Raw genomic sequence first — 57,671 nt, forward strand, 5'->3', positions numbered from 1 at the left:
TCGCATCTGATATTTCTGCTCAAGCACATACGCAAGCGATGAAATCTGTACGACCAGGAATGATGGAATATGCTTTAGAAGCGGAGCTGAATTATATTTTTGGTAAAAATGGTTGTGTACCATCGTATAACAGTATTGTGGGTGGTGGTGAAAATGCTTGTATATTGCACTATGTTGAAAATAACAAACAACTTAATGACGGCGATTTAGTTTTAATAGATGCAGCTTGTGAATATGAATTTTACGCGTCAGATATCACTCGGACATTTCCAGTAAATGGTAAATTTAATCCTGAACAAAAGGCGCTTTATAATATAGTGCTTGATGCTCAAATCGCTGCAATAGATGCGGTTAGAATTGGTAACTCTTACAAAGAGCCACACTACGTTGCTGTTCGTATTTTAGTGCAAGGCTTGCTTAATCTTGGAATCATGCAGGGTGATCTCGATGAAATCATTGAGACAGAAGCCTATCGTCAATTTTATATGCATGGAACTGGTCACTGGTTAGGCATGGATGTTCATGACGTAGGGGCATATAAAGTCGATGGAGAATGGCGAACATATCAAGAAGGTATGGTGGTGACCATTGAACCAGGTTTATATATTGCCCCTGATGATGAAACTGTCGATCCAAAATGGAGAGGGATTGGTATTCGCATTGAAGATGATATTGTTGTCACTCAAGATGGACCGAGAAACCTGACTGCTAAAGTAGTGAAAACCATTGAAGATATCGAAGCCTTGATGGCGAGTTAACCATTTTCACAAATCTCAAAAGTCGATGGAAACATCGGCTTTTTTTAAATGTCATATTCAATATTGAAAAATGAATTATGGCTTCATCTTCAATAACGCTAATTCATTATAAAAAGTAAAAACTTTATTGTAAGATGAATTTGATTAAAAATTTATGTGTATGCAGCTATTGCTTGCTTTTATAAGGATCAAAACATGCAACAAGAAGTCATCATTGTCGGTGGTGGAATGGTCGGATTAAGCCTTGCTCTTATGCTGGCTAAAACTAACATTGCAGTGAAATTGTTAGAGGCGATCAGCTATCCTAACTATGATGATGCTAACCTTGCACCATATCATTCAAGTTTTGATGCCCGTAATAGTGCGCTGTCACGTCGAAGCGTGCAAATTTATCAAGAATTGGGAATTTGGGATTCACTGCAACAATATGCAACGCCTATTTTAGAAGTAAATATCACAGAAGAAGGAAGCTTCGGTAAGGCACGTTTAATCGCGGCTCAAGAGAAAGTAGAAAGCTTTGGTCAAGTGATTGAGAATGCATGGCTTGGACGAGTATTATTATCAGAAGTCAAAAAAAATCCACTCATTGAGTTAATTGATGGTGTTCAAGTGACGTCGCTTAAACAGGATGAACATTTAGCTTATCTCGAAGCATCAAAAGCGAATGAACATTTGCAGTTTCAATCCAAGTTGGTTATAGCAGCAGATGGACGTGATTCTTTCTGTCGACAAGCACTCGGTGTTGGTGCATCAGTGCATGATTATGATCAAGTGGCGATTGTCACTACAGTGCAGACATCCAAACCTCACTCCCATGTCGGTTTTGAACGTTTCAGCCCACTTGGTCCTTTAGCATTGTTGCCTTTACCTGGTGAATACCGTCGCTCTGTTGTTTGGCCAGTGCCTAAAGGTACTGAGGGAGAGTGGTTAGGTGATGAAAATGATCAGCATTTTTTAGATGCTCTTCAAAAAACCTATGGCGATCGAGCTGGTAAATTTGAGAAAACTGGTCGTAGATTTAGTTTTCCTTTATCTCAAGTTTTGGCTGAAAAACAAGCAGTAGGACGTGTTGTACTTATGGGTAATGCTGCTCATACCATTCATCCAGTCGCAGGTCAGGGTTTTAATTTGTGTATGCGTGATGCATATGTATTGACCCGATATTTAAAACAACAAGTCATCAAAAATGCTGATTTAGGTGAAGCTGCTGTACTGAAAGAGTATGAAAAATCTCGACTCAAAGATCAGCAACGTGTGATTAAGTTTTGTGATTCTGTGGTGCGAGGCTTTAGTAATCAAAATCCAATTCTAAAATTTGTGCGAAATACAGGTCTAATGTGCTTTGAAAATATTCCAGGTATTAAGCCACTCGTTGCCAATTATGCAATGGGGTTAAAAGCATGAGTGATGCTATTTTAGATGTCGTGATTGTGGGTGGTGGTTTAGTTGGTGGATTAACGGCTTTATTGTTGGCTAAAGGTGGAGTTCAAGCGACTGTACTTGATGCAGCACCGATATTGGATCACGAGAAGACCTTAAAATCATTAAATCCTCGTGTACTTGCATTGAGTCAAGCCACTATTCATTTGCTTAAGCATGTTGATGTATGGGATAAGTTGGCTCGTCAACAACCCTACACGGGAATGCAGGTGTGGAACAAAAATGGCTTTGGTGAAATCAATTTTGGAACATCAGCGCATTCTAAACCTGATCAAGCACAAATATTAGGTTCAATGGTCGAACCAAGTATCTTGAACCTTGCGATTCAGAGCATGATGATCGACCAGATTGATGATTACCGTACTCAGATTCAAGTGAAACATATTGAGCAAGGAAATGGCTGTTGGATTCTTCATCTCGCTGATCAAACTCAATTGAAAACGAAACTTTTAATTGGTGCGGATGGTGCAAACTCATTCGTACGTGAACAAGCCATGATTGATTTGGATGTTTTGGATTATCATCAGGCTGGTATTAGCTGTGCGATCAAGACGGAACAAGCGCATCAACATGTTGCGAGACAAATTTTCTTAGAAACAGGGCCACTGGCTTTTCTCCCAATGGCAAGTTTAGAAGATCAAGAATATGGTCATTGGCAATCCATTGTATGGACTTTACCAGATGATTATGTAGACGAATTTGCGTCACTCTCAGATGAAGATTTTGTACAATTACTGACACGAGAGAGTCATCATATGTTGGGCAAAGTATTAGCCGCAACGCCTCGAGCAAAATTCCCACTGAAAGCACGAGCTGCTCAACGTTATATTAAAGATGGCTTAGCGCTAATTGGTGATGCAGCCCATGTTATTCATCCACTTGCTGGTCAGGGGGTGAATATTGGTTGTCTTGATGCAGCAATTCTATGCGATGCGCTACTTTCGGACTACGCACGTGGCGTTTGGGCTCATGAGCAAACTTTATTGAAATATGAGCATCGCCGTAAATTTCAAAATGATGCCATGATGCATAGTATGTCTATGATTGGGTGGATGGAATCTGCTCCTGTTTTTCCTATTGTTTGGGCGAGAAACTTTGGTTTGAAACAAGTTGAAAATATCAGTGCGTTAAAATCGGCGTTTATGTCGCAAGCGAATGGTTTGAGTCAGCTCAGTAATACAAGATATCAAGTGAATTGAAATCTGATCTAAAAAGAATCATCAGTATATATTTTTTTACCAATATGATTAAAAAATATACAAATGAGGTGCTTTAGATACTATGCGAACGATAAAGAGCTTGATACATTTCTCTAAAAATCAAAGCACGTTCCAATCAGGTGCGTGAAAACATTGATGGGGAGTTTGAAATGACAGACGCAAATGATTTTGATGACAACGAAGACAGTGTTGTAGACGAAAATGAATCACAAGCAGCAGAAAAAGGTGCGGCCGTAAGTGACGTTACTGTATCTGATGCCGATGTCGCGGAAGCTGAAACATTAACAGTGACAGCTAAACTCAAACAACGTCAGGCACTGGAAGATGAAGTTGCTGCTTTTCTAGCACGTGGTGGTCGAATTACTGAAGTTCCACCTGATGAATCAATAAAAGATTAATAAAAAAAGCACCATCAATATGGTGCTTTTTTTATTTTGCTTAATCATTCGCACCACTGAGCTCTAGCGCGCGTTGATATGCGACTTTCTTTTTGATTCCTGTGAGATCAGCTGCAAGTTGAGATGCTGCTTTTACAGATAAATCTTGCAATAAACGATTGAGTAATTTGTCTAATTCTTCTTGCTGCATGTCTTTTTCAGTGGCTGCTCCAGCAATGACCAGTACAATTTCACCTTTTTGCTGGTGATGATCATTTGCAATAAATGATTGTAAATCTCCAAGGGTCATTTTTTTGATTGTTTCGAAGGTTTTGGTAATTTCACGTGCAAACCCGACTTCACGGTCAGCCCCGAACACAGAGACCATATCCGTTACAGAGTCTAGGATTCGATGTGGTGCCTCATAGATGATCATGGTATGCGTGTTGTCTTTCAGTTTATTTAATTGAATAAGACGTTGTGATTGTTTCGAAGATAGAAATCCTTCAAAACTAAAGTGATCACTGGGTAGACCTACAGCGCTTAATGCTGCAATAGCTGCACATGCACCTGGAACAGGAACGACACGAATACCATGCTCCTGAGCTGCACGAACCAATTTAAAACCAGGATCACTAATCAATGGTGTACCTGCATCACTGACGAGTGCAACATTTTCACCATTTTTTAACTTATCGATAATTATATCAATTTTGTTACTTTCATTGTGATCATGGCACGCTGTAAGCGGAGTTGAGATATTATAGTGTTTCATTAAAAGAGCGGACTGACGTGTGTCTTCTGCCGCGATAAGAGAGACAGACTTTAAAACATCAATTGCTCGATAAGTCATGTCATCTAAGTGCCCAATTGGCGTCGCTACAACAAATAACTGAGCACTCATAAGGTTTCTCCATGTTGGATCTATTAAGAATAAAAAAAGAATTCATTGGTATTGGCTTATGTGGAATGATTTTCCAAGCCCAAGCGGAAGTATTGGTTATTTTACCTGATTCAGGCCCTATGGCGCGAGCAAGTAATAGTATTAAAAATGGTATTGATGAGGCTTATCAAAAGTCTAAAAGTGAAATGCCAATCAAATATGTCAATTCGGATCAAAAACGATTAAAAGAGATCCTAAAGATGCAAGTCAGTCAAAACACCAAACTTATTATTGGTCCATTAGCCAGACAGGATGTCGAAGCAATAATGAAAGAACCGCTTAAAATTCCTGTTTTAGCACTGAATGAAGTTCCTTCTAAGCATGCAAAAGTGTGGCAGTTTAGTTTATCGAAAACTGATGATGCTCAAGTTTTAATTAAACAGATTGAAAAGGATCGAGTTCAACATCTCTATATATTGCGTGAGTCTGGTACTGAGTCTGAGAGCTTAAGCTTTGTAAATGCCGTGTTTAAAAATTTTCATGGTAAATTTTCTCTAGTCCAACAATTGCCTGATATAAAGTCAAATGAAGGGGTGTTGCTTTTGGGTAGTATGGCGTGGATCAACTCATTGAAGAATAAACCTTCAAAACGTTTGTATGTTCAGGCTTTTGCTATTGATCATAATATGGATATTCCGAAGGGAACTAAATTCTGTGATGTTCCAGTCATGGTTCAATTTTTAAAAAAACCTAATCAAACAACAGAAAATACTGCTGCATTCCAACGTCTCAATGCCTTCGGTCAAGATGTTTGGCGTTTGGCGGATTTGATGTTGAAAACGAAGAATCCTGATCAAATATCAATTCAAGGTCAGACTGGGCACTTGAGTTTTAAAGAGCATCGTATCGAAAGAAAACCTGCGTGCTTCGAGAAAACATGGTTTAGATTAAAAAATATTTAAGAGGACTTAAATGGATGAGTTCTCAACAATTAGGTATATGGGCTGAAGACCAAACTGAAAAAGTCTTGATCTCACAGGGTTATATTGTGCTGGCACGAAATTTTCATTCTCGTTATGGTGAGATAGATCTGATTGCCCAACGTGATCTTGAGCTTATATTTGTTGAGGTCAAAGCTAGATCAAAAACAACCTATGCTTCAGCACTAGAATCAATATCATCGAGCAAGCAAATTAAAATTGCCAAAACAGCAATGTCATTTCTTCAAAAATTTCCAAAATATGCAGAGTTTTATTATCGTTTTGATGTGTTTTGTTTTGATTTTCATAAAAAAATTGCAAAACCGTTACAGCATGAAATTTCTGATATAGATTATGATCTCGAGTGGATTGAAAATGCATTTACAATAAATGCAGACTTGATTAATCTATGAACCGAATGAGCTAAGCCATTTCCAACAATAGAAAAAATTCAAGTTTCACGAGGAGACGGATTGAGTGTTGAAGCGTATTGTAATTTCGATGGCGTGTGTTGCTAGTCTTTCAGGCTGTGCAAGTTTTATTTCAGGTGGAACTGGCGCAGAACCAGTTGGGGTGGTGAGTGGAGCTCGTTCTTTAGGTCAGGTATTTATTGACTCTTCAATTGAACGTACAGCAAAGATCAATTTATACAAATTGGATGCTCGTTTTAAACAATCTCGAGTCAATGTGAATAGCTTTCACAGTAATGTCTTGTTAACAGGTCAAGTGCCTGATGCGCATTTGAAACAGTTAGCAGAAGATAACGTTCGAGCGATGAGTGATGTGAAATCTATTCATAACTACATCACAGTTGGTCCTCAAATTGGTTACTCTACCATCATGCAAGATGCGACTGCGACAGCGAACACACGTGGCTTAATTATGCGTGCGCCAGTTGTTTCAGACAGTAAAGTCTTGGTTCATACTGAAGATGGCGTGTTATATGTGATGGGACGCTTAAATACAGCTGAAGAGCAAGATCTCATTGAAGTTTTACAACGAGTAGGGAATGTCACGAAAATTGTTACTTTGATTGATAACGTGGAATCTGCTCAAGTAGGCGCAGGTGTTCAATCATCATCACTTATGAACCCTTCAGCGGTGAGTACTCAACCTTATGTTGAAACACCCGTTGCAATTGATCCTGATGCTGGTGTTAGTTACCAATAATGTCGAATAAGATTGCGCAATTTTTTCCGAAATCAGTTCAGTTAAAACTTACCCAGTTGAATCAAAAACTGAATGCTTTTCGCCCATATAATTTGGGTGGTTTGGCATTAAATCAATTGACCTCAAATAAAGGCTATTCTGTAAAAAGAAATATTGCTTATGGTCTTAAAGCGCGGCAACGACTGGATCTTTATGTTTGCCAAGCGCCAGCGAATAAACCTTTAGTTATATTCGTGCATGGTGGTGCATGGAGTAGAGGAAGTAAGGACGATTACAAGTTTCTTGGAGAAAGTTTGACACGTGCTGGATATAACCTCGCCGTAATAAACTATCATCTGGCGCCAGAACATATTTTTCCTCGTTACGTAACTGACCTTGCAGATTCAATTCAATATTTAATCAAAAGTGCTGATAAATATGGTATTTGTGCAGATCAAATAGCGCTTATCGGACATTCTGCTGGTGCTTTTAATGTGATGTCACTGATTTACCATCCTTCATTCATTGACTTTGAAGGACGAGATCGAATTAAAGCGTTGATTGGTTTGGCTGGACCCTATCACTTTAACTATCTAGGTGATCATTTATCTGAACATGCATTCGATAAAGCAGTAAATTTCAAAGCGGTGATGCCATACTATTTTGTAGAGAAAAATAATATTCAGCACTATATTTTTCTAGCAGATCAAGATACGTTGGTAAAAGATCATAATTCTGAAGAGATGCATCAAGCACTGTTAGCTGTAGAGAATCATAGCCAGCTCATTCGGGTGCCTCGTACTGGACATGTATCAATCATGGCAACAACTGCCACATTATTTGATCGACTCTTCAAAACTCGATCTCTCATCCTGAAAGTTTTAGAAGAGTCCTTCAAATAAATCTATAACGATTCGGATTTGATTTATTCAGATTTGAAAGGAGTATTGTGAATGACATGTTGAATCATGGCATGCGCAATACTTCCTGCAAATGGAATTTCTGGTAAATCATCAAATTTAAAGAATTGGGCATCACTAATTTCATCTTCTTGAAGTACAATGTCACCTGAATCATACTCGGCCCGAAAAGCAATCATTAAATTACTTGGGAATGGCCAAGGTTGGCTGGCAAGATATTGAATATTTTTAACGTTTAGACCAATTTCTTCCATGGTTTCGCGTTGCACAGCCTCTTCTAAAGTTTCACCAACTTCGACAAAACCTGCAATTAATCCATACATATTGGATTTATTTTTTGCATTTTTCGCGAGCAAAATTTCATTGTCACCTCGTGTGATTACGGTGATAACACAAGGTTGAACACGAGGGTATTGGTGATAATTACATGCTGGGCAGATCATGGCATATTCTGAACGGTGAACATCCGTTTCTGTACCGCAATGACTGCAAAATTTATGATTACGACGCCATTCTAATAATTGAACTGCTCGGCTCGCTTGTTCAAATTGTTGCTTAGACCATTGAGTGATCAACTGTCGGATTGGCACAAGTTGATAACCTTCAGGAATCGCTTCTTCAATATGTAGATCTCGTGCAATTACCTGATCACCAGATTGGAAAATCAGATCACTCTCTAAACGTTCAACACGTGGTAATTGGAAGTTTTCATCGACGAGAAGTTGATGTTGTTTAAAAATATAAGCAACAGAGAGTTCAGACATTAGGCAACCGCTTTAATTTTTTGACTGCTGATGAGTGCAGTCTCAGCTACTGATTTATGAATAGGATAATCATACTTCAAGCCATCAAGATGAAGTTCTAGACTGGCAAGCACATCTAGAATGTGCTGAAGTTGTTGGGGGGTGAGTGATTTCTGAATATCGTAATAGTGTTCAACCGCCTCAGCACTATTTTTTAGCGCATTACTTAATACTTGAGCATCAAGAAATAGAGCAGCACCGCTTAATTGTCTTAAATTGGTTGTGATGTTTAATAAATCATTTGTGTCTTGAGCATCATTGTTTTGAAAAAGTTTATCGCCTAGTTCTTGCAAGAGAATTCGAGCTTCTTTTTGCAGCGTTTCATGCGCATCATCTAACCGATCCAGTGATATATTCATATTATTCACATCAAGTTGAATGCGAGTTGGTGCAAAATTTCGCTTCAAAATCCCGATAGAGTTCATAGCCGACAGCATGCTGTTCATTAATCGTTGAGCAAAATCGGCATTTTGTTGAATATAGGTTCGATGAAAATGCTCTGCTTGCAGTTTCATTTCTGCATAAGCTTCATTAAGATTCATCACTAAAAAGATATTTGCCATACGATAGAGCTTTAAGCGAATATCTAAAATTTGATCGTCAGTAAAACTTTGATAGTGACTTTCAATATCTAACCTTAATTGATTCAATTCTTCTGTAATCAAGTGAGCAACGGTATCGATTGTTCTTTGGTCAGGTCCAAACAGATGGCGACTAAAAATTTGTAGTTGAACATCAGTCAAAATGTTGTCCGAGATTTGAAAATACTCACGAAGCATTTGTGAATCGTAGTTTTCTTGGCTAATACAAATCGCTAAAGCATTAGCAAAGTCAGTTTCATCGACCTGAAAATGCTGGGGTGCATTTAAAAACTCTCGGATCTGACTGCCAACTTTAGCCAACCATTTTAGGCGTGCATCACTGAGAATGAGTTGGTCAAGTTGATTAAATGCGATTTGCATTAGAAGCCAATATTGTTGACTCGGTGTTTCAAGAGAGAGCAGTGCTATATGATCTACAATGAGTTTAAAACGATCAAAATCGTCTTCAGTTTCATTTTGCGTTACTAATTTTATTAAACAATCTTTATATAGTGTATTCCAATAATCAGATGAATTAATCTGATTCGATGAAGCTTGCGGTGTTAAAGTTAATTGTTTCTGAGTGGTCTGAATTCCATTACCCAAAGCTGTGCAAGGGATGTTCAATACACGCTCAAGATGGTTAAGTGTATCTAAGAGAAATTGGGGGACATCGACTTCACGTAAGCAAATAAATTCGATATATCGCTTTAGCATCGTTGTACCATCACTTAATGCAGCAGCGTATTTCAGGTTTTTTGCAGTTGGATTTTGCATCATCTTTGACATGACTTGCGCACAGTAGTGTGCAAGTTTTGCGAGATGAGGAAGCTCGATCATGGCAAAAACTTGATTGGATTGTTCAAGTCGAATGAATGCGTCATCTATCCCAAAAGGAAGTGTTTGATCCTCAATAAGCTCTGATACTGTATTTTCGACCTGATCGATGATTTGATCAATTTCTTTTTTAACAATAAGTAATGCTGTAGGGTCAAAATAAATTGAACTTTGATAAGACATCGATCGAAACCTATGTTGGCCGTTAATTTTGCTCAGAGCCCAGATAAGGGGAATTTTTGCTCTAAATGAATATAGCCGAACTGATCGTACTTTACAAAATGAATCAAGCAGATGGAAGATTATTTAGCAAATAAGCACGGCTCGCCATTTTTTTCTTGGTAATCTTCGATCCATTTTTGGTGTGCTGCTAATTCCTCATCAGAAGCATAAATGATTGGTAAATCTACCTCAATTTTTTGGTACTGATTTTGTCCAGTTTCAGAATGATGATCATGCGCTGAGAGTGCATCGATATCAAATGAAACTTGACCACCTGTCATGGCTAAATAAACATCTGACAGAATTTCTGCATCCAGTAAAGCACCGTGGAAGGTACGATCACGCTGTGGAACTTCGTAGCGCTTCACTAATGCATCCAATGAGTTCTTTTGACCTGGATGTTTCGCTTTTGCCATTGCAAGTGTATCAGTCACTGTGCAGACTTCTGAAAGCGTACCAAAGCCAGCACGTTTGAACTCCATATCTAAGAAGTTCATATCGAAAGTTGCGTTGTGTGCGATAATTTCTGCACCTTTTAAGTACTTGTACAGTTCAGCAGCGATTTCTTCAAATATAGGTTTATCTTTCAAAAAATCATCAGAAATACCGTGAATTGCTTCAGATTCACCGACTGGTTTTTTGGGATTGATATAAATGTGAATTGAACTTCCTGTCAGTTTACGATTGATCATTTCAATCGCACCCACCTCGATAATACGGTCTGTATCTTGATAATAAAAACCTGTAGTTTCCGTATCTAAAATCAGTTGGCGTGGTCCTTGTAAATTTAAACGAGCAGGCGTGACCACAATATGTGGATGCGATTTTTCAGCTAACTGAGGAACGCTTTGATCTACAGATTCAGAACCTAAGTCCTGTGCATCAACTGTCTTAATAATATCCTTAATAATATCTGAGGAGTTTGAGGTGACTTCGTCCGTGCGGTATTTAGCTTGATCATCATTTTCTGCTAAATCAATTTCCACTTCTTCTTCGACTTCTTCATCTTGATCATTGAGATCTAAACCAAACGGATCATTGAGCAACCAATCTTCAGACTGTTTTTTTTTATCATTCGCTTGCAGGGAATTTTTTAATTGTTCAGCCGTTTGGTCAGCGCCTTGATTAGCTAACTGATCTGCCATTTCATTGCCTGGATGTCCTGCATGACCTTTAATCCAGTTCCATTCAATGTCTCGACCTTGACAAACTTGATCCAAAGTTTGCCATAAATCAGGATTTTTTACGTCTTTCCAATTTTTCTTTTTCCAACCACTGATCCATTCAGTAATACCGCGTTTTACATAGTTTGAGTCTGTCCAAATGATAAGCTTTGTATCAACAGGACAAAATTTGATTCCTTCGATTGCAGCGGTTAACTCCATACGATTATTGGTCGTGTCTGGTTCACCACCACATATTTTATGTTCTGTATCCTTAGTGATGATGTAAGCACCCCAGCCACCTAGCCCAGGATTACCACGACATGCGCCATCAACATAAAGTGTTATTTCAGACATAGTTTGAACCAATCAATCGAATAAAGTGTTGAACATCAAGTTCGGAAATTTTATTGTATACGTAAATGCGAAACATCAGTGCGATAACTGGATATTTTTTAATGTCTTGTAACATTTATAAGCAATTACTCATCAAGAAGAGACTTGCCTGAACAACGAGCTCCTCTAAAATGGCTTATATACAATAAATTTACTATGCGTCTTTCGGAATTTGTATGTCTAAAACAACCACCGCAGTGTGGCAGCCATCTGCAACTTTTTTATTTAAAATTTCAGTAATTACTTCCGCAGTAACCGGATTAGGCGTAATGACTGGCTGTACAGCGAGTCCCACTTCTGCAAAGACGCAAAAGTCGAATCAACTCGGCATGTTAGATGCCAGTAGCTTAGATTCACTTGAAGATCTTTTATCTGCAACTGATATGCGTGCAGTTGAAGGTGATCGTTTACTTATTTTAAAACACGGCGATGTTTGGAAACGTATGACCGTTGGTTTTAAAATGGATGAAACAAAGTGGGATCCACGGATTGATGCTCAAAGAAGTTGGTTTATTACGCGTCAGCCTTATCTGGATCGTTTATCCGCTCGAGCTTCTCGTTATCTTTATCATACTGTAAAGGAAGCAGAGCGCCGTGGATTACCTACTGAACTTGCTTTACTTCCCGTCATTGAGAGTTCCTATGATCCAGCTGCAACGAGTTCAGCGGCAGCTGCAGGGATGTGGCAATTCATTCCAAGTACAGGTCGTATTTATGGATTAAGACAGACCAATTTGTATGATGGACGTCGTGATGTAGTTGAGTCTACACGTGCAGCCTACGAGTTTTTAGGAAGTTTATATAACCAATTCGGTTCATGGGAATTAGCTTTAGCGGCTTATAACGCTGGTCCTGGACGTATTCAACAAGCGATTAACCGTAATAAGGCTGCTGGCTTGCCTACAGATTATTGGTCATTACGTTTGCCTCAAGAGACAATGAACTATGTTCCACGTTTCCTTGCGGTTGCACAGATTATCAAATCCCCTGAAAAGTATGGCGTCAGATTACCACCAATTGCGAATCGTCCTCACTTTAGAGAAGTTCCAGTTCCAGCAGGTGCGAGTTTAAACGAAATTGCTTCTCTGACAGGCTTAAGTCGTGCAGAACTTTATCAACTGAATCCAGGGCATCGTGGTGATATCATTGATCCTCAAAGTCCACAGCGAATTTTAATTCCAGCAGATTTAAATCCAAATATTGATCGTAAACTGAAAGCACTCAAACCAAGCAGTACAGGTCTATGGGCGAGCGCTTCAAGCCCTGTTTCTACATCTACGCCAGCAACCACAATTACAACGACAGTAAATACACCAAAAGCTTCAAATGCTTCCGTATTGGCAACTCAAACAGTGAAGCCAGTTAATAATACTCAAACAGCTTCAGTTTCTACAACAATTTCAACTTCGAAGGGTAGGACTCCTTCTGGTTCTGATGCATTGGCAGCTTTTGCTGCTTCGGCAGTGGTGCCAAGCGCACCTCGTATACCTGTTGCTGTTACACCGGCGCAAAATGTTAAACCTGTACGTGTCGAACCCGAAATCACTGCTGAAGAAAAAGCCAAAATCTTAGCTTCAATTGCACCTGAAAAAACTACAACAACTACGAGTTCTGATCAAATTATTGCCTCGGTCATTGAACCACAGGCCACTGAAGCAGAAAAAGCGGAAGTCGTTAGAGAGATTAGCGCCATTGCACCTCAAGGTACTGAGATTGTCGATCCGTTGGATGGCAAGATTAAATTAACTGCGATTCAAACAAGTCAATCTGTGGCAGCAGGACAAGGTTCAGAAGTTAAAGTTGGCTTTGCTTATCCTAAATCTGTGGCAGAAAGTACATTGCCTACTTCTGAGGAAGCCCAGCTTAATCAAGGTAAGGCATTTAAGAAAACTGAAAGTGAAGTGGTTGTAGAACCACCTAAGGGTAAGCGTAGTACGTATACGGTACTCCCTGGTGACACGCTAGCAATTATTGCAATGAAAAACGGCGTAAGTTGGAGAGATATTGCAAAATGGAACCAAGTAGATCCAAATGCAACCTTATATGTAGGTGCGACTCTATATCTCTACGATGCTAAACCAGTAGCATCTGCTCAGAAAACGGATATAAAGCCAGCAAGTTATATTGTAAAAGCAAATGATAGTCTGACTAGTGTTGCAAACCAGTTTGATTTGAGTGTCCAACAATTGGCTGAATTGAATGGTCTAACTATCAATAGTAATTTACTGGTTGGGCAGAAGTTAAATCTAATCCAGTCTCAAGCATCTAAATCAAGCAAAACAGAACAAGCTGTAACAAAGGTCCAAACGAAATCTTATACGGTTAAACGTGGCGAATACTTAAAGTTAATCGCTGATCGATATGGACTTTCGACTCAAGAGTTAGCGTCATTAAGCTCAGGACTGAAAGCTGATAGTAGCCTGTACGCGGGTCAAAAAATTAATGTTCCTTTAGAAGAAGTGCAATCTGCTACAGCTTCATCAACAACTCGCGCGAGTAATGCTAAAACTGTACCTGAAATTCAGACTGAAACTTACCGCGTACAACGAGGAGATACGTTGTACAACATTGCAAATGCGCATAAGTTAACCGTTGTTGAGTTGGCGACACTGAATAATTTGGATATTGAAAAAGGATTGATGGTTGGTCAAACCATTAAAGTACCAGCGGGATCTAAAGTACCAGAGCAATATGTTGTTCAATCAGGCGATAGCCTGAATGCCATTGCAAGCAAATATAATCTTTCTGTTGCACAGTTAGCAGAAATGAATGGCTTGCGAACGAATGCTGGATTACAAGTTGGGCAAAAGCTGAATTTGAAAGAAGATGAAAATAAAGCTTCCACTAAGCAGAGTTCGACACGAAATAATTCGGTTGCTGAGAAAGTGGAGTTTCACACTGTGAAGAGTGGAGAGACCTTAGCAAGTATTGCGCGACAATATGATATGCCGCTTCAATCATTACTTACGCAGAATGATCTAAATGAGAGATCAGTCCTTCAAATTGGTCAAAAATTAAAAGTAAGTGGCGATGTTGAAAAGACGGCTGCAAGTACAGAAAAAACACCAGTCCGTCAATCAAAATCGCGTGATACAGAGGATTATGCTGTCAAATCAGGCGAGTCTCTTCATGTTATTGCTACACGATTTGACATGACTGCAAAAGAACTTGCAGACCTCAATAAGTTAAACCTACGTGCTGGATTGCAAAGAGGCCAAATTATTCAAGTTCCTAAAGTGGTCACAGATTATAAAGTCCGTAGTGGTGATTCCCTGTACAGAATTGCGAATCGATTTGGTATAGACATTGATCAGCTTGCAGAAATGAATGGTTTGAAACCAAACACACCTTTACAGATTGGTGCTACGATTAAAGTTCCACATTCTTAAGTCTGCTTAAGCAATCAGGAATTTCATATCGAGATGCGCATTTCATCAACTTTGTCAAAAGCAAAGTTTATTTTCCTCTTCTTGCCCATTCATATCAGTGCATGGGCAAATCTTCAAACGACGCCTTATATTGCTTTACAGTCAAAACCGAAATATCTGAATTTAGATGCGATGCCATATGCCAACCCAGACGCACCAAAGGGTGGAAAGTTGGTGAAAGCGGCTGATGGGACATTTGATAATCTAAACGGTATGAATGGGCAAGGAAGTTGGGTTGAAGGTACAAATTACTTGTTCGATACGCTATTTTCCAAGTCATTAGATGAACCAAATGTGTTTTATCCACTTTTGGCTGAGAAAATTCAGTTTGATCCAACCCGAACAAAATTTGTGATTTTTCATTTAAATCCACGTGCTCGATTTAGTGATGGATCTCCTGTACTGGCTGAGGATGTTAAATTCACGTTTGAAATGTATTTAACCAAAACCAATCCCGGTTTACAGATGTATTTGTCTGATTTAGATAAAATTCAGGTTCTGTCTAAACATGCCGTAAAAATGGTATTTAAATCAGAAAGTAATACTGAAATGCCAGCAATACTTTCACAGATGCCAATTTTTTCTAAAAAAGATTGGCAATCTAAAGATTTTAGTCGAGCAACACTCAAACCCATTTTAGGATCAGGGCCATATACAATTAAAAATCTTGATGCTGGTCGTAGTATTACCTATCAGCGTAATCCCCATTATTGGGCTAAGGATTTACTTGTAAATCGTGGTCGTTATAATTTTGATCAAATTAAATATGTTTATTACCGTAGTTCGGACATTGCATTTGAAGGATTTAAGGCTGGACAATATACATTTCACCAAGAGAAATTTGCTCGTAAATGGAAGACGGAATACAACTTTCCAGCATTTAACTCAGGGTTGGTTAAAAAATATAGTGTAGCTTTACAAAACCCTGCTCCGACACAAAGTATCGTTTTTAACACACGGAAAAAACCACTAAATGATATCTATTTCAGACAAGCAATGACCTATGCATATGACTTTGAATGGCAAAATAAAGCATTGTTTTATCAACAATATCAACGTTTACAAAGTCATTTCCAGTTTAGTGAGCTAGAGGCAAAGTCAATACCAAGTCAAAAAGAATTAACTATATTAAAACCTTATTTATCTCGGTTACATCCTTTACAACGAGAAGGAGTATTAAAAGCGTGGAAATATCCCGTCACTGATGGTACAGGTTACAATCGTAAAGGCTTACTCACTGCTCGGAAAATTTTAATTGAGCAGGGGTATTCATTTAAAAATGGTAGTTTGCATGCGCGTGATGGAAAACCAATTCAATTAGAATTACTTCTTCATCAAGAGGGCTTACAACGGACGCTCATGCCTTATATTCGAAATTTAAAAAAATTGGGTATTCAAGTTTCGATTCGGCAAGTTGATATGCCTCAATATTTACAGCGGATGCGTCAATATGATTTTGATTTAACCACGATGGTGATGCCTCAGTCACTAAATCCTGGGAATGAGCAAGCGCAATTTTGGAGTAGTCATGCTGCAAATGAAGAGGGAAATTATAATTTTTCTGGTGTGAAAAATAGCGTTATAGATGAAATTATACAACGTATTATCCATGCACCTAATCGTGAAAAATTAATATTAAATACACGTGTCTTGGATCGTTTATTACGTGCTGGATATTATCAGATACTTACTTATGGAAATGATCGTGAATGGTATGCGTATTGGAATATGTATAAACAGCCACAGATTAAACCAAAACTTGCTGTTGGTGAAGATTATTGGTGGGTAGATCAAAATCAAGCTCGCAAAGTGGCTGCTTATCTTGGTCAAAGTAAAGGCTCACGTTAAAGGTTAAATTTATGGGTCTTTATATACTTAAACGACTTTTGCTAATCATTCCCACCTTATTTTTGATATTACTCATCAATTTCGCCGTCGTTCAAATTGCTCCTGGTGGACCTGTTGAACAGGCAATACAGAGAGCTGAACAGTTTCAAGGCATTGGTGTTGTGTCTGGTTCGACATCTCACATCAATGAAGTCCAGAGTCATTATCAGGGTGCACGAGGACTCAGTCCTGAAATGGTTGAGCAGATCAAAGCGCAATATGGATTTGACCGCCCTGTGCATGAGCGCTTTTTTAAAATGCTCAAAGGATATCTTCAACTCGATTTTGGAACGAGCTTTTTTAAAAATAAATCAGTAACAACATTAATTTTGGAAAAAATGCCAGTCACGATCTCCCTTGGCTTATGGAGTACCTTACTGATCTACAGTATCGCCATTCCTCTAGGGATTAGAAAAGCGAATAAACATGGCGGTCTGTTTGATCAAACGACCTCCCTAGTATTGGCCGTAGGTTATGCAGTGCCAACTTTTGTATTTGCTATTCTGCTTATTATGATTTTTTCGGGGGGATCGTATTTGCAATGGTTTCCATTACAAGGATTGGTCTCTGAGAATTTCGCTGAACTCAGCTTCATTGATAAAGTAAAAGATTATTTTTGGCATCTTACATTGCCTGTCCTTACTATTATATTAGGTGGATTTGCGACCCTCACATATCTAACAAAATACTCTTTTATGGAAGAGTTAAATAAACAATATGTGACGGCAGCTCGTGCTAAAGGTCTGACCGAGCCACGCGTTTTATACAATCATGTTTTCCGTAACGCCATGTTGATCGTTATAGCAGGATTACCTGAAGCACTGATCGGAATTTTTTTTGTTGGCAATCTATTTGTAGAAATTATATTTAATCTTGATGGTTTGGGATTGCTCGGATTTGAGGCAATTCAGCAGCGTGATTATCCTGTAATTTTTGGAACATTGTTTATCTTTACGTTGGTCGGTCTAATTTTGAGATTACTCAGTGATGTTCTATATCAATTGATTGATCCAAGAATCAATTTTGATCGTCAAGGAGCATAAAAAATGTCTCCACTTTTCGATCAACGAATTTCAAAATTTAAGTCACATCGACTCGGATTCTTCAGCTTCATTTTATTTATCGCGATCTTTATTTTATCCTTGGGGGCAGAGTTTATTGCCAACGAAAAACCAATACTTATTTATTATAAAGAAGAAATTTATTTCCCAATTTTTGAGCCTTATCCTGAAACAACATTCGGTGGTGTCTTTGAGACTGAGTCTGATTATAAAGATCCAGCTGTTCAAGAATTGATTAATGAGCATGGATGGCAGATTTGGCCTATCATCCCATTTTCATATCAAACACCTAATTATGAATTGGCAGAAGCTGTACCATCTCCACCGACCTCCGTGAATTGGTTAGGCACAGATGATCAAGGTCGTGATGTCTTGGCGAGATTAATATATGGTATTCGTATCTCTTTGCTGTTCGGCATTGCACTTACTATTGGATCTGCATTCATAGGAATTACCATTGGTGCTGTCCAAGGCTACTTTGGCGGTTGGTTGGATCTGATCGGTCAAAGGCTGTTAGAGGTGTGGGGTGGTCTACCAATGTTATTTATTGTGATGATCTTAGTGAGCATGTTTACACCAAGCGTATATTGGCTGTTTTTAATTATGCTGATGTTTGGTTGGACTGCGTTAGTTGGTCTTGTTCGTGCAGAGTTTCTGAAAGCCAGAAATTTGGACTATGTGCGAGCTGCGAGATCACTCGGTGCTACAGATAGTCAAATTATTATCAAACATATTTTACCCAATGCTATAAGTTCGTCACTCTCACAGCTTCCTTTCATTCTTACCGCTAATATTACCGCACTTACAGCATTAGATTTTCTGGGCTATGGTTTGCCACCTGATACAGCTTCAATTGGTGAAATTTTATTGCAGGGTAAGAATAATCTATCAGCACCGTGGTTGGTTTTATCTGGATTTTTTAGTCTAGCAGTTGTGTTATCTATTCTTATTTATATTGGAGAGGCTGCTCGAGATGCATTTGATCCAAGAGGCTAAACCAATACTTGAAGTCAACAAGCTCAATATACAGTTGAATGAAAAAAAAATCTTAACTGATTTGTCTTTTAAGCTAAATGCGGGTGAGACAGTAGCCATTGTTGGTGAAAGTGGTTCAGGAAAATCTTTAGCTTGTCTAAGTCTTCTAGGTCTTCAAGATCGCGCTCTAGACTTAAGTGGTGAAATCATATTTCAAAATGAAGATCTGCGTCTAAAACACGAAGATCAGTTGCGCTTAATACGTGGCAATAAGATCGCGATGATATTTCAAGAGCCAATGACAGCGCTTAATCCATTACATACAGTTGAAAAAATTATTTCAGAACCATTATGGTCGAAGGGGCTTAAGAAGAAAGACATTCGAAAAAAAATAGAAGAAGTGCTTTGTGATGTAGGGTTGGGGAACTCATCAGACATCCTCAAGCGATATCCACATCAGTTGTCTGGTGGGCAGCGTCAAAGGGTGATGATCGCAACAGCTCTGATTTCAGAACCTGAAATTTTAATTGCAGATGAACCAACAACAGCCCTTGATGTATCACTACAGAAACAAATTTTAAATTTAATTAAAGACCAAGCGCATCAAAAAAATATGGCCTTAGTTTTGGTTAGTCATGATTTAAGGTTGGTGCAACAATATGCTGATCAGGTATTGGTTTTGTCTAAAGGTGTCACAGTTGAACAGGGTGATGTCTCTCAAATATTCCTGCAGCCTCGCCATGAATATACTCGACTGCTCCTTAATCAGCAGTTTGATTCGATTTCACCCATCAGTGAACAGGCCAAAGAACTTTTAAATACTGAACATCTTCGAGTGCGGTATCCACCTAAGCTGAATTTTCTGAATGTATTTAAAACTCAATTTATAGCGGTGGAAGATTTATGTTTTCAGCTTAAACAAGGAGAGTCGCTTGGTATTGTAGGTGAAAGTGGATCTGGAAAGACCAGTGCTGCACTCGCGCTTGCACGACTCATAGAGTCAATAGGTACCATTGAATTAAATCGTATCAATCTCAATCAATTGTCTGACAAGCAACTTAGAGCGCATCGAAAAGATTTTCAAATCGTTTTTCAAGATCCTTTTTCGAGTCTCAATCCAAGAATGGATGTTTTGTCATTATTAACAGAAGGGTTAAGATTAAAAAAATTGAGAAAGAGTGAAAAATTAAATCTCGCGATTCAAGCCCTTGAAGAGGTTAATCTCACAAAAGAATTTCTTGATCGTTATCCTCATCAAATGTCGGGTGGACAGCGACAAAGAGTATCGCTGGCCAGAGCACTGATTCTGAAACCTCAATTACTCATTCTAGATGAGCCAACGTCTGCATTAGATCGCAATACACAAATAAAATTGGTGAACTTACTTCAAGATATACAGCAGAGAACAGGGATCAGTTACATCTTTATTAGTCATGATCTGAAAATTGTGAAAGCGTTATGCCATCGAGTTATGGTGATGAAAGATGCAAAAGTTATAGAAATTCAAGAGACTGAACGTTTATTCAGTGCACCGATTCATGCTTATACGCAACATCTTATACAAAGTAGTTTATAAAAGTTATTTGACAAGAAGGATTGTCAATTCTAGACTGAAATTCAGGGAAGTCACGCCTAATTGGTTTTAGGTTTAGATAAGCACAAAATTGAGAACTTCAAGATGAGTAAAATTGCTGAGCCGATTCAAATTCGCAATACAACTTTCAAAAATCGCATTATTAAAGGCGCAATGAGTGAAGCTCTAGCGAATGCTGCTGGTGAACCAAATCATTTGCACACAGGCTTGTATGAAGCTTGGGCAAGAGGAGGTTTAGGGGGTTCAATCACAGGAAATGTGATGGTTGATCTACGTGCGAAGAATGAGCCTGGTGTCGTCGTGGTCGAAAATGAGCGAGATTTACCTAAATTAAAGGCATGGGCTGACCTAGGTAAACGTTATGGTATGGTCCAGCTTGTTCAATTGTCTCATCCGGGCAGACAGTGTCCTAAAGGCTTAAATAAAGAAACTGTTGCACCGTCTGCTGTGCCATTTAGTGCTATGTTGGCAACTACCTTTGCTACACCACGGGCTCTCGAGCATGAGGAAATCCTAGATCTAATCCAACGATTTGCAACCTCTGCGGCGATTTGCGAAAAAGCGGGCTTTGAAGGTGTTCAATTACACGGTGCTCATGGATATTTAATCAGTGAATTTCTATCGCCACTGACCAATAAACGTAATGATCAATGGGGTGGCAGCATCGAAAATCGTATGCGTTTTTTATTAGAAATTTATAAAGCTGTTCGAGCTGCAACATCTGATAATTTTATCGTTTCAGTGAAATTGAATTCCGCAGATTTTCAACGTGGTGGAATTACTGAAGAAGAAGTGATTCAAGTATTTAAAGCTATTGATGATGCAGGAATCGATTTAATTGAAATTTCAGGCGGTACGTATGAAGCGCCCGCAATGGCAGGTGCTAAAGCTGAACAGCGTAAAGCAAGTACCATTGCACGTGAGGCTTACTTTTTAGATTTCGCAGAGAAAATACGTCAAGAAGTAAAATGCAAACTGATGGTTACAGGTGGATTCAGAACCGTTAAAGGGATGAATGATGCTTTAGAAAGTGGTGCATGTGACTTTATTGGAATTGCACGCCCGCTCGCTGTAGAAACGGATTTAACTGATCGTTTGATTGCAGGACACGATGTTAGATATGCAGTAAAACCAATTAAAACAGGGATTCCATTTATTGATAAAATGGCAATTATGGAAATTATTTGGTATGCGGCACAATTCAAAGCGATTGGTGAGGGTAATCAACCTAATCCAAAACTTTCACCTTTAAAAGTTTTTCTGAATTATGCAAAAGGAAATGTGAAGGCTATCATTCAAGGTAAAGTTAATTCAAGAAAATCTGCATAGTGTGAATCTATATATATAAGGAGCCTTTATGGCTCCTTATTTTATGCGGCGAGTTAAAACTAAAGCGCAAGTGTTTGAAAAGGGAAAAGTAACTTAGAGACTTCTTGGGTTGCCCATAATCCGATCGCTCGTGGATGATAGTAAGGTGAGAGATATGGAATTAACAATGCTAGTTTATCGTTTGTATCATCTAATGAATGACATTGATGTTTGATCTGTTCAAGTTCATGTTGATTATTGTATTTTGATAGCCAGTTTTGATCTCCTGTTACAGGCATTCTTTTTAAACGAACAGTTAATGATTCCCCTTGAATCCAGTCTTTGATCAGCATTTTTTCAGTTGCATTAAACACACCAAACATTTTGCCATCACTATCGTGAATAAGTTTCCAAAAACGACTTTCTTCGACAGGCCTGTTTTTAATAATCCATTGTTTATCAATTAAGATTTGAATAAATTCAGATATTAATTCAGGTTGAGCGAGCCATTCGTTAATTGATCTGCCATTAAATTGACATTTTTGGTTATGGATATGTTGACCGACAACTGCTTTTCTTTGCAGAAGTTGATAAACGCTTTGAGTCAGATCAATTTCTTGGATGATATTTGTTGAGCTCAAGCCAAGATCATTCATTTGGAAACCCATTTTCACCAATTCAAGATATTTTGATTTATCTTGAGCTTGATGATAATGATCAATAAATCCCTGTATTGATTTTTCAGCATGTCCATTGTGTGCATTATCAATTGTAATATGAACATTAAAATAATGAGGATCAATTCCAAGTTCTGCTAACTCATAATTGGTGATTAACAGGTGTAGTGGTAATTGTTCATAACCCAAGTTAAATCCAATTACCAGTGGAAATAAATCATGTGGTATATATGCGAGAGCAAGTTGAACAGCGGCTTGTTCAAAATAAATATCATCTAAATAATTAATGTATGGTTCAAGCTCGAAATGTCGCAGTAAGTTTTGATACATGCAAACATGATTTGCTTTAGCATCTCCCAAGCCAAGTTCTTCTAAGTAGATATAGCTTAGATCTTTGCTTTCAAACAGAGAGGGGTGCGTAAGAGATGAATATAGCCAGGAGCCATCTACATATTTAACTGGAGCAACTTTATATAAAAATTCTAAAGCATGAGAGATGGTTGGAAAGTAGTCACGCCCAAGGCCTGATTTTCGTTGATCTAGATAACTTTGAAATTTAGAACAAGTTTGATCATGTTCGTGTTGTATATGTTGCCTAACTTGTTCTACCTGATCAATCCACGATAAATGAGTCGTATTGAGTTGATCAAATAGTGAAAGAACATAGGTTTCAGCATATTCTGTTTTACATTCACGATTCACTTTAGGGTCTAAAAAAAACTCAACCCAGTCTTTATTTGTTTTAGGACTAATTGTATTTAATTGTGATGGGGATGCTAGGGGATTAAGTACGGTGTTGTCCAACATCATCTTCTCCAAGCGTTATTAAGGGTTTAAACCACCATAACCTGCAAAGATGATAATGTTGTTTATTTTGTGTTCGATTTTTAGGGTGACTAAGTTATAAAAAAAAGCCCAAGTCTTAAATGCTTGGGCTTTTTTATGAGATGTATCATCTCGAATATGGCGTCCCTACGGGGATTCGAACCCCGGTTACCGCCGTGAAAGGGCGATGTCCTAGGCCTCTAGACGATAGGGACAGTGCAGAAATATATTTTAAACCATGTTATTTCAATTGAAATTAATGGCGTCCCTACGGGGATTCGAACCCCGGTTACCGCCGTGAAAGGGCGATGTCCTAGGCCTCTAGACGATAGGGACTTAATAAAATCTACTTCTGAAAATTGGCGTCCCTACGGGGATTCGAACCCCGGTTACCGCCGTGAAAGGGCGATGTCCTAGGCCTCTAGACGATAGGGACGTTTCAGAGGTGGGCGTATAATAGGGTGAAAATAGGGGGGTGTCAAACGCATTTCAGCAAAAAAATTAAAAAAATGGTGTGTTCGTATGAAAATAAAACAATATTGAATTTAAAGGCTAAATTTAGATCAAATCTCCAAGAAATATTAGAAAAGCATTTGGAAAATAGGAACTGTCTAAGCAAAAAAATAGCGACCGAAGTCGCTATTTCAAAATCAAGATTTATCGTGATAAAACAGGTAATAACTGGCATAGCATACAGCAATGAACGCTAAACACCCGAAAAAGCTAATACGCATACTTGGATCAAATACCATACTTAAGCATGTGATAAAACAGAACACAAAACCTAAGATTGGGACAATTGGAAATAATGGAGCAGCAAAGCCCAGCTCTTCTTTTTTGCGCCCTTGCTTATACCAATCGCGTCTGAAATTAAATTGGCTTAAACAAATACTCATCCACACAACGACCATTGTAAAAGCAGCAATACCTAATAAATTGGTAAAAATAGTCTCAGGTGCGAATTGTTCTGACAATAAGCCTGGTAACCCACCGATCATTGTCACGATCACTGCAACATAGGGGATACCACGTGCATTCACTCTAGAAAATACTGCAGGGAGCTGCTTTTTGTAAGATAAAGACCACATCATGCGTGACGCAGCAAACAAACCAGAGTTAGCAGCTGATAATAAAGCGGTAATAATTACAAAACGGATGATATCTTCTGCATAGGGAATACCAATATGCTGGAAAACAGTCACAAATGGAGAGCTACTCACACCTTCAGCAGCTAAGCCAGCTTCTTGATGTGGAAGAAGTGACGTCACTACAATGATCGTACCTACGAAGAAAATCAACAGACGAAAAATCGCTGTATTAATCGCTTTAGGAACATTTTTAGCTGGGTCTTTAGTTTCACCAGCAGCAACCCCAATTAATTCTGTTCCAGAGAATGCGAAGTTTACGATAAGCATCGTAGCAAAAATTGGGAATAAACCTTCAGGGAACCAACCTTGAGCAGTTAAATTGCTAAATAAAGGTGCCGTTTCGTAACCTTGATAGCCAATTACGCCAAAAATTGCGAGTAGGCCTAAGAGAATAAATGCAACAACAGTAATAACTTTAACTAAGGCCAGCCAAAATTCAGATTCTGCGAACCATTTTGTGGAAATCATATTTAAAACAAATACGAATACACCAAAGACTATAGTCCACATCCACATGGAACTATCTGGGAACCATTCCTGCATGAGGAGGGCGGCGGCTGTAAACTCAGTTCCTAAAGTAACCGACCAAGTTAACCAATATAACCAAGTGATGGTATAGCCAGTTCCTGGTCCAATATATCTTTTGGCATAAGCACCAAACGAACCAGACTCAGGCATATGAACGGCAAGCTCACCTAAACACAGCATAACCATGTAGGCGATAATCCCGCCAAGGATATAAGAAATAATGGCACCAACAGGCCCCGTTTGTGCAATGACTTCACCCGAACCTAAGAAAAGTCCAGTTCCGATTGCGCCGCCAAGCGAAATCATAACCAGATGTCGAGTACTCATAGCGCGTTGTAAAGGCGCAGAATTGCCCTGATGCGAAGCATCATTCGGAGATGAGTGCATAGGATTGAAAATTCGAAACAAATGAAGCGAGTTATTGTAGTGAAAAACTACAATTCTTCAATGAAATAATAGTAATTTTGAATATTGAGTGATCGTATGAAACGATAATGGCGTCCCTACGGGGATTCGAACCCCGGTTACCGCCGTGAAAGGGCGATGTCCTAGGCCTCTAGACGATAGGGACGTTGCGAGGTGCTTGTATATTAAGGATAGACATTTCAATTGTCAAAAGCTTCGTATCAAAAAAAGTTTTAATCGTTCATACATTAAGCAAAAACAATCAATTAGTTTTAATTTTGATTAAACTGACAACAATAAGATTTTTCATGTATTTAAATAACATGGAGAGAAGGTCCTCACTATAAAAAAACGATCCGCTTTATATTCATCATATAAAACCAGCCATCTGTAAAATTTGATAAGATGACGTGGTAAGACAACGAAGGAAAGAGGCGTGTTGCCATTTAAACTCTGGGTGGATGCTGATGCATTACCTAAAATTTTGCGTGAAGTCATTTTAAGAGCTTCTGATCGTTATCAACTTGAAGTAACTTTTGTCGCCAATCAAAATGTAGGAATAACTCCTTCTGTTCGTATTAATTCAATACAAGTGATGAGTGGAGCAGATCAAGCTGATAAAGAAATTATCGAACGTATGAAAGAGCATGATATTGTCATGACGCAGGATATTCCTCTAGCAGCTCAAGTCATCGAAAAGGGTGGCGTTGCAATTCATCCACGTGGTGAAATTTGGACAGAAGCTAATATTAAGGCACGATTACATTTGCGTGATTTCATGGAAACTTTGAGAGGGGCTGGCGTTCAAACCGGTGGACCACCGCCAATTTCAGAAAGAGATAAGCGTGAATTTTCAAGTGCTTTGGATCAAACGATTCAAAAACAAAAAAGAAAAACTGCCTGATTTATCTTATCAATCGAGTTCACATGCCAGAAAAACCTAAACTTATGCTCATTTATGCCTTATTGGTCATCATCTGGGCAACAACTCCACTTGCGATTGTATGGAGTGTAGAAGATATTTACTTAATGTGGGCATTGGTGATTCGATTAGGCTTGGCACTGCCTATCGCAGCATTACTTCTCATTGTTTTAAAGGTAAAATTTCCTTTAAATTCAATTGCATTGCATAGTTATTTTGCTGGGTCATTTAGCTTGATTGGTTCGCAATTTTTTACTTATGTGGCTACTGATTACCTAAGTTCTGGCATGATTGCATTGATGTTTGGATTAGCACCAATTATGGCAGGGCTTATTGGAAAATTTATCTTTCAACAAGATTTGCATAAGCTGCAATGGTTAGGAATGATCGTCGCGATTACTGGGCTCGTAGTGATCAGTTTTACTGGATCCGCACAACATATCCATCCCATTGGAATTGGTTTAATGTTACTCAGCGTTTTTTCATACGCAATGTCAATTTTTTGGGTAAAAAAAATAAATGCTGATGTAGCACCAATGGCTCAGGCGACTGGTTCAATACTTGTTTCTACTATCGTTGCATGTTTAATTGTGCCATTTATATGGAAATACTTACCTACTGAATTACCTTCAATGAAGTCGTTACTTGCGATCATATATTCTGTCGTCATGGCTTCATTAGTCGCTATGTTTTGCTATTTTTACTTGGTCAAAAAAATGCAACCCACCACATTGTCCCTTACAAATGTAATGACTCCAGTTCTAGCACTTGGTATAGGTGCTGCATTTAATCATGAGAAATTAACGCTTGGCATGATGCTGGGAGCAATGATTCTACTTCTGGGATTATTTATGTATTTTTATCGGGATATAGAAGCGAATCGGAAATTTAAACAAAAAGTATTAAAACCTTAAGTTTAATGCTCAGTGATTCTGTGAGTTTTTTAAATGCTTCAAGGCTTCTGTTAACTTTACTTTGTCTTGGGGATGTAACGTTAGAAAATATGCACCAGTTCTAAACAGCCCATTTTCTTCTTGATTGCTGTAGACAACCTGTGCAGTTGCAGCGATATGAAAATCATTTTCAGGGTGACTCAATGTGATATGTATATAGGTTTGTTCAGGGATATGTTGCTCAGCATAAAAACTAAAACCTGTTTCAGACAAATTGACTTGAGTAGGTACTGGTAACATGGTTTGTACAATAGAGTCGTAAAGTGAGCCCGTAATCAGGTTTAATTTTTGATTAAATAAGGATAATATCCGAGCAATTTGTTGATCTTTTTGATTTAATTGTTCTAATTCGTACATAAGCGCATGATCAAATTGATCTAATTCTGCAAGTAAGAGAAAATAGCGCGGTAGTACAAAATTTGAATCATAGGGATCATTCAAAGCGACATCTTTAGTGATGATCTGATAATTTATTCTTAAGGCAGCATCAATACGTGACATGACTCGTCTTTCAATATTGCCACTTTGATGCTGAAGATTTTCCATTAAAACACCTCGGACTAGATGGTATGTTTAAACCGATCTCGCTGTATATAGGGTTGAGATACACTCGCGCACGGCGAAGTAATCACTTTATTTCTTTTATTGCTTTAGTTTCCATGATCGGTCTGACTTTGGGCGTCGCTGTTCTCATTACTGTGTTATCTGTAATGAACGGTTTCGATCGTGAATTAAAAAACCGTGTCTTAGGAATGGTACCTCAAGCGACTGTTTCCTCTACACAAATTCTAACAGACTGGCCTGAGCTTGCAAAGAAAATAGACCAACATGAACATGTGACGGGTGTTGCACCTTTTACACAGTTGCAGGGGATGTTAACAGCCCAAGGACAGGTTGCAGGGATAATGGTCACGGGTATTGAGCCTGACTATGAAAAAAATGTATCTATTATTCAAAATCATATGGTTCAAGGCGACCTCAACTCATTAAAGAAAGGTGAGTTCGGGATTGTTTTGGGCAAGCAGATGACGGATGCTTTAGGTTTAAGTCTCAATGACAATGTAACATTGGTATTACCTGAAGCGACACCATCACCCGCTGGCGTTGTTCCACGATTTAAACGTTTTAAAATTGTCGGTATTTTTAGTATTGGTGCGGAAGTGGACTCGATGATGGGTTACATCGCGCTAAATGATGCTTCGACACTGTTGAGACTGCCGGATGGTGCACAAGGTATCCGTATGAAGCTAGATGATATCTTCAAAGCACCACAAGTCGCTGAAGAAGTTGTTATGGATTTACCAGGCAATTTCTATCCATCAAATTGGACTTATACGCACGGCAATCTCTTTAGTGCCATTCAGATGGAAAAAGCAATGGTCAGCCTTTTACTTTTCCTGATTGTCTTGGTTGCAGCATTTAATATTGTATCTTCATTGGTGATGGTGGTTACTGATAAAAAATCCGACATTGCTATTTTAAGAACCTTAGGTGCTTCACCAGCAACGATCACTAAGATTTTTATGGTACAGGGTACGGTGATTGGTGTTGTAGGAACACTGGCAGGAGCAGCACTAGGTATCATCTTTGCAACGAGCATCAGTGGATTTATTGGCTGGCTGAACACCGCTTTTGGACTAAATTTATTCGATGCATATTTCATTAACTATTTACCATCGTATCTACGTTGGCAAGATGTGGTGGTGATTGTTAGCTTATCACTAGCGCTAAGTTTCCTTGCAACAATTTATCCAGCGCTGCGTGCTGCTAAAGTTCAACCAGCAGAGGCTTTACGCTATGAGTAATATTGTCTTAGAAGCCAAAAATATTCATAAACATTTTACAGATGGTAAATCAACTGTTGAAGTGATTAAGGGATTGGATTTAGTTGTTGAGCAAGGACAATTTGTTTCAATTGTTGGATCAAGTGGTTCGGGTAAGAGTACGCTGTTACATGTATTAGGGGGGCTTGATCGTCCGTCCGAAGGTGTAGTGATGCTTAATGGGCAGCGTTTTGACACTTTAGGCGAAGCTGAACGCGGTTTCCTACGTAATGAACACCTCGGATTTGTGTATCAATTTCACCATTTACTTCCTGAGTTTACGGCTTTAGAAAATGTATCAATGCCGCTGATGTTACGTAAAGATGCAAATTTTAAAGAAGTAAAAGAACGTGCAGAATATTTGTTGAATAAAGTGGGTTTATCACATCGTTTAACGCATAAACCAGGTGAGTTATCTGGCGGTGAGCGACAACGCGTTGCGCTTGCACGAGCTTTAGTGGCTCAACCTAAATTGATGATGGCAGATGAGCCTACTGGAAATTTAGATCGTAAAACTGCCGTCACAATTTTTGAATTGCTTTCAGATCTGCGTAAAGAATTTAATATGGCAATGCTCATCGTGACCCATGATGAACAGCTCGCACAAACTGCTGATAAGATTTTGCATATGCAAGATGGATTGTGGGTATAGGCTCAAAATCCGATTAACAGTCTTGTTAAAGCCCACTTAGGTGGGCTTTAATCTATTTAAGAAAAATAAACATAAAAGTTAGATGTTTTTAATATTTATTCTCATCTTTTGGATCATTGGTGTTGCTACGATCAGCTTTCAGGGTGAAGCTGAATATTCAACTCTCTTGCTGGGTATGGCAAGTATCATTTTGATCATGGGTTACTTTTTACGATTAATAAGGCAACCTGATCGATTCATTTATCCTCACACCTCAAGTATTGTCCAGTCATCATCAAGAATGCTTGTGCTAACGGGAATTTGTCTGATCACATTTGTTTTGGGGCATCAACATGCAAAAACAGCCTTACACGATTGTTTAGATAAACGTGTTCAATATATTGAAGAAAAAGAAATAGTTGTTTATATCAATAAAATTAATCAGCTGAAAATGGATCAGGAAGGTCGATCAATACAGCAGCGTGCGCAAGTGATCGACAAGAAGCAAGGACAATCTCAAACGCTATTATTATATTTGCGAGAGTCAAAACTTGATACGACATTAGAACTAGGGCGCTATTATAAAGTTACGGGAAAATTAAGACCCGCACATAGTTATGCAGTAGATGGGGTCTTTGATCAAGAGAAATGGTTGTTGCAGCAAAATATAGCTGGAACAATGCGTGTAGATTGGATCGTACCTGTAAGTGAAGCGGTGTTATATTCTGAAGGTTATTTATCTTCAACCGATGTGCATCGGAGCCTTATCGCACGATTGAGCCTGAGCATTGAAAAAGCACGTTTAGCTTTTAGGGATGATATCGAACAGGGAGTATTCAGGAATAAGGGTTTGCTAGTCGCGTTACTCACAGGTGATAAGAGTCTATTGACGGAGCAACAAGAAGAATTATTTAAAAAACTAGGCATTACGCATTTATTGGCTATTTCAGGTCCACATGTTCTAATTTTTGCTGGCTTATTATCATGGTTCATGAGGTATCTTGTATCAATTTTTCGTCCTCATATTTTTCTAAAAGTTCCCAAACCATATTTACTTTTAATCCCTTTCGTATGTGGGGTAATTATTTATAGTTTTTTTTCAGGGCTCGAAATTCCTGCATTAAGAACTACATTGTCAGTTTGTCTAATTAGTATCGCTATTTTATTTAAATTTAAGATTAAGCCTTTTGTACTATTACTTATCAGTGCAAGCTTAATGCTCTATTTAGACCCTTTTAGTATTTTATCTGCTGCATTTTGGCTTTCGTACGGCGCATGTTTGATTTTGATTCGTGTATACCAAACGATCGTTCATGAACAGCAAAACACTGCTTTAATCAATAAGCATCGTTTTATAGATAAAGCAAAAATGTATCTTAAAATACTTTTGCAATCCCAATGGAAAATATTTATTGCACTGATACCACTCACTCTACTGATATTTCAACAGATTTCTTTATTTGCGCCATTTGCTAATTTAGTTGCTGTTCCAATGATTGGTACCTTGATCGTGCCATTGGAAGTACTGGGCTATTGTCTCAGCTTTATTCCTTTTGTTGGTCAATTTTTATTTCATCTGGCTGATGTATTGATATCGATTCTTTTGGTGCTACTGACTAAGCTGGGAGCAATATTAGACAATCCATTGAAATGGGTAGCGTTAACGAAAGCACAAATGTTTTTGCTCGCTTTGGCAGTATTCATGTTCTTTATGCCAAAGAATGTAATCCCTCGATTATGGATACCCGTATTAGGTGTGGCATTGCTGATGCCTAAACGTGATGATGGATACGATATCATTGAAATTTTGGACATAGGGCAGGGGCAGTCCATACTCTTACAGTCATCAGGGAAAACTGCTTTAGTTGATACAGGCGGGAGCTTTGATGAGAATACATTTAGTATCGGAGAAAATGTAGTTGTCCCTTTCTTAATTCAACGTGGCATATCAAAATTAGATCAAGTTTTTATCAGTCATCTTGATCAAGATCATGCTGGAGCATACCGCACTATTGGAAAACATATACAAATTGATCAAGTTATCTCAAATGAAAAAGATGATAGGTTTCAGTATGTTGAATTTGATTATTGTCGACAGCATCAACAGGTACAATTGGGTAAGATCAATATACAATTTCTTTCACCAGTTGAATCACAATTAAATTTTGTCAGTCAAAATCGTAATGAGCTTTCGTGCGTAATGTATCTGACATTACCCTATGCTAACGATTTTAAGCATATTCTGATTATGGGGGATGCAGGGTGGGAGACAGAGTATCGTATTTTAAAGCAGTATCCTGAACTTAGAGTAGATATTTTAATCTTAGGACACCATGGCAGTCGACATAGTTCATCTTACGACTTTTTAAAAAATACCAAACCTAAAATTGCCATTGCATCGGCTGGTTTTGATAACCGCTATAATCATCCCCATCCTGTTGTCAAAGAGCGTTTAAAAGCGCTTAATATTCCGCTACTCGATACCCAATCGAAGGGCAGCATTCGAATGACCTTCGATAAAAACAGAGATGTACAATTTCGATATCATCGAGATCAAAAAGCGTGGTTAACTCGGAATATCCCCATAGATTAACTTACTTTTCTGACTTGCTCTATTTTTACTCTGGCTTGTTCTGCAGGGATACGATAAATGTTATGTAGATCAGGATTTGCACGGAAACGTTTATAGCTCCAATGAGCATGTTCAGGATAACGATGAATCAGGCTTTCTATTGCACGGTGAATTACTAACGTTCCGTCAGCGGGAGTGCCTTCATAAATCGAAGCATCCATTGGTTCAATAAATACATCAAAATCTTCAGTTTCATTGCGAATTGCATAGACCAAAAGGCCTTTGGCTTTAGTTTTTTGGATGAGTTTGGCACTTAAATTACTGGACTCGAGTGGTATGCCGAAATAATCGATCATTTCACCACCGTGTTTAGGATTGTGATCTGGAAGAATCACAGTTGTCCCCCCTAATTTAAGGGCTTTAAAAATTTGTCTTATACCACTCTCATCTGTAGGGACTAAAGTTGCTTGTTCTCGACTACGAGCCTGGCGCACAAATTGATCTGCTTCTTCATTCTTGATGGGTTTATACATGATGGTCATCTTAGTATATTGTGCGAACCACGCATTCATGACTTCCCATGTACCAAAATGTGGTGCGAGTAAAATAATACCTTTCTTTTCAGCCATTGCTTCATGAAAATATTCAGCACCAGTGACATTGCGTATTCGTGAAATATTGGTTTCGTTTGAGCTTCCCCAAATACTAAAAAATTCCATATAAGATTGAAGTTCGTTTCTTACCGCTGCACGAGTCACTAAATGTTTTTCTTCATCAGAAAGATGCGGTAAGCAAATGTCGATATTGAGGCGGATGGTATTCGTAGTTTTTGTAATTTTTAGCGTATTAATCAGCCCTGCAAGCATTTTTGCAAAAAAACGAGAAAAACGAATCGGACGGCGACTGAAGAAATTTAACAGGCGGGTTGTGGTCGATGTTTTGGTTTCAGGCATTAGATTCAAAATTTGGTAAGTTCATAGAATATTGTGATTTGGGTTTATTATATGTTAAATCTTGACTTATAAATAGTTTGACCTCATTCCTTGTATATAATGTCAGCTTAAATTTAATTTGGATGGTATGTATGTCCGCTTGGCCGCCTGAACCACAAAATGAAAATCAAAAACCAAATAACCAACCGAACGGAAAAGAATGGCAAATTTTAGAAAAAGCTGTTCTCGCATCTGTAGAAGAACAGAGACGTGCAAGACGTTGGGGAATCTTTTTTAAATTTCTTACTTTCGCATATCTGTTGTTTATAGTTTTGGTCATGGGGAAAAGTTGTTCAACGACTTCCACTGATAGTGCGGTGTCATCACAGCATATTGCTACAGTCGATATTGTAGGAACGATTGCTGCAGACCAGCAAAGTGTGAATAGTGCAGATACGATCAAAGGTTTGAAAAAAGCATTTGAAAGCAAGCAATCGCAAGCTGTTGTTTTAAATATTAACTCTCCGGGTGGATCTCCAGTTCAGTCTGATGAAATTTGGCAAGAGATCCAATATTTAAAGTCGGTTTATAAAGATAAAAAACTTTATGCATTAATTGGTGACACAGGTGCTTCAGGTGCTTATTACATAGCGTCTGCAGCGGATGAAATTATTGTTAATCCATCAAGTTTAGTCGGCTCAATTGGCGTCATTATGCCAAACTATGGAGTGAGTGGTTTGATGCAAAAACTTGGCGTTGAAGATCGCACCATGACTTCAGGTGAGAACAAAGCATTATTGTCGATGACACAACCAGTTGATCCTGCACAACGTGCACACGTACAAGGTGTATTGGATAATGTTCATCAACATTTTATTGATGCAGTCAAAAAAGGTCGTGGCAATAAATTGAAATCGCAAGACCCTGCTATATTTTCAGGTTTGTTTTGGACTGGTGAGCAGGCTGTGAAGCTCGGTATTGCAGATCGGATTGGCAGTATTCACACACTGAAACGCGAATTAAAAGTCGAAAAAACGGTAGATTATACTATTCAACGTAGCCCCTTTGATTCTGTGCTTGGACGACTTGGAAGTGAAATTGGTCAAGGTTTTGCTTCTTCAATTTCCAAGCAGATTCAATCTGAGCAGGTGAATCGAATCCAATGAAACCATTGATCCATTTTGCTCATGCCAACGGGGTTCCATCGAAAGTTTATCAAAAATTTTTTGATGCTTTGTCTGATCAATTCGATGTGATTTATACGACCAATCTTGGTGTTGATCAACGTTATCCTGTAGATCAACACTGGGAAAGTATGACACAGCAAGTGATTGATAATATTGTTCAGAAATCCCATGGTCGTAAAGTGATTGGTATCGGGCACTCCTTAGGAGGAGTTTTGACGTTCAAAGCTGCGTTGAAATGCCCAGAACTTTTTAGTCAAACTATTCTTCTCGATCCACCTCTTATTATGGGGCTAGAATCATTTGCTATGCATATTGCAAAGTCTTTGAAGTTAAAAGCAGTGGATCAAATGTCGCCAGCGGCATTGTCTAAACGTCGACGTGATCATTGGGATAGTCGAGAGCAAGCTGCAACATTACTTCGACCCAAAGCATTATATGCAGCATTTGATGAGCAATGTTTTAATGACTATATTCTATTTGCATTAGTTGAAGATCCAACGCGTGGCGGCGTTGAATTGGCGATTCCAAAATCTATTGAAGTGGATATTTTTAGAACCAATCCTTCATTATGGTGGCTGCCTCAACCTAAGCTTAAAGTTCCAAGTCAATTAATTGTTGCTTCTGAAGGTCCATTCTTAGCACGTAAATTCCCTCATAAAGTGAGGAAAAAGTTTGGTGTGCCTTTTAGTATTTTTGAAGGTGGACACATGTTCCCACTTGAACATCCTGAGCAATTGGCTGCGCATTTAAAAACTATTTTGACGCCACTAAAAAACGCAGCCTAAGCTGCGTTTTTTAAATCAAATATGACAGAACTGTATTGGATCTTTCAAAATTTGATTTTTATAGTGCACGCCTTCGGATGTGACTTGAATGGTTTGATTACAAATCCATTCTACAACTTGAGGATAAATTAAATGTTCAAGTTGATGTACACGATCAGCTAAAGATGCAACATTATCATGGTGCGACACTTTGAGTACGCCTTGAGCAAGTGCTTGACCTGCATCTAGTTCTGCAGTGACATAATGTACTGTACATCCATGCCATAAATCACCAGTATTTAATACACGTTGATGTGTATGCATTCCTTTGTAATTTGGCAGTAGAGAAGGGTGGATATTGATCATTTTACCCTCCCATGCTTTAACGAACTTAGCACTTAAAATACGCATAAAGCCCGCTAAAACTACAAGATCAGCTTCCCAGTCGAGCAGTTGCTGATGCATAACATCATCAAACGTTTCACGGTCTGGGAAGTTTTTGTGTTCAATCACTGCAGTTGCAATGTTGGCATGAGTAGCACGCTCAAGTGCGTAAGCATCAGGTTTATTCGAGATCACACCGACAATTTGACCTGAAAGGTTTGCATCAATTAATGCTTGTAGGTTTGATCCGTTACCAGATACTAAAACAGCAATTTTAATCATGTTTTAACAATAAACTGATTAAGCGAAGATCACACGAATTTTTTCGTCTGCACCTTCGACAGATTCAGCATTGTCAACAATGTGGCCCATTGTCCATGCTTTTTCACCGAGTTGATTTAAGAATTCAACTGTTTTATCAGCTTCAGCAGCATCAACAACTAGAACCATACCTACGCCACAGTTGAATGTGCGGTACATTTCAAATTGTTCTACACCACCTTCACGTTGAAGAAGTTTGAACAGCTCAGGCCATTCCCAAGAAGATTCGTTTACTACAGCTTGGGCACCATTTGGTAATACGCGAGGTAAGTTACCTGGTAAACCGCCACCTGTGATGTGTGCCATCGCGTGAACATCAACCTGTTTGAGAAGCTCTAAAATAGGTTTAACGTAGATACGAGTTGGCTCCATTGCAACATCAGCAAGTGGACGACCATCAACAATTTGAGTTAAATCAACATTTTTTACATCTAAAATTTTACGAAGAAGAGAGTAGCCGTTAGAGTGTGCGCCGCTTGAAGCAACACCAACTAATACATCACCAGCTTTAACTTTAGAGCCATCAATAATTTTACTATGTTCTACAACACCTACACAGAAACCAGCTAAATCGTAATCTTCACCTTCATACATGCCTGGCATTTCAGCAGTTTCACCACCGACCAACGCACATCCAGCAAGTTGACAACCTTGACCGATACCTGTCACTACATTTGCTGCGACATCAACATTGAGGTGACCAGTTGCGTAATAATCAAGGAAGAAGAGTGGTTCAGCACCACAGACAAGTAAATCGTTCACACACATTGCAACCAAATCCTGACCAATTGTGTCATGACGGTTTAAATTCAATGCTAAACGTAATTTTGTACCAACACCGTCTGTGCCAGATACGAGAACAGGTTCTTCATAACCTTTAGGAATTTTACAAAGTGCACCGAAGCCACCAAGACCGCCCATTACTTCAGGACGAGTCGTGCGTTTAGCGACAGATTTGATACGATCGACTAACGCGTCGCCCGCCTCAATGTCGACACCTGCATCTTTGTAGCTTAAACCAGTGTTTGGGGTAGAAGTTGAGTTGCTCATATTGAAGTCTCCGCATTCGCGCGGGGATTATAACCCGAATATACGAAACTCTTATGTTATTTATGCACTAAAATGTTATCTTTACTAAAATATTTTCCTTTACATAACGAATAATCTTAAAAAAGGCGAGTTTCTATGGTAGATCGTACCCTACGCCGTGTTTTTATCCTTGCAGGGATAGCTTTATTTCTCTGGATTTTATACTTATTAAAACCGGTCGTAATCCCATTTATTGGTGCATTTTTAATAGCTTATCTTTTCAGTCCATTGGTTGATCGATTGCATAAGATAGGTTTACCTCGTTGGTTGTCTATCAGTTTGGTATTTGTTGGTATTGGTGTCGTGATCACATGGGCAATGTGGTATTTGGTTCCATTAATTTGGGAACAGCTGATGTATGCTAAATCCAGTATCCCGAAAGTAGTTCATTGGGTAAATTATAGCTTCTTACCGTGGTTATCAGATACTTTCAATATAGTGCCACTAGAATTAGATGTAGATCAGATTTCAGCAGCTGTTATGGAGTATGTTCAAACCAATTATAGTGCTGACAGTATCCAAGCGATGGCACTCAAATTGGCACAATCTGGTCTGAATTTTATTCAGATTGGTGGGACAATTGTACTGATTCCAATTATTGCATTTTATTTCCTCTTAGATTGGGATCGAATGCTCAATAGTTTGCGTCGACTCATTCCACGTCCTTATGAAGCTTCAACGCTTGAAATCGTAGGTGAATGCCATAGCGTACTAGGTGCATTTGTAAAAGGACAATTCCTCGTGATGATCCTTTTGGGGATTGTTTATGCTGTTGGTTTACAACTGATTGGTCTGGAAGTTGGTTTGATTATTGGCATGATTGCAGGCTTGGCAAGTATCATCCCATATTTAGGATTTGCAGTAGGAATTATTGCTGCTGTGATAGCAACTTTCTTCCAATTTGGTATGGATTGGACTCAACTCCTTTTAGTTGCAGTGGTGTTCATGGTAGGGCAAGCTGTTGAAGGTTATGTGCTTCAGCCATTCTTATTGGGAGATAAAATTGGTCTTTCTCCAGTAGCGGTCGTATTCGCTGTATTGGCTGGTGCACAATTGGCTGGTTTCTTGGGTATGTTGATTGCATTACCTGTTGCAGCTGTAATAGTGGTACTGCTCCGACATGCACGTGACACTTATGAAAGGAGTACAATTTATGGTACGCCACCTGTTGCCGTAGCTGATCATGGTGGTGGTGAAATTACAATCCAAACCGATCAGGTTGATATTGAGCTTGATCTCAAACCACAATCAATCAATAATCAACAAGATATTGCAACATCTGAAAAAATCGATGTGCAGAAACAAAATAAAGAACCTTAAGGTGACCAAGCATTTATGCGGCAACTGCAACTTGATATAGAACCTCAACTTGATGCACGGATCAGTGATTTTTCCGGCCCAGGTTGGGGACCCGTCATTGATGCAGTTCGCCAACTTCATGCTGGATTAATGAATCGATTTTATCTTTATGGCGGGGCGGGCACAGGTAAGAGTCACTTATTAACTGCAATATGTGACTCATATCTAGATGTGGGGAAATCTGCAATTAAAGTGTCATTGCTAGAATTGCTCGATGCTCCAATTGAGGCGATTACTTCATTGGATCGTTATGATTTGGTCGCACTAGATGATATTGAAGCGATCAGTGGTGTACCGCATTGGCAAAAAGCGGTATTTCACTTAATAAATAATAATAATGATGGTGGAGGACAACTAGTCTTTTCATCTAGATCTGCGCCAATTGAACTGAAACTTGAATTACCAGATCTTCAGTCGAGATTAACTCAAGCGGTGAGTGTTAAAGTGCCAACAGGTCAATCCTATGCTGACCGCTATGCCTTATTACATTCTGTGTTAGATCGTAAAGGTGTGCATTTTGATCCTTTAATTATTGATTATCTGCTGACCAATGGCCCGATACAGACCAGTACCTTATTACAAACGGTTGATCAATTATCAAAGTTACTACAGGGTGAAAAAGTTAAGCTATCCAACGCAACCCTTAAGCAAATCTACGCGCTCATCGATCAGTATAGTGCTTAAATGCTTTTTAAATGTTATTCAAAACTCAAAATGTAGACTTTATCTGAACTCGGCAATTTTTTACTTAAAAATAATTGAGAATTCTAAAAATTTGTGACAGATTAGTCAAAATGGACAAATAGCGCTACATAATTAAAGTTCGCTACTTAAAAAAATAAAGAAAAATTAAGGAGATGGTAATGCTCAGACGGGGCTTAGGTCTTGTATTGTTGTGTGCAACAGGGCATGTATTCAGTGCAGATATTGTGGTTACGACCACTGAAGATATCACCAAAAATGATGATCAATGTTCGTTGCGTGAAGCAATTGAATATATTAATCAGGGTAAACCTGAAGCAGGTCTCAATGGCTGTGGTGGTAAAGATGCCACAGATAATATTATCTTATCTACGAAAGAATATCTCCTAAACGAGCAAGTTCGCATCTCTAAACCGATGGTTTTTAGAACGCAGTATGAAACTACCATTGTCGACGATATTCCTGGTACAAAAAATGCCGTCATAACAATGAAGGGTACTGATAGAATTTTCCATATTGAGCGAATTCGTCCTAAAGCTGATGATGAAATTAGAGATGCTGCAATTGGTGTGGAATTTTACGAAATTACCTTGCAAGGTTGTGCCGCAACAGTATGCAAAGACAAAGGTGGGTTAATTCTCAATTATGAACGGCTAAAATTTGATAAAAGCCATCTTATCAATGGCAAAGCGAATTTTGGCGGTGCGATTTATAATGTTGAATCATTTATTGAATCCGAAACCAGCAAAATTCGTTCCGCGCGAGTGAATTTAGTTAATTCGTTATTGGAAAACAATCAAGCACAACAAGGTGCTGTTTTGTATAGTGAATATCCTGATTTTGACATTAGTGCTTCTGTTATTAAAGGTAATAAAACAACAGATTCAGAAGGTTTCGCAATCTATAGCCATAAAGTGTTGAGTGAAGACGAAACTAAGGTGACCAATCTCAATTATGCCAAAGTGACTAATTCAACAATTTTTAATAATAAGGGCTATATTATCAATGTGAAGGATGGTATTGCGCTTAATAACAATACGCTGGTCTTTAATGATTTTGGCTTGGTTTTTAATGCACCGTTTAAGAAGGCATCGCTTACTAACAATATAATTGCAAAAAATGGCAATCGAGACTGCCGTGTAGAGACTGCAATCGATCAATCAAATTTAAACAATAATTTATATGGTTTTGGTTGTGAGGGCACAGCTTCAGAAAAACTGGGCGAGCGCACATTATTAGCTGGGACTGATGTAGAAGGTGAATGTGATGTTAATTCATCTGGCATTTTATGTCCGTTCAAAGTCTATTCTGGCTATGCTTTAGGATATTTCCGTCCAAGAGTGTTGCCTAGTTATCGACAATTGACAGATTCTCCGATCATTAATCGTGGACCAGATTCAAATGGTACATCATGTGAAACAGTTGATCAGCGTGGCAACGCACGTAAGGATCGTATTTTGTGTGATCGAGGCGCAATCGAACTTATTCAGTCAAGTACGTCTTCAGGCAGATTTGGCAAGGATATCTTTTACGGAGAGATTGTTAAGTTAAATATTAATGATTTTCTAGGAGATGGTGAGCTAATACCTGCTAGTCAATGTGATGCCTTAGTCGGACCTCATCCGAAAAAAGAAGAATGGCAAGCGGGCTGTATGATCATCCAACAAAATAACTCTCCTAGTAAAGGTAAAGCTGAACTACTCCAAAATGGAGAGTTTACGTATACACCTCAAGGGAATTGGCACGGAACTGATGATTTTAAAGTTTTGGTCGTTGTATCTACACGTCAGTTAAATGAGTCAATGAATCCTTATATCGAAATTCCAACTGTCATTAAACAAGACCCCAGAGATACTTATACAAGCGATAAAGTAAAAACTTCTGGTGGGGGGCTAGGTCTAATCTCCGTATTAGGTCTGATGACTTTAATCGCGATACGTAGAAAAAAATAATAAGGTAACCGTATGTTGAAAAGTAGAAAAGCTTTTTTGACCTTAGCAGTCCTTTCTGCAATGTCATTGATGGCTGCTGAAGATACAATAATTTATGTCACTACCTTTGATGATGAAGACGGTACTAATGATGCAAAGTGTTCACTCAGAGAAGCGTTGACGGCTGCTTCGACTAATCGAGCTTATGGAGGTTGTGCTAAAGGTAATACGGATCGAGTACAAACTGACATTATTCAGCTTGAAGCTGGTACCTATAGCTTGAATGCAGAGCTTCAGCCAACTTCTTCAGTGATTATTAGGGGTAAAGAGCCTGTCGATTATTCCAAACCGAATGTCATTTCAAATAGTTATCCTGCGCAAACTAAAATTCAAACTATAATTAATGGTCAAAATACATATCGCATTTTTAATACGACCAATCTAAATCGACCGAGTTTGAGTTTAAGAAATATAGAGCTGAGAAATGGTAAATCATCTACCAACGGTGGCGCTTTGCTATTGGGAGGCGAGACTGATTTATATAATGTAAATATCACTAGCTCTTCTGCATTAAGAGGTGGAGCGATATTTTTGAATGACAGTGATAGCTCTTTAAGTTATTCGGTCGGGTGGGTGAGTGGTAATACAGCTCAGCAAGGCGCTGTTATAGCGATGTCTTGTTTGGATAATCTTGTGTTCACACGTCGTAAGATTGATTTATCCCGTATGTCTATTACCGAAAATGGAAATACAGCTTCAAACAGTTTATTCTCATTTTGTGGTGAACCTACAACTCAATTGCAAGCAAATACAATATCTTCCAATGTATTAAATACTACACAAGGTCAAATTTTTCAATTTAGTGATCGTTTAACAGATGGGGGTCAAATAAATTTGAGTCCCAATTCTATTTTGAAGCTCGATAGTAATACGATTATCGCGAATACCGCGCGATCTGTGCTTTGGTATGGAAATACAGGTGCAAAAGCCTTAAATCATAATGTGATAGGTTTTAATCAGGCTAAAGCCTGTATATATAGTCACGGTGATGTGAGCCAAGTTGAGTCAGCAGGTATTGAATTATTGGCAAATGCTATTCCACTGAGTAATCCATCTATAGACTGTGATCTACCAGCAAAAGCGTCAGAAAATGCACAAAAAAATAGTCTTGATGTTAGTCAATTGAGTATCAATGATCTGTTTTCAACATCGTTACCAGTTAATGATGAGAATACTAACTTTCATCCTGTCTTTTTTCCGAAGATTAATTCGAGTGGTACAGATTTAGTTGATTTTGGTACTGATGGTTGTTCGCTGCTTGATCAACGAGGTATTAATCGGATTGGATTAGACTCACTCAACAGTTTAGATGCGACTCCCAATACTTGCGATATTGGTGCAATAGAAACCTTAAAGTTGACTGTTTCCAATTTAAGTAAAGCAAATGAATCACTGGTTCAGATAAAGAAATCAACTGAGAATAGAATTAAAGCATTCGAAGATGCTATTGCCGATCCTGAAACCAAAGAAGAAGTGATTGATTATTATAATAAGGAGCTCACCGATCAAAAAGCATTTTTGAATGAGTTAAATAATCTTAATCAATATCGTCCAATTTTGTTCGATCCATTTAAATTGAATTTACCGGATGAAATTGTTTCTCCTGATGGTACGGTGCGAAAAATTGAGCATCTTAATGTTGATAATTATGATGTCAAAGTTGAGGTTGTGGGAGTTGGGAAATTAGATATCGATAAAACGTTCTTAGGTAAGTTTGATGAGCGGTTGAAATGTGAGTGGAAACCGCAGCTTAAGCAAATAGTCATGTATAGAACAGATGGTCGCATAACACCGAGTGGAGACTCTGAATTCTGTACATATACGCTTACTTCAAAAAGCGACAGTAAAAAAACATCAAGTGCATATTTAATTGGTAATTTTATCAATATCGTGCCAACTGTTCCTGAACGTGTGGAATATACAATCAATCCAAAAAAATCGACTCAAATCAGTGTAAATTTACTGGCTGAAGCGAGTGATGCTGGTGATGGCAACAGAAATGCAATCAATCCTCCAAATAAAAAGGAGTTTTACCATAATGCTAATGGGGATGAGGTATCAATTTATTTTGCAAGAGTACCGAATCCCGTTTCAATTATCGCAGATCGGGTAGAGCCATGTGCTAATGACCGTTTTAAAAAGTGCTATGGTGGAAACATTCGAGTTCAGTTGAACAATAATTTGGATGTCTTTTCCTATGATCTTAAGTACTCAGTATTGGACGCAGACGGCGCTTCATCAGGTGAGGGAACATTAGCTGTTCTAAATACGGAAACAGGGCCTGGAAGTTCTCGTACGAGTGGAGGGGGTAGCCTAGGTGGGTTTGGGCTTTTAGGACTCATTGGTTTAAGTTGGCTTAGAATGAGAAAATCTAAACCTCATTAATAAAAAAGCCAGCATTTGCTGGCTTTTTTTGTGTTTGATTTTGTGTAATATTTTGCAAAAAATTAGTATATTTTGAACAGTTTATTGCTACATTTGAAGATTGCTGATTACTTTCTTAAATTACACCAATGTCATCTTTTAATGAGCTTATACCCTTAAATCAAATTGAAGTTAATCCTTCGGATTTGCTCTCAATTAAGAGGCATGATCTTGTTCCTTTATTGACTGATTCGTCTAAACTTAATTTATATGCTGAACATATTGTGCAGGCACAAAATGCTCTATTGGTAGGTATAGACCCCACTTTAAATAAAAAATTAAGCGAAACAATTTCAGATATTATTCAAAAATTGAATCAATCCAAAAAGAAATTAAAACAAAAAAAATTTAATGCTCTCCAAAAGTGGTTAGGTCTGGATTTGGAGTTCGGTGCGGGTCAAATTTCTTATATTCGTGATTTAGATAGACTCATTCTAGATGCTGATCAGCTGTCCCAACGTATTCACATTGAAATCGAAAAGTCTAGTTCTCGATTTCAGCAAGCAGTTGGTTTAAGAGAGCAAATGGCGCGCTACATTCAAGCAGCAAGACAATTTTTAACAGAATACACAGATTTTTCTCATCATCGCCATCCACTCGATAACTTTGAGGAGCGATTGGCTAAAAAAATACAAACATTAGAGTCGGTACAAGCAAACAATGATATTTCTCTCATGCAAATGCAATTGACTCAACAACTTTCATTAACTCTGACGGATCGTTTTCGTGAAGCGCAGCAAGTATTAATCCCAGCTTGGCAATATCATCTTGAGCAAACTCAAATTAAAAATGGCGCAGTCGATATTGAAAAGTTAGATCAAAGTCGCGAACAACTGATTCGATCTCTAAAAAAATCACTAATTAAAGAATAAGGTGTGTTATGTCTGATTTTCCAATTCAAAAGAAAAATGAATCCTTAAGCTTAATCTCTACGGAGGAAAAGTTTTCCAAGTTAGATTTAAAAGAAATTGGGTTGACGACGTCAGACCTTGCAGCAGTCGAATCAGTTCACCAAGAACTAGCTGATATGAATCATGCTACGGTTGCTGAATATGGGAAAAATATCGCGACTAAAACAGCGACTTATACGGATGAATTACTGGATCTAGTTAAAAATAAAGATTTGGATGCAACAGGTCAAAAGTTAAATGAAGTCGTTACAGTGGCTCAACAGCTCAATACAAACAGTATTTTAAGTCCTGCTAAAAGTTCAGGCTTCTTGGGTAGTATCTTAAATCGATTTAAGGGTGCTAAACAGAGTTTTGATCAAAAGTTCAATACCACTAAAGAACAAATAGATGCTTTAGTTAAAGAAATTGAAACCTCTCAACAAGGGTTAAAAGACCGTGTAAATACATTGGATCGTATGTTTGATGGTGTGCAGGACGAATATAAACAATTAGGGGTTTATATTGCTGCAGGGAAAATTAAACAACAAGAAGTTCAGGAGCAAATAGCTGAATTAAGTACGCTAGAACAAGATGCGCAAACTAATCAAAAAATCTACGACTTAAATCACTTAGCAAACAACTTGGAAAAAAGAGTGAGTGATTTACAGGTATTGCAACAATCTGCGATGCAGACATTACCGATGATTCGAATTATTCAATCAAATAATTCAATGTTGGTTGATAAGTTTTATGCGATAAAAAATATCACGCTTCCTGCCTGGAAAAATCAAATTAGTTTAGCGATTTCATTACAGGAACAAAAAAATAGCGTCCAATTGGCTAATACTATTGATGATGCGACGAATGAGTTACTTAAACGAAATGCAGATTTATTACACCAGAACTCAGTAGATACTGCTCGAGCAAATCAACGCTCAGTGATTGACATTGAAACACTTGAACATGTTCAAAATACCCTCATTAAAACAGTGAATGATGTTATTAGTATTCAGAAAGAAGGGATGCAAAAACGTGAAGAGGCATCAATCCGTATTAAGGCTTTGCAAGGAAATCTTCAACAACTTGTTTTGGATTCGAGTCAAAATCAGCCAAAACACTAATTTCTTGAGGTTTAAATTTGAATAAAACCAATGAATATCTTGTGGCGCAGACTGAGATTCAGAAAAGATTGCCTGAATTGTACAAACGAAATCGCATACTTAATTTATGGGGATTTTTGAGTACCAGTGTACTCATTATTTCAGTTGTGTCGCTTTTTATTCATCAGGACATGATTTATGGTTTTATGGGTATGAGTGAAACTGTTCAGCAGCTTCATTTGCCACATAGTTTAGATGAAGTCGTAAACGTGTACCAACATCAGCCTGACTATTTTTTTAATTTGATATCTTGGTTAGGTTGGTTCATTCTAAAAGTATTTAGCTCAGTCATTGGTGCTTTTTTTATCGTTCATTTTTTAAAGAAAATACGTTTTTTCTATGTGCGCTTTCAATCATTTGTACTTAAGTTTGTTGGTTGGTTAATTGCTGTCATTTTAATTTGGTCAGGTTTGACCTATGTTCAATATGACTTGAATGATGAGTCGTTGGAACAACAATATCAATTAAGTCATTATGATAAATCGATTCACGAAAGTCAGATTGCTGTCATCATGACTGAACAACAGGTCAATCCAATTATACAAGCCTACGTCCTTGCGCAAGTGGCTTTGATTCACAAACCTGAAGATACCAAGCTAGCAACTACATATTTAGCTCGACTTGCGCAAGCTGAAAGAAATGAAAAACAGTTTGTCGAATATGGTTTTAATGCAGAGCAGTTATGGTCAATGCAGCAACAAGTTTATGGTCAATCTATTACTCCTTGGGCAAAAGCGATAGATCATCGAGCAAATCAGGCACGACAAATTTCAGAAGTCGTCAAGATGATATTAATGGTGTTCTCAGCCATCATGTTATTGTTAATGCTTATTTTCTTTGGATTAGCTCGTAGTTTTAAAAGCAGAATTCAAACGATCACTCAACGTTTGGAGATATAGTTAAAGTTTGTACTGTTACGATCATCATAAAAGAATCATTCATTCTTAATTGGATGATTTTTTAATTCAATTTTTCGATAGTCTTTATGTAAATTAACTGTTTTACCTATTTTTGTATTTCTTCTAATATAGCTTTATCAAATAAATATTACTCCTTTGGAGACGTTAGCAATGTTAGATCAAAATACTTCAGCTCAATTAAAAACGCTTTTAGAACGCCTTGAAGGTCCAATCGAATTGGTTGCGACTTTAAATGATTCAGACAAATCCGCAAAAATCAAAGAACTTGTGGAAGAAGTGGCTGCACTTTCTCCATTCGTCACAGCTCGTTTTGATGGTCAAAATAAACGTGCGCCGAGCTTTGGTATTGCAAAAGCAGGTGAAGAACCGCGTGTCTTCTTTGCAGGCTTACCAATGGGTCATGAGTTCACTTCTTTGATTTTGGCATTGCTACAAACTTCTGGTTATGCACCAAAAGTATCTGATGAAGTATTGGCATCCATCAAAGCTTTAGAAATCAAATCTGACTTTGACGTATTCGTATCTTTAAGCTGTCATAACTGTCCAGATGTGGTTCAAGCACTTAACTTGATCGCAATCTACAACCCTGGCACAACAGCAACCATGATTGATGGTGCATTCTTCCAAGACGAAGTTGAAGAACGCAAAATCATGGCTGTCCCAATGGTGTTCCAAGACAACGAACATATCGGTCAAGGTCGTATGACATTGGAAGAGATTGTTGCGAAGCTCGATACTAATTCTGCTGCGAAAGATGCTGAAAAGCTCAATGCCAAAGATGCATTTGACGTGCTTGTGATCGGTGGTGGTCCTGCAGGTAACACATCTGCAATCTATGCCGCTCGTAAAGGTATCCGTACGGGGATCGTTGCTGAGCGCATGGGTGGTCAAGTCATGGACACCATGGATATTGAAAACTTCACATCAGTGCAAAAGACGCAAGGTCCTAAGTTTGCGGCTGAAATGGAAGCACATGTTCGTGAATACGGTGTCGACATCATGAACCTACAACGTGTGTCTGACATCAAAGGTGCGGATGAAACTGCCAACGGTTTAGTTGAAGTGACTTTAGAGAATGGTGCAAAACTTGAATCGAAAACGGTCATCCTGTCTACAGGTGCTCGTTGGAGAGAAATGAATGTACCAGGTGAGCAAGAATACAAAACACGTGGTGTTGCGTACTGCCCACACTGTGATGGTCCATTATTCAAAGGCAAACGTGTGGCTGTGATCGGTGGTGGTAACTCTGGTGTTGAAGCGGCAATTGACCTTGCGGGTATTGTTGAGCATGTCACTTTAGTTGAGTTTGATACTAAGCTGCGTGCTGACCAAGTACTTCAAGATAAATTGAACAGCTTGCCAAATACCACTGTCATCAAAAATGCGTTGTCTACGGAAGTGGTCGGTGATGGCAAACAAGTGACTGCACTGAAATACAAAGATCGTGCGACGGATGAAGAACACACAGTCGAATTGGCGGGGATCTTCGTACAAATCGGTTTGTTACCCAACACGGATTTCTTAAAAGAAACTCAAGTTGAGTTAACCAACCGTGGTGAGATTGTGATTAACGATCGCAACGAAACCAATGTAAAAGGTGTATTTGCTGCGGGTGACTGTACAACAGTACCTTATAAACAAATCATCATTGCCACTGGTGAAGGCGCGAAAGCATCACTGTCAGCGTTTGATTACATCATTCGTTCTGGACAGTAGTTCAATCATATTCTTTAAATAAGAAGTTCTTAGTTTTGTAGTTTACAGAGGTTGAAGATGCTAACACTTCAGCCTCTTTTTTTTGTAATCATTCCCTTGCTTTATATTATTTGTTAAATCAAATATATATTTTATTTGTAATTTTATTTCACAATAAATGGGTGTTTTGTGTAACAGGACCTGTTTATCGTGTCTGTTTTTTGTTTAAATATTAAGAAATTCTTTAGCCTTACTAAATTATAAAAGACAGATAATAACCATGCTTGCCAACATCTTTTCGGCATTGGAACAGCTCGGCCTAACCGCCCAAAACAGAGCCCTCCACATCCAATTCAGTCATTCACAACTGAATAGCCAAGTCTTCCTACAACGCATCGATGGCAGCCATGCCCTTAACGAAGGCGTGCAAGCAGAACTCATCTGTCTCTCGACCAATGCCTTAATTCCACTCAAACAATTCATCGGCACACAAGTGGCCGTCGATCAAGTCACCGATCAAGGAACCCTGTTTAGAACCACTGGCATCATTACCGAAGCCTCACAAGGACAAAGCGATGGGGCACTGACCCTCTACAAACTCACGCTCAACGATGCAACAAACTTGTGGCACAAACGCCGCAACAGCCGCGTATTTATGAACAAATCCGTGGTCGAAGTGGTGGAAATTCTCTTTGAAGAATGGCAAAACAAAAGCCCACTCTTTGCCTCTAGCCTCAGCCTAGACCACAGTGGATTGCAACAACAATACGACATCCGACCCTTCATCATGCAAAGCAACGAAAGCGACTACGACTTTCTGACTCGCTTACTACGCAGTGAAGGCATTAACTGGCTCATTGATGAAGCCCAACCGATTGTACCGAGCAACAACAGCCCGATTGAAGCACAAAAGCTCCGCCTGATTGACGACAACAGCCAATACCAAGCCCTTAACCGACGCAACATCCGCTACCACCGTAGTGATGCGACAGAACAATTTGATACCATCACCAGCTTTATCGGACAACGTAGCCTACAACCCACCGCAGTCCACCTACAACGCTGGCAAGCCACAGCCCTCGAACAAGAAGAAGGCGCAGGCTCAGTCCAAAGCAAACACCAACACAGTGACCACCAAGACAATGCCAGCCTAGGCCTCGAACAAGCATGGCACATCAGCCCTGCATGGATCCAAGACCTCAAAGGCGAAGACCAAGCCACCGCCTCAGGTAACGGCCAAGTTGAAAAACTCAACCAACACCTCAGCGACTACTACGCTGGACAAAGCAAACAATTCATCGCCAAAGCCAGCGTCAGAGACAGCCAAGTCGGCTACTGGTTCAAACTCGATGGCCATCCAGAAATTGAACAACACAGCGGAGTTGATCAAGAATTCCTCATTGTTGGCAAACGCTACTACAACCAAAACAACCTACCCAAAGACTTAGACCAACAAGTCCAACAACTGCTACAACGCAGCCAATGGACGCCAAAACACAAGACAAACACCAACCAAGCAACCCACAAGGATCAAGAACGCCAAGCCAGCGAACTCATCCTACAACGACGCAACATCAAAACCGTACCCGAATACAACCCACTACAACATCGACCTAGCACCCATCCGCAACGCGCCAAAGTGGTGGGACCTGCAGGAGAAGAAATCCATGTCGATGAATGGGGACGCATCAAAGTACGCTTCCTATTTACCCGAGCAGAAGACCACCAATTTGATGGCGGTGCCGGCAGTAACAACAACGACACCGATTCAGCTTGGGTCGATGTACTGACCCCATGGGCGGGCGAAGGCTATGGCGCACGCTTCCTTCCTCGAATCAATGAAATCGTGGTCATCGACTTCTTTGACGGCAACATCGACCGTCCCTTTGTGGTGGGCCGCCTACATGAAGCCCAACGCAGCCCAACCCGATTTGACAGTCAAGGCCAATTGCCGGACACCAAAAAACTCGCAGGGATTAAAAGTAAAGAAGTCCAAGGCGAAGGCTATGGACAACTCCGCTTTGATGACACCACAGGACAAATCTCCACCCAACTGCAAAACACCCACGGGGCGAGCCAACTCAACCTAGGGAATCTCAGTCATCCCAAAGCAACAGCAGAAAGTGAAGGACGCGGCGAAGGCTTCGAACTCAGAACTGACCAATGGGGTGCAGTACGAGCGGGCGAAGGCATACTCATCTCCACCTACAAACAAGAACAAGCCAAAGCAAACCATCTCGATGCAAGCGAAGCCAAACAACAACTCGAAAGTAGCTTAAACAACGCCAAAGCTTTGAGTGAAGTGGCACAAAATCAACAAACTGATCCACTGAGCTTACTCGAAAACCTACAGGGCTATCTCAAGAACTTAGAGAGCGAAGACCAAAGCAAAGCCGCGGCTTTTAAACAAGCGATCATGCTCTTGGCTTCACCAAGTTCAATTGCCGTAGAAAGTAACGAAGACATCCACCTCAGTGCAGATGGGCAGATCAACCAGATTGCGCAAGGAAGCATTAACACCAGCACGCAAGACAGCATCATCGGACATGCCAGCAAAAAGATCAGCTTATTTGCCGCGCAAGAAGGGGCACGAGTCTATGCAGGCAAAGGCAAGATCGAGATTCAAGCTCAAGGGGATGGTGCTGATCTGATTGCAAGAAAGGGTGTGCAGATTATTTCCACGGAAGATCGAATTGAAATTAAAGCGGCAAAAAAAATAGTGTTGATCGGTGGTGGCTCACAGATTGAAATTAGCAGTTCGGGAGTTTTACCGACCACAGCTGGTAAGTTTGAGGTTAAGGCAGGGCAGCATCAATTTGTGGGGGGAGCAAAGGTGCCGTTGAATTTTCCACTCATGCCAAATGAAATAAGACAACAGATTGCAATTAAATATCATGATGATGAGCCTGTTAAAGGTGTAAACTTTAAAATGAAATACGCAAATGGTCAGATATTTTCAGGTGTGACTAATGATGAAGGGATAGCTGATATAAGAGATGCGCCTGATGGTGAAGCAGAGATTATTTTTGGGGAAGATGCTAGATCTTATGAAGTTGTAGCACAAGCAGAAGAAAATATTAATTTTAAAGCAGATTGGAACATCTCAGATCTAGAAGAATCATACCAACAAGCACTTAAGGATTCTAAAAAATGAGTGCAGAAAATAAAATAGCTATAATTCAAATTGGTTCAGAGCTTTGGTCGAATACCAAGGCTGCCGGCAGTTGGGTAGGTGGAGCCTTACAAGGTGAATTTAACGAAAAATCAACTTTAGGTCAGATCGTATTTGATGCAGTTATTAGTATGTTTCCTGTCGCAGGTGAAGCCACAGCTGTTAGGGATTTAATCGCTATTTCAAATCGCATGGCAGGTAGTGAACAAGAGAAAAATAAAGTCCTGAACTGGGTTAGTATTATTTTGTGTTTATTGCCACTCATTCCAATATTTGGTGGTGTGTTAAAAGGTATTGGGCGCTTACTCATTACTGTGATTAAAGATGCCAGTAAAGCCGCAGAAGTAGCAATTGCAATTTTGGCTTTTTTAAGAAAAATGGGTTATGGAGACCCAATTAAATTTATAAACGCACTTAAATTTTCAAAATACCAAACTAAAATATTATCCGAGTTTAAAAAATTTATTGCGCGATTAAAATCCTCGATTCAGTTTTTCTTATCAAAAACGAGAGTCGTTCTACCTAAGCATGTACAACAACAATTAAACTCATTTTTACCTGAGTTAGATAAGCTTGCCAAACTCGCAGATAAAATGATTCCTTCTGCAATTAAAGAGTTGGACAGTGCTTTAAATAAAGTCCGATCTGAAATGATCAACCAGATGAATAAAGCTGGTGCGAAGATAGGTGGTGGAGAAACTAAGGTTTTAACCACAGAAGCACGTTTAGCCTCTACGGCAAAAAAGACGATTGCAAGCAAAGGGCATAAACCTGCACCATTGAGTCATTATATTCATAAAGAGGGATGGCCAGATTTGAGGGCATATAAAAAAGATGGTCCCCTAGGTGAAAAAATTTTTCCAGATATTCACTCATTTAGTATTAAAGTGCCAATTCAACCTAAATTATTAAAAGCAGGTTCAAAAGTTCCACTATTTCGAGTGGTCGAAAGAGTAAATCCTAGCAAATCTGGGGGATATTGGGCAGAAAAAATGTCAGAAAATGGTAAAGCGTGGCGTTTGGACTGTGCAGTAAAAGGGGCATGGAGTACTAATGGTGCTTATGTTGTTTTAGATCATGTACCTACTATTGCTGAAATGAGAAAGTTAGGCATAAGAGTATCTGATGATTGGGATGGTTTACGTGTCTGGCGTGGAAAGATTGCAGAACAGCTTGATAATGAGAGTAGCTTAGAAAAAGGTCATCAAGCTACTAATCTGTTACTACCGGGTGGTGATATTCAAATTTTTATAAACTTTAGAGATCCTCATAATTTACCTGTTAAAGAATACATCGATAAAATCCTCAAAGAAAAACCGACAAACTGGAACGATTCAAAAATACCAACTCAAAGTGAAACAATGGTGGAGTATTTGGAAAAGCGTGAACGATCAGCGAAAATTGTACAACAAGGTCAAGTATTAAGAGGAATTTCTTCAACTACACGTGCAGGTGTTGAATATCAACAAAATAAACAGACTGAGAAGCGTTAATCTATGTTAAACCCAAAATTTATGGCACCAATGCAAGAGCAAGAATCACGAAATAAAGCATTTTATTTAATTAAGAAATACACGAGTTATACGTTTTTAGATCAGATACGTGTCTTATACCAACAATTTTTAGATGCTTTTGAAAGACAATTAAGAAATCCACCGAAAAAAGTGCTTCAACACCAATTCTCAGATCACCTACAAAAAAGACACGAAGGAGAATATATTCATTTTTTGGAGAAAATGGTTCAACTAGAACAAGGATTGAATTTATTAAAGACAACAAAATATAAGAAAGAAGCTTATATTACATTCTTAGGACCTGACATTTCAGACAGAATGTTTGATAGATATGCTGATGAAAATGGTATTGTTGATGATCCTTTTTATATTTTGCTGGGTTTGGGATATTCAAAAAGTACTGATCTTTTTATGCCAATAGATCCTAGAATGTATTCTGTATCCACTAAGGTGGATCACTCTAATTATGTAAATTTAGTTTTGATTGCATTAAGTTTGCGCAGTCTGTGTACAAGATCTCTAGCTTCTGTTAAAACAGATCGTGATCCTTTTGCATATTTAGATAAAGAGACTATGCGGGCTTCAATAAAATGGTCATATGAGACAATTTTTTTCTCTAAAGAATGGCCACCGTTAAGAGTTTATCCTGAACCGATTCCTATGTGTCCACCTTTTAATTTAGACTCAAAAGAAGAAATAGCTACGGGTGAAGAAGTATATATCACAGGTATTTATGAGCCATGGTTGCCAATTAATGGAAAAGTAGGTTGTCCTAACTATTTTTTGGAAGGTACTACAGCAACTCAATATCAGTTAGATGGTACTGACGATTGGTATGATGTTAAATGGCGTTTAATTTGGGAAGACAATCGCTATATAGATGGAACTATACCCGAGGAAGAAAAGAATTATATTTTTGATATAGAAAATATAGGAAAACAATCCAATCAACCCGAAACTGAATCAACTGAAAAATTAAGTATAGCGGCTGGGCAGGTTTGTCCTAAAGCTGGCTATTGGTATACAACAGCGAAATCAAATTCACGGCAATACTTTAAACAGGGTGAGATCTTTCCAAATTATGAAAGTGATTGGGGAGATGTGTATTGGCAGTTTGATGGAGAAGAATAAAACTATATCGTTCAAGGTGGAAACTTTCGCTTTGATGGAAGTTTAATAAAAAACCCGCTTTCGCGGGTTTTTTTGATCTCAACGAGATTACATATTCGGATAGTTCGGACCACCCGCACCCTCAGGTACAACCCAAGTGATGTTCTGTGACGGATCTTTAATATCACAAGTCTTACAGTGAACACAGTTCACAGCATTAATTTGGAAACGCTTAGAACTATCATCATTTTCCATGATTTCGTATACACCAGCAGGGCAGTAGCGCTGAGCAGGCTCACTAAGATTTTATCCGAGTTTAAAAATTTTATTGCGCCATTAAAATCCTCGATTCAGTTTTTCTTATCAAAAACGGGCGTTGTTCTACCTAAGCATGTACAACAACAATTAAACTCATTTTTACCTGAGTTAGATAAACTTGCCAAACTCGCAGATAAAATGATTCGTTCTGCAATTAAAGAGTTGGATAGTGCATTAAATAAAGTTCGATCTGAAATGATCAACCAGATGAATAAAGCTGGTGCAAAGATAGGTGGTGGAGAAACTAAGGTTTTAACCACGGAAGCACGTTTAGCTTCTACTGCTAGAAAAACGATTCCAAGTAAAGGGCATAAACCAGCATCTTTAAGTCACTATAATCATAAGGACGGATGGCCAGATTTAAGAAAGTTTTACAATACAGATAGTAAAAAATATGACGTAATTGCTTCTTTTAGTAAGAGTGCCAATATTGAAGCTAATATATATAAGCCGGGCACAAAAATTGATTGGAAGTGAATCATAGATAAACGATATCCAAATAAGTCTGGAGCATATTGGGCAGACAAAATGCCACATAATGGCACAGCATGGCGTTTCGACTATGCAGTAAAAAGTGGCTGGTCGAAGAATGGAATATTTGTTTCCTTAGATCGTATCCCTACAGTTGCCGAGTTGAAAAAATTAGGAATTCCCGTTCCTAAGAATTGGCAGGGACTTAAAACATGGGAAGGTAAAGTCGCAGAACAATTTGATATGGATAAGATGGAAGGAAGTAAATTACTTTTACCTGGAGGGGAAAAGCAAATTTATATTGATTTTAGGCATTCTGATAATGCACCAATTAAAGCGTATATCGATAAAATGATCGAAATTCAAAAAACCAATTGGAATGATGCCATTCTTCCAAAAAAATTAGAAGATACGGTTGCGTATTTGGCGGCAAGAGAAAAAGCACAGAAAACTGTTCAACAGGGTCAGGTAGCTCGTGGTGTGTCTGCGACAGGTCGAGCAAATACTAAGCATGAGCAAAGTAAGGCGAATTAAGGGAATTTATGATGTATATCATTGATCAGAAAGCGAGAGACCAAACTTTTTATCTCATGAAAAAATATACCAGTTATCGGTATTTATATGTTGCATATGAACTGGAGAAAAAATTTGTAGACGCATTTGAGCAACAATTAAGGCATCCTCCTCTAAACTTATTGAATGAACCTGAAGGCTTTAAGGAGAGTCATGAAGAAGAATTATTATATTATTTGAGTGATCTAAGTGATACAGAAAAAGGTTTAACGGAACTGAGAAAAAGCAAATTCAAAAAAGAAGCATATGATCTTTATTTTGAAGGGAATATTCAGGGGAGGATTTTTGGTCGCTATGGTGATGAACATGGCTTGCTATATGATGTTTTTTATCAAAACCTAGGCATAGGTCAAGAGCCAAATGGAAATATTTTTATTGAACATGACCACACACGACATATTTTAAAATTATTGATAGCAAGAGCTATGGAGGGTATCACAGTTAATACTTTGTATAACGTTTCATATGATGTACCAAATAATAATCGAATTTATTATAAGAAATGGAGCTATGAATCTTTATTTAGTAAACTAAACTGGCCACCATGTAAGCAAATCGTTGAACCGATCATCCCTTGCCCAAATTATAATGAAAGCTCCAAAGGTCAAATTCATTCAGGTGAAGAAATCCAAATTTCAGGCATTTATGAACCATGGTTCGAAAAACCTGTCTATCAAAAATTAACCAATGATTCTGACTATAATATTTATGTTGGATGTCCAAACTACTTTTTAGAAGGGACAGAAGCAACCCAATATAAATTGGAAGGGAGCGATGATTGGTACGATGTTAAATGGCGTTTAATTTGGGAAGACAATCGCTATATAGATGGAACCATACCCGAGGAAGAAAAGAATTATATTTTTGATATAGAAAATATAGGAAAACAATCCAATCAACCCGAAACTGAATCAACTGAAAAATTAAGTATAGCGGCTGGGCAGGTTTGTCCTAAAGCTGGCTATTGGTATACAACAGCGAAATCAAATTCACGGCAATACTTTAAACAGGGTGAGATCTTTCCAAATTATGAAAGTGATTGGGGCGAGGTGTACTGGCAGTTTGATGGAGAAGAATAAAACTATATCGCTCAAGGTGAAAACTTTCGCATTGATGGAAGTTTAATAAAAAACCCGCTTTCGCGGGTTTTTTTGATCTCAAACGAGATTACATATTCGGATAGTTCGGACCACCCGTACCCTCAGGCACAACCCAAGTAGAGTAAAGCCGATTGGCGACGCTATTTTGCGGTATTTGCATCATGGAATCATAATGGTGAGGTTGTTAAATACCGAGTGCCAAGGGGTGGGATCAATGTATGGGAAGGTCCAGCCGCAAGTCAGACTTTTAAAAATAGTGCGGGTAAAGTTGAAAAAGTGAATAGCAAAGGCGAGATATTTGTACTTGAAGGTGGTGGCATACAAATTGTTCTGGACCCAAAAGATTTAGTACGAGCAAATGTAAGTAAGCGTGAAGCAACCCCTTGGGGCTATGACAGTGGTTTAATTGTTGAAACGAAAACCAGCATGGTTGGTGTGCCGCGTTTAGAGCAGAATTGGTATGGAGATAAAAAATAATGTCGCAATCATCTGAAATTCGTCCGCAGGAAATTTTCCTACTTGAACGCTATAGTTCGGCTGAATATTTTAAAGAACTGGTAGATGCTTTTAAAAATATGCTCGACGCAGCGGAAAATGCACTTGAGCTGTTTATGCAGGATTTACCTTATGATTATCGAAATCAACATATTTCACAACAACCTGACATAGTTTGGGGTGAGCATGTATTGCCTAATTTCAGATCAACTCTTGAGAGCTTGAATTATGGATATAAACGTTTATTAGAGGGTGATTTATCTGCTTTGCAATATGCAGGGAATGTGGTGACTGACTTTAGAAATCAAAGAATAGACTATTTCCCTGATTGGATGGATGAGGGTAATTTAGCCTTATTTGATCAATGGCAAAGTAAAGCTAGTAAGTTATCATCTAATATTAAAGCTACAGTTTTTGGTAGCTGGCCTATGACTTTTTTAAAAGAAGACTATGATTCAGATTATTTAGGAGAGTTAAACTTACCATCATCTTTACCAATATATAAGTTAAACCAAAATGTTACGGTAAAAACAGGCGAAACTGTGCCACAGGATGGTATTTACATTCCTGAAATACAGGAAGCAAGTGCACAGCTGCTGCTTAAAGGGCATGATGCGATAGAAGCATTAGTGGG

At 38.6% G+C, this 57,671-nt stretch carries 47 protein-coding genes, 4 tRNA genes and 1 pseudogene (2 of these 52 cut by a window edge); 37 read left to right on the forward strand and 15 right to left on the reverse strand.

Going from position 1 to position 57,671, the window contains the following annotated elements; translation table 11 throughout:
• The 4 genes from pepP to AC1M89_RS04260 form a co-directional block, all read left to right on the forward strand.
• A protein-coding gene (gene pepP / locus AC1M89_RS04245) for a Xaa-Pro aminopeptidase (RefSeq protein WP_180027929.1) crosses the window boundary here: on the forward strand, positions 1-758 show its 3' portion. It extends 562 nt beyond the left edge of the window; only the last 758 of its 1,320 coding nucleotides appear in the window; its start codon lies beyond the left edge, outside the window; its stop codon occupies positions 756-758.
• Positions 759-953: 195 nt separating this feature from the next.
• Positions 954-2,162, forward strand: coding sequence for an FAD-dependent monooxygenase (locus tag AC1M89_RS04250; protein WP_481613945.1), 1,209 nt, complete (start codon positions 954-956; stop codon positions 2,160-2,162).
• A complete protein-coding gene (locus AC1M89_RS04255) occupies positions 2,159-3,397 on the forward strand; it encodes an FAD-dependent monooxygenase (protein ID WP_481613946.1) in 1,239 nt (412 codons plus the stop codon). The genes AC1M89_RS04250 and AC1M89_RS04255 overlap by 4 nt, the downstream gene beginning before the upstream one ends.
• Positions 3,398-3,567: 170 nt before the next feature.
• Complete coding sequence (locus AC1M89_RS04260) at positions 3,568-3,816, forward strand: hypothetical protein (RefSeq protein WP_035269751.1); 249 nt, start codon at positions 3,568-3,570, stop codon at positions 3,814-3,816.
• A gap of 40 nt (positions 3,817-3,856) precedes the next feature.
• On the opposite strand, the gene rsmI is transcribed toward AC1M89_RS04260, so the two are convergent.
• On the reverse strand, positions 3,857-4,699 hold the full coding sequence (gene rsmI / locus AC1M89_RS04265; protein ID WP_481588939.1) for a 16S rRNA (cytidine(1402)-2'-O)-methyltransferase: 843 nt from the start codon (positions 4,697-4,699) through the stop codon (positions 3,857-3,859).
• Between the two features lie 11 nt (positions 4,700-4,710).
• On the opposite strand from rsmI, the gene AC1M89_RS04270 reads away from it, so the two are divergent.
• The 4 genes from AC1M89_RS04270 to AC1M89_RS04285 all read left to right on the forward strand — a co-directional run bounded on the left by AC1M89_RS04270 (position 4,711) and on the right by AC1M89_RS04285 (position 7,709).
• Positions 4,711-5,640 carry a penicillin-binding protein activator gene (locus tag AC1M89_RS04270; RefSeq protein WP_481597238.1) on the forward strand — a complete coding sequence of 310 codons (930 nt, stop codon included), beginning with the start codon at positions 4,711-4,713 and terminating at the stop codon, positions 5,638-5,640.
• A gap of 14 nt (positions 5,641-5,654) precedes the next feature.
• The gene (locus AC1M89_RS04275) at positions 5,655-6,071 is read left to right on the forward strand and encodes a YraN family protein (RefSeq protein ID WP_092766809.1); all 417 of its coding nucleotides are present in this window, start codon (positions 5,655-5,657) and stop codon (positions 6,069-6,071) included.
• A 64-nt stretch (positions 6,072-6,135) separates the two neighbouring features.
• On the forward strand, positions 6,136-6,828 hold the full coding sequence (locus tag AC1M89_RS04280; RefSeq protein WP_035266827.1) for a BON domain-containing protein: 693 nt from the start codon (positions 6,136-6,138) through the stop codon (positions 6,826-6,828).
• The gene (locus tag AC1M89_RS04285; RefSeq protein WP_092766808.1) at positions 6,828-7,709 is read left to right on the forward strand and encodes an alpha/beta hydrolase; all 882 of its coding nucleotides are present in this window, start codon (positions 6,828-6,830) and stop codon (positions 7,707-7,709) included. The genes AC1M89_RS04280 and AC1M89_RS04285 overlap by 1 nt, the downstream gene beginning before the upstream one ends.
• 23 nt (positions 7,710-7,732) lie before the next feature.
• Here the strand turns inward: AC1M89_RS04285 and nudC are convergent, their stop codons facing one another.
• The 3 genes from nudC to dnaQ all read right to left on the reverse strand — a co-directional run bounded on the left by nudC (position 7,733) and on the right by dnaQ (position 11,690).
• Positions 7,733-8,491 carry an NAD(+) diphosphatase gene (nudC, locus tag AC1M89_RS04290; RefSeq protein ID WP_481613947.1) on the reverse strand — a complete coding sequence of 253 codons (759 nt, stop codon included), beginning with the start codon at positions 8,489-8,491 and terminating at the stop codon, positions 7,733-7,735.
• Complete coding sequence (locus tag AC1M89_RS04295; RefSeq protein WP_481613948.1) at positions 8,491-10,131, reverse strand: chemotaxis protein; 1,641 nt, start codon at positions 10,129-10,131, stop codon at positions 8,491-8,493. The genes nudC and AC1M89_RS04295 overlap by 1 nt, the downstream gene beginning before the upstream one ends.
• Before the next feature lie 119 nt (positions 10,132-10,250).
• Positions 10,251-11,690 (reverse strand): DNA polymerase III subunit epsilon, encoded by a 1,440-nt coding sequence (gene dnaQ / locus AC1M89_RS04300; RefSeq protein ID WP_481613949.1) that lies wholly within the window; start codon positions 11,688-11,690, stop codon positions 10,251-10,253.
• Between the two features lie 215 nt (positions 11,691-11,905).
• Between dnaQ and AC1M89_RS04305 the strand changes: the two genes are divergently transcribed.
• The 6 genes from AC1M89_RS04305 (at position 11,906) to AC1M89_RS04330 (ending at position 22,003) form a co-directional block, all read left to right on the forward strand.
• The gene (locus AC1M89_RS04305; RefSeq protein ID WP_481613950.1) at positions 11,906-15,118 is read left to right on the forward strand and encodes a LysM peptidoglycan-binding domain-containing protein; all 3,213 of its coding nucleotides are present in this window, start codon (positions 11,906-11,908) and stop codon (positions 15,116-15,118) included.
• Between the two features lie 33 nt (positions 15,119-15,151).
• Entirely contained in the window at positions 15,152-17,005 is a 1,854-nt protein-coding gene (locus tag AC1M89_RS04310; protein WP_481613951.1) for an extracellular solute-binding protein, read from the forward strand.
• An 11-nt stretch (positions 17,006-17,016) separates the two neighbouring features.
• Positions 17,017-18,087, forward strand: a complete 1,071-nt coding sequence (locus tag AC1M89_RS04315; RefSeq protein ID WP_481613952.1) for a microcin C ABC transporter permease YejB — start codon at positions 17,017-17,019, stop codon at positions 18,085-18,087.
• A gap of 3 nt (positions 18,088-18,090) precedes the next feature.
• A complete protein-coding gene (locus tag AC1M89_RS04320) occupies positions 18,091-19,101 on the forward strand; it encodes an ABC transporter permease (protein ID WP_481613953.1) in 1,011 nt (336 codons plus the stop codon).
• Positions 19,079-20,656 (forward strand): dipeptide ABC transporter ATP-binding protein, encoded by a 1,578-nt coding sequence (locus tag AC1M89_RS04325; RefSeq protein ID WP_481613954.1) that lies wholly within the window; start codon positions 19,079-19,081, stop codon positions 20,654-20,656. Before AC1M89_RS04320 ends, AC1M89_RS04325 begins: the two co-directional genes overlap by 23 nt.
• A gap of 102 nt (positions 20,657-20,758) precedes the next feature.
• Positions 20,759-22,003, forward strand: a complete 1,245-nt coding sequence (locus tag AC1M89_RS04330; protein ID WP_180027914.1) for an NADH:flavin oxidoreductase/NADH oxidase family protein — start codon at positions 20,759-20,761, stop codon at positions 22,001-22,003.
• 59 nt (positions 22,004-22,062) lie between these two features.
• Here the strand turns inward: AC1M89_RS04330 and AC1M89_RS04335 are convergent, their stop codons facing one another.
• The 6 genes from AC1M89_RS04335 to AC1M89_RS04360 form a co-directional block, all read right to left on the reverse strand.
• Positions 22,063-23,466, reverse strand: coding sequence for an iron-containing redox enzyme family protein (locus tag AC1M89_RS04335; protein WP_481613955.1), 1,404 nt, complete (start codon positions 23,464-23,466; stop codon positions 22,063-22,065).
• A 157-nt stretch (positions 23,467-23,623) separates the two neighbouring features.
• A tRNA-Glu gene (locus tag AC1M89_RS04340) sits at positions 23,624-23,699 on the reverse strand.
• A gap of 45 nt (positions 23,700-23,744) precedes the next feature.
• Positions 23,745-23,820: transfer RNA gene (locus AC1M89_RS04345), tRNA-Glu, on the reverse strand.
• Between the two features lie 24 nt (positions 23,821-23,844).
• A tRNA-Glu gene (locus AC1M89_RS04350) sits at positions 23,845-23,920 on the reverse strand.
• Positions 23,921-24,134: 214 nt separating this feature from the next.
• Positions 24,135-25,547, reverse strand: a complete 1,413-nt coding sequence (locus AC1M89_RS04355; protein WP_035266846.1) for an amino acid permease — start codon at positions 25,545-25,547, stop codon at positions 24,135-24,137.
• 108 nt (positions 25,548-25,655) lie between these two features.
• A tRNA-Glu gene (locus AC1M89_RS04360) sits at positions 25,656-25,731 on the reverse strand.
• 270 nt (positions 25,732-26,001) lie between these two features.
• Between AC1M89_RS04360 and AC1M89_RS04365 the strand changes: the two genes are divergently transcribed.
• Both AC1M89_RS04365 and AC1M89_RS04370 read left to right on the forward strand, forming a co-directional pair.
• The gene (locus AC1M89_RS04365; protein ID WP_035266848.1) at positions 26,002-26,469 is read left to right on the forward strand and encodes a YaiI/YqxD family protein; all 468 of its coding nucleotides are present in this window, start codon (positions 26,002-26,004) and stop codon (positions 26,467-26,469) included.
• A 23-nt stretch (positions 26,470-26,492) separates the two neighbouring features.
• Positions 26,493-27,401: a DMT family transporter gene (locus AC1M89_RS04370; RefSeq protein WP_481613956.1), complete on the forward strand. Its 909-nt coding sequence runs from the start codon at positions 26,493-26,495 to the stop codon at positions 27,399-27,401.
• 9 nt (positions 27,402-27,410) lie between these two features.
• Here AC1M89_RS04370 and AC1M89_RS04375 read toward each other — a convergent pair whose 3' ends face one another.
• Positions 27,411-27,986, reverse strand: a complete 576-nt coding sequence (locus AC1M89_RS04375) for a PilZ domain-containing protein (protein WP_092766795.1) — start codon at positions 27,984-27,986, stop codon at positions 27,411-27,413.
• Positions 27,987-28,009: 23 nt separating this feature from the next.
• Between AC1M89_RS04375 and AC1M89_RS04380 the strand changes: the two genes are divergently transcribed.
• From AC1M89_RS04380 to AC1M89_RS04390, 3 genes are all read left to right on the forward strand, one after another.
• Complete coding sequence (locus AC1M89_RS04380) at positions 28,010-29,245, forward strand: lipoprotein-releasing ABC transporter permease subunit (RefSeq protein ID WP_092766794.1); 1,236 nt, start codon at positions 28,010-28,012, stop codon at positions 29,243-29,245.
• Complete coding sequence (gene lolD / locus AC1M89_RS04385; protein ID WP_035266856.1) at positions 29,238-29,915, forward strand: lipoprotein-releasing ABC transporter ATP-binding protein LolD; 678 nt, start codon at positions 29,238-29,240, stop codon at positions 29,913-29,915. Before AC1M89_RS04380 ends, lolD begins: the two co-directional genes overlap by 8 nt.
• Before the next feature lie 82 nt (positions 29,916-29,997).
• Entirely contained in the window at positions 29,998-32,487 is a 2,490-nt protein-coding gene (locus AC1M89_RS04390) for a DNA internalization-related competence protein ComEC/Rec2 (protein ID WP_481613957.1), read from the forward strand.
• On the opposite strand, the gene AC1M89_RS04395 is transcribed toward AC1M89_RS04390, so the two are convergent.
• Complete coding sequence (locus tag AC1M89_RS04395) at positions 32,484-33,419, reverse strand: lysophospholipid acyltransferase family protein (RefSeq protein ID WP_481608706.1); 936 nt, start codon at positions 33,417-33,419, stop codon at positions 32,484-32,486. The genes AC1M89_RS04390 and AC1M89_RS04395 overlap by 4 nt on opposite strands.
• A 131-nt stretch (positions 33,420-33,550) precedes the next feature.
• On the opposite strand from AC1M89_RS04395, the gene sppA reads away from it, so the two are divergent.
• Positions 33,551-34,564 (forward strand): signal peptide peptidase SppA, encoded by a 1,014-nt coding sequence (gene sppA / locus AC1M89_RS04400; protein WP_035266860.1) that lies wholly within the window; start codon positions 33,551-33,553, stop codon positions 34,562-34,564.
• Positions 34,561-35,370 carry an alpha/beta fold hydrolase gene (locus AC1M89_RS04405; protein ID WP_481613958.1) on the forward strand — a complete coding sequence of 270 codons (810 nt, stop codon included), beginning with the start codon at positions 34,561-34,563 and terminating at the stop codon, positions 35,368-35,370. Before sppA ends, AC1M89_RS04405 begins: the two co-directional genes overlap by 4 nt.
• A 15-nt stretch (positions 35,371-35,385) precedes the next feature.
• Here AC1M89_RS04405 and purN read toward each other — a convergent pair whose 3' ends face one another.
• Together purN and purM are read right to left on the reverse strand one after the other, a co-directional pair.
• Complete coding sequence (gene purN / locus AC1M89_RS04410; protein WP_092766790.1) at positions 35,386-36,015, reverse strand: phosphoribosylglycinamide formyltransferase; 630 nt, start codon at positions 36,013-36,015, stop codon at positions 35,386-35,388.
• 18 nt (positions 36,016-36,033) lie between these two features.
• On the reverse strand, positions 36,034-37,104 hold the full coding sequence (gene purM, locus AC1M89_RS04415) for a phosphoribosylformylglycinamidine cyclo-ligase (RefSeq protein WP_481609778.1): 1,071 nt from the start codon (positions 37,102-37,104) through the stop codon (positions 36,034-36,036).
• Positions 37,105-37,239: 135 nt separating this feature from the next.
• Between purM and cxpE the strand changes: the two genes are divergently transcribed.
• The 11 genes from cxpE (at position 37,240) to AC1M89_RS04470 (ending at position 54,101) form a co-directional block, all read left to right on the forward strand.
• Positions 37,240-38,463, forward strand: coding sequence for a chloramphenicol efflux transporter CxpE (cxpE, locus tag AC1M89_RS04420; protein WP_481613959.1), 1,224 nt, complete (start codon positions 37,240-37,242; stop codon positions 38,461-38,463).
• Between the two features lie 15 nt (positions 38,464-38,478).
• On the forward strand, positions 38,479-39,186 hold the full coding sequence (gene hda, locus AC1M89_RS04425; RefSeq protein WP_035266869.1) for a DnaA regulatory inactivator Hda: 708 nt from the start codon (positions 38,479-38,481) through the stop codon (positions 39,184-39,186).
• Positions 39,187-39,365: 179 nt separating this feature from the next.
• Entirely contained in the window at positions 39,366-41,156 is a 1,791-nt protein-coding gene (gene rbtA, locus AC1M89_RS04430; RefSeq protein ID WP_481597225.1) for a rhombotarget A, read from the forward strand.
• Positions 41,157-41,168: 12 nt separating this feature from the next.
• The gene (locus AC1M89_RS04435) at positions 41,169-43,580 is read left to right on the forward strand and encodes a CSLREA domain-containing protein (protein ID WP_481608702.1); all 2,412 of its coding nucleotides are present in this window, start codon (positions 41,169-41,171) and stop codon (positions 43,578-43,580) included.
• Positions 43,581-43,708: 128 nt separating this feature from the next.
• A complete protein-coding gene (locus AC1M89_RS04440) occupies positions 43,709-44,491 on the forward strand; it encodes a tellurium resistance protein (RefSeq protein ID WP_481613960.1) in 783 nt (260 codons plus the stop codon).
• 8 nt (positions 44,492-44,499) lie between these two features.
• Positions 44,500-45,630, forward strand: coding sequence for a toxic anion resistance protein (locus tag AC1M89_RS04445; protein ID WP_092766783.1), 1,131 nt, complete (start codon positions 44,500-44,502; stop codon positions 45,628-45,630).
• A 17-nt stretch (positions 45,631-45,647) separates the two neighbouring features.
• A complete protein-coding gene (locus AC1M89_RS04450) occupies positions 45,648-46,568 on the forward strand; it encodes a hypothetical protein (protein WP_481613961.1) in 921 nt (306 codons plus the stop codon).
• A gap of 171 nt (positions 46,569-46,739) precedes the next feature.
• Positions 46,740-48,305, forward strand: a complete 1,566-nt coding sequence (ahpF, locus tag AC1M89_RS04455) for an alkyl hydroperoxide reductase subunit F (protein ID WP_481590248.1) — start codon at positions 46,740-46,742, stop codon at positions 48,303-48,305.
• A gap of 259 nt (positions 48,306-48,564) precedes the next feature.
• Positions 48,565-51,438 carry a type VI secretion system Vgr family protein gene (locus tag AC1M89_RS04460; RefSeq protein WP_481613962.1) on the forward strand — a complete coding sequence of 958 codons (2,874 nt, stop codon included), beginning with the start codon at positions 48,565-48,567 and terminating at the stop codon, positions 51,436-51,438.
• Positions 51,435-52,949 carry a hypothetical protein gene (locus AC1M89_RS04465; protein ID WP_481595895.1) on the forward strand — a complete coding sequence of 505 codons (1,515 nt, stop codon included), beginning with the start codon at positions 51,435-51,437 and terminating at the stop codon, positions 52,947-52,949. Before AC1M89_RS04460 ends, AC1M89_RS04465 begins: the two co-directional genes overlap by 4 nt.
• A 3-nt stretch (positions 52,950-52,952) precedes the next feature.
• Complete coding sequence (locus AC1M89_RS04470; RefSeq protein WP_481595896.1) at positions 52,953-54,101, forward strand: Imm72 family immunity protein; 1,149 nt, start codon at positions 52,953-52,955, stop codon at positions 54,099-54,101.
• An 87-nt stretch (positions 54,102-54,188) separates the two neighbouring features.
• Here AC1M89_RS04470 and AC1M89_RS04475 read toward each other — a convergent pair.
• Positions 54,189-54,377, reverse strand: a pseudogene (locus tag AC1M89_RS04475) (4Fe-4S dicluster domain-containing protein); the annotation flags it as partial.
• Positions 54,378-54,536: 159 nt separating this feature from the next.
• Between AC1M89_RS04475 and AC1M89_RS04480 the strand changes: the two are divergent.
• The 5 genes from AC1M89_RS04480 to AC1M89_RS04500 form a co-directional block, all read left to right on the forward strand.
• Complete coding sequence (locus tag AC1M89_RS04480; protein ID WP_481595897.1) at positions 54,537-54,875, forward strand: hypothetical protein; 339 nt, start codon at positions 54,537-54,539, stop codon at positions 54,873-54,875.
• 51 nt (positions 54,876-54,926) lie between these two features.
• On the forward strand, positions 54,927-55,403 hold the full coding sequence (locus AC1M89_RS04485; RefSeq protein ID WP_481595898.1) for a hypothetical protein: 477 nt from the start codon (positions 54,927-54,929) through the stop codon (positions 55,401-55,403).
• An 11-nt stretch (positions 55,404-55,414) separates the two neighbouring features.
• Entirely contained in the window at positions 55,415-56,521 is a 1,107-nt protein-coding gene (locus tag AC1M89_RS04490; RefSeq protein WP_481613963.1) for an Imm72 family immunity protein, read from the forward strand.
• A gap of 216 nt (positions 56,522-56,737) precedes the next feature.
• The gene (locus AC1M89_RS04495; protein ID WP_481595900.1) at positions 56,738-57,019 is read left to right on the forward strand and encodes a hypothetical protein; all 282 of its coding nucleotides are present in this window, start codon (positions 56,738-56,740) and stop codon (positions 57,017-57,019) included.
• Positions 57,019-57,671, forward strand: partial view of a hypothetical protein gene (locus AC1M89_RS04500; protein WP_481595901.1) — the 5' portion only. Its footprint extends 274 nt past the window's final position; only the first 653 of its 927 coding nucleotides appear in the window; it begins with the start codon at positions 57,019-57,021; its stop codon lies beyond the right edge, outside the window. The genes AC1M89_RS04495 and AC1M89_RS04500 overlap by 1 nt, the downstream gene beginning before the upstream one ends.

Source organism: Acinetobacter sp. ANC_7635 (assembly GCF_056779945.1).

Excerpts from the sequence above, each read along its gene's own strand:
- AC1M89_RS04405 (WP_481613958.1), top strand. The coding sequence starts at position 34,561 with ATGAAACCATTGATCCATTTTGCTCATGCCAACGGGGTTCCATCGAAA.
- AC1M89_RS04320 (WP_481613953.1), top strand. The coding sequence starts at position 18,091 with ATGTCTCCACTTTTCGATCAACGAATTTCAAAATTTAAGTCACATCGA.
- purM (WP_481609778.1), bottom strand. The coding sequence starts at position 37,104 with ATGAGCAACTCAACTTCTACCCCAAACACTGGTTTAAGCTACAAAGAT.
- AC1M89_RS04465 (WP_481595895.1), top strand. The coding sequence starts at position 51,435 with ATGAGTGCAGAAAATAAAATAGCTATAATTCAAATTGGTTCAGAGCTT.
- nudC (WP_481613947.1), bottom strand. The coding sequence starts at position 8,491 with ATGTCTGAACTCTCTGTTGCTTATATTTTTAAACAACATCAACTTCTC.
- AC1M89_RS04435 (WP_481608702.1), top strand. The coding sequence starts at position 41,169 with ATGTTGAAAAGTAGAAAAGCTTTTTTGACCTTAGCAGTCCTTTCTGCA.
- AC1M89_RS04490 (WP_481613963.1), top strand. The coding sequence starts at position 55,415 with ATGTATATCATTGATCAGAAAGCGAGAGACCAAACTTTTTATCTCATG.
- AC1M89_RS04375 (WP_092766795.1), bottom strand. The coding sequence starts at position 27,986 with ATGGAAAATCTTCAGCATCAAAGTGGCAATATTGAAAGACGAGTCATG.
- AC1M89_RS04255 (WP_481613946.1), top strand. The coding sequence starts at position 2,159 with ATGAGTGATGCTATTTTAGATGTCGTGATTGTGGGTGGTGGTTTAGTT.
- AC1M89_RS04395 (WP_481608706.1), bottom strand. The coding sequence starts at position 33,419 with ATGCCTGAAACCAAAACATCGACCACAACCCGCCTGTTAAATTTCTTC.
- hda (WP_035266869.1), top strand. The coding sequence starts at position 38,479 with ATGCGGCAACTGCAACTTGATATAGAACCTCAACTTGATGCACGGATC.
- AC1M89_RS04390 (WP_481613957.1), top strand. The coding sequence starts at position 29,998 with ATGTTTTTAATATTTATTCTCATCTTTTGGATCATTGGTGTTGCTACG.
- AC1M89_RS04470 (WP_481595896.1), top strand. The coding sequence starts at position 52,953 with ATGTTAAACCCAAAATTTATGGCACCAATGCAAGAGCAAGAATCACGA.
- AC1M89_RS04275 (WP_092766809.1), top strand. The coding sequence starts at position 5,655 with ATGAGTTCTCAACAATTAGGTATATGGGCTGAAGACCAAACTGAAAAA.
- AC1M89_RS04370 (WP_481613956.1), top strand. The coding sequence starts at position 26,493 with ATGCCAGAAAAACCTAAACTTATGCTCATTTATGCCTTATTGGTCATC.
- rsmI (WP_481588939.1), bottom strand. The coding sequence starts at position 4,699 with ATGAGTGCTCAGTTATTTGTTGTAGCGACGCCAATTGGGCACTTAGAT.
- AC1M89_RS04310 (WP_481613951.1), top strand. The coding sequence starts at position 15,152 with ATGCGCATTTCATCAACTTTGTCAAAAGCAAAGTTTATTTTCCTCTTC.
- purN (WP_092766790.1), bottom strand. The coding sequence starts at position 36,015 with ATGATTAAAATTGCTGTTTTAGTATCTGGTAACGGATCAAACCTACAA.
- AC1M89_RS04485 (WP_481595898.1), top strand. The coding sequence starts at position 54,927 with ATGCCACATAATGGCACAGCATGGCGTTTCGACTATGCAGTAAAAAGT.
- AC1M89_RS04355 (WP_035266846.1), bottom strand. The coding sequence starts at position 25,547 with ATGCACTCATCTCCGAATGATGCTTCGCATCAGGGCAATTCTGCGCCT.
- AC1M89_RS04460 (WP_481613962.1), top strand. The coding sequence starts at position 48,565 with ATGCTTGCCAACATCTTTTCGGCATTGGAACAGCTCGGCCTAACCGCC.
- AC1M89_RS04325 (WP_481613954.1), top strand. The coding sequence starts at position 19,079 with ATGCATTTGATCCAAGAGGCTAAACCAATACTTGAAGTCAACAAGCTC.
- AC1M89_RS04440 (WP_481613960.1), top strand. The coding sequence starts at position 43,709 with ATGTCATCTTTTAATGAGCTTATACCCTTAAATCAAATTGAAGTTAAT.
- sppA (WP_035266860.1), top strand. The coding sequence starts at position 33,551 with ATGTCCGCTTGGCCGCCTGAACCACAAAATGAAAATCAAAAACCAAAT.
- AC1M89_RS04380 (WP_092766794.1), top strand. The coding sequence starts at position 28,010 with ATGTTTAAACCGATCTCGCTGTATATAGGGTTGAGATACACTCGCGCA.
- AC1M89_RS04445 (WP_092766783.1), top strand. The coding sequence starts at position 44,500 with ATGTCTGATTTTCCAATTCAAAAGAAAAATGAATCCTTAAGCTTAATC.
- AC1M89_RS04295 (WP_481613948.1), bottom strand. The coding sequence starts at position 10,131 with ATGTCTTATCAAAGTTCAATTTATTTTGACCCTACAGCATTACTTATT.
- rbtA (WP_481597225.1), top strand. The coding sequence starts at position 39,366 with ATGCTCAGACGGGGCTTAGGTCTTGTATTGTTGTGTGCAACAGGGCAT.
- AC1M89_RS04260 (WP_035269751.1), top strand. The coding sequence starts at position 3,568 with ATGACAGACGCAAATGATTTTGATGACAACGAAGACAGTGTTGTAGAC.
- AC1M89_RS04480 (WP_481595897.1), top strand. The coding sequence starts at position 54,537 with ATGATTCGTTCTGCAATTAAAGAGTTGGATAGTGCATTAAATAAAGTT.
- AC1M89_RS04270 (WP_481597238.1), top strand. The coding sequence starts at position 4,711 with ATGTTGGATCTATTAAGAATAAAAAAAGAATTCATTGGTATTGGCTTA.
- AC1M89_RS04285 (WP_092766808.1), top strand. The coding sequence starts at position 6,828 with ATGTCGAATAAGATTGCGCAATTTTTTCCGAAATCAGTTCAGTTAAAA.
- cxpE (WP_481613959.1), top strand. The coding sequence starts at position 37,240 with ATGGTAGATCGTACCCTACGCCGTGTTTTTATCCTTGCAGGGATAGCT.
- AC1M89_RS04305 (WP_481613950.1), top strand. The coding sequence starts at position 11,906 with ATGTCTAAAACAACCACCGCAGTGTGGCAGCCATCTGCAACTTTTTTA.
- dnaQ (WP_481613949.1), bottom strand. The coding sequence starts at position 11,690 with ATGTCTGAAATAACACTTTATGTTGATGGCGCATGTCGTGGTAATCCT.
- AC1M89_RS04335 (WP_481613955.1), bottom strand. The coding sequence starts at position 23,466 with ATGTTGGACAACACCGTACTTAATCCCCTAGCATCCCCATCACAATTA.
- AC1M89_RS04330 (WP_180027914.1), top strand. The coding sequence starts at position 20,759 with ATGAGTAAAATTGCTGAGCCGATTCAAATTCGCAATACAACTTTCAAA.
- AC1M89_RS04315 (WP_481613952.1), top strand. The coding sequence starts at position 17,017 with ATGGGTCTTTATATACTTAAACGACTTTTGCTAATCATTCCCACCTTA.
- lolD (WP_035266856.1), top strand. The coding sequence starts at position 29,238 with ATGAGTAATATTGTCTTAGAAGCCAAAAATATTCATAAACATTTTACA.
- ahpF (WP_481590248.1), top strand. The coding sequence starts at position 46,740 with ATGTTAGATCAAAATACTTCAGCTCAATTAAAAACGCTTTTAGAACGC.
- AC1M89_RS04250 (WP_481613945.1), top strand. The coding sequence starts at position 954 with ATGCAACAAGAAGTCATCATTGTCGGTGGTGGAATGGTCGGATTAAGC.